The organism is Flexithrix dorotheae DSM 6795 (genome assembly GCF_000379765.1).
In the GTDB taxonomy this organism is placed as follows: Bacteria; Bacteroidota; Bacteroidia; order Cytophagales; family Flammeovirgaceae; genus Flexithrix; species Flexithrix dorotheae.
This window is the reverse complement of the sequence record NZ_KB903464.1, coordinates 1-41,934: the sequence shown is the minus strand read 5'-3', so window position 1 is coordinate 41,934 and position 41,934 is coordinate 1. Positions and strand designations below refer to the sequence as shown.

Here is a 41,934-nt window from a genome sequence, read left to right as displayed (position 1 = left end):
TCTTATTTCTTTTAAGGATATTGCCATTGTTTATTTTTTATCCCAAAGATAACAACTATTGAGTATCAAGCAATTACACCAGAACATCTCTAATGTTATGGCACTTAAAAATAAGACGACAATAACCATGGTAGTTTTTGAATGGTAAACCTCAAAAGGATTATATTTAATCTAACTAAAAAAAAACTGAAAATCCTTCGACATGGAAAATTGGAGTAAACAAATAGATAGGATTACGCAAAAATTTTCTGAAACTTTTGGAAAGCTAAGTATAGAAGAACTGAATTGGAAACCAGGCCCCGAAAAATGGAGTATTGCGCAAAATATTGATCACTTAATCCTCATTAATCAGACTTACTTTCCCATAATTGATTCAATCGGGAAAGGAACTTATAAAACTCCATTTTTGGCCAAATTTGGATTTATAATTTCATTTTTTGGCCAAACAGTATTAAAGGCTGTTCAGCCTGATAGAAGAAAGAAGATGAAAACCTTTCCCATATGGGAACCCTCTAAAAGCGAAATACCAAGTGGAATCCTTGATAGGTTCAAAACACATCAATCGGAACTGAAAAAAATAATGGAAAATTCTAAGGATTTGGTGGAAAAAGGAGTGGTAATTTCATCCCCTGCCAATAAAAACATTGTTTACAAATTAGGAAAAGCCTTTGAAATAATTGTGACACATGAACAAAGACACTTTGAACAGTCAAGGGAAATTTATAAGGTGATGAAAAAAGAAAACCAGAGAGAGTATTAAGTCTTTTTCAAAGCCTTCTACTCACCTATTGACTGAAATAATTATTTTATGGAAAGTGCTTACATATTATTCAAGAAATTTACTTTTCACATATTCATGAAACTTTTCCTTATACTTTTCAGCCACAGGAATATGGGTATCTCCAAAAATAATTACATTCCGCTGAATGGATTCAATTTTATTGAGGTTCACAATAAAAGATCGGTGTACCCTCATAAACTGATCTTCGGGTAATTTTTCTTCCAGTGTTTTCAGGCTCATCAGTGATAATATGGGTTTATCATTATTTACCTGATAAAATTTCACATAATCTTTTAGGCCCTGCACATAAAGGAGGTGATCGAATTCAATTTTTAAAAGTTTATATTCTGATTTCACAAAAAGGCTTCTTTCCGTGTGCGGAGCCACTACCGAAGGCTGGCTGGCTTTTTCATTTAAATCGAACCAGTCTTTTGCCCTATTGGCCGCTATCAGAAACTCCTGATAACTTATAGGCTTTAACAAGTAATCCAGTGCTTTTACCTTAAACCCTTCCAAAGCGTATTGTTCGAAAGCTGTGGTAAAAATAACTTTAATATTTTCCGGAAGGGTTTGGGAAAATTTAATACCTGAAATTTCCGGCATTTGAATATCAAGAAACAATAAATCAACCTTTTCCTTTTCCAATGCCTGCATAGCTTCAATTACGCCAAGGCATTTTCCTTTTAAATTTAGAAAAGGGGTTTTTCGGACATAATTCTCAAGAATATCCAGGGCTAAGGGTTCATCATCTACTATCAGGCAATTGATCATAATTGTAGTGTTAGGGTACATTCAAAATATTTATCTTCCTGATGAATGGTAAAAGTATGGTTTTCCGGATAAAGAAGTTTTAGCCTTTTCCTTAAATTGACCAGGCCTATACCAGATCCACTTCTGTCTTCATCGCTTTTGGGGAAGGCGGTATTTTTAACATAAAATTCCAATTTTTTTTCTCTGCTAAGATTCATCTCCATTTCAATTTCCGAAGGTGCATTCAGGTTTACTCCATGTTTGAATGCATTTTCTATTAGAGAAATAAAAAGCAAAGGGGCTATTTCACAATCAACATTATTTTTTGGAAATGCATAATGCACGGAAACATTTGTCATTAGCCGCAAACGCATCAGGTCGATATAGTGATGCATAAATTCAATTTCTTTGCTTAATGGAACCAGTTTTTCATTACTATCATAAAGCAGATACCGCATTAATTTACTGAGTTGATGAACAGCATCCTGTGCCTTTTCCTGATTCTGTATGATTAATCCGTAAATATTATTTAGGGTATTGAAAAGAAAATGTGGATTAAGTTGATTTTTTAGGTGAAGTAATTCTGATTTTAAGTGTTCCTTTTCCAATTCTTTCCGTAAATGTTCCGAATGAAACCATTTGGAGGTAATTTTAATCGCCACGGTCACACCAGTAGTCATCATAAATGCTAAAAATAGCCTCAAAAACACCTCAATAAAACTTGGTCCCGGCCTTCTGTCCATTTCCTGGAGACTTTCGGTGGCCTGATCAATTTTCTGAAAATTAAAATCTCTGAAATATTCTAAAATAAAAATACAGCAAATGTACAGACCTATATTTACCAGCAAAAAAGCCCATATTTTTTTGGTAAATACAAATTTTCTAATTAGAAAAAAGTAATTGATGTAAAAAATTAAAGCAAAAAATATAGGAGGTCTGAATTCTCTAAAGAGGTCACTAAGTGTTTTTGGAGATCGAAAATTGGATAGAAAAGGCATATAAAATATAATACCCCAAACCAGAATATGCATCAGAATCAGTAGGTATCTCTGCTTTTTTTTATCCTTATCTCCATTTGCGAAACTACTTGGTTTTATTCTGGCATTCATGGTGTTGAAGCTTTTTATTTTATTTAATCAGTTGTGACCTCCTACTGAGATAACAGCCTTAGACTGGTGTTTCTCTTTGAAAATTCTTTCCTGTAAACTACTACCCTTTCAGGAAATTTCCCCCTCCATTTTACCCAATTGGGAAGAGGATTATTTGCCCTTTCCAGTTACAACTAAAGACCTGCAAAATTGATGAAAGTCTGCCAGAAATGCTTCTCGTAACAGAAAATTATATCTTTTTTCTGGCAATAGTTTTTGAAAAGCGTTTTAGCTTAAATAATCATCCTTTCTTTATAAGCGTCATAATATACTTAAAAACATCATTTCATTCATATCGAAGTGCTACAATTGGATCAAGACCGGCAGCTTTTCGTGCTGGGTACCATCCAAAAAAGATTCCGGTAATCGCACAAACCAGGAAAGATATAATAATAGATTCTGAAGTTACGGATGTCGGCCACCTCAGATAGGTGGAAACACCTAATGTACTGCCAATTCCCAATAATACCCCAATTAAACCACCGGTAACACTTATCAAAATGGCTTCCACCAAAAACTGCATCAAAATGTCAACCCCTCTTCCTCCAATGGCCATTCTTAGCCCGATCTCCCGGGTCCGTTCAGTTACGGAAACATACATGATATTCATGATTCCAATCCCACCTACCACAAGGGAAATACTGGCAATAGCCACCAATAAGACAGTGAGAATTGCCGTAGTTGAACTAAATGTGGAAATCAATTCCTGCTGTGACCGTACATGAAAATCGTCCTCATCATCCGCTTTGAGATTGTGTGATACCCTTAAAATATCTGACAATTCTTCCACTGCCTCATCAGCTATTTCCTCACTTTTTGCAGAGGCAACTATTGACCGAAGGTGTTCTGAAGCCAGTATCCTTTTCTGAACAGTAGTATAAGGAGCCAGTATAATATCATCCTGGTCCTGCCCAAAGGTATTGGTACCTTTTTCCTTTAACACTCCTATTATTTTAAATGGAATACGATCGAACCGAATGGTTTGCCCCACCGGATCTGTGCCATCTCCAAAGAGGTTTTCTACAATAGTTTGCCCAATAACTGCAACTTTTGCTGCCATCTTAATATCATTTTCGGTAAACATCACACCACTGGCTATTTCCAGCTTACGGATAGCTGTATAATTTTCGCCTACTCCATAAATAGAAGTAGGCCAGTTGTTTGAACCAAAAATAGCCTGCCCTCCCCCATTCACCTGTGGGGAAATATAGGAGATGGTAGTACTTTTAGTTTGTAAAGCTTTTAAATCGGTTAGAGTAAGAGATTGTGATTCACTGTTGTCCCGCCTTACCCCACCGCGGAAATCGCTTCCAGGCATGATTGATAGCATGTTAGATCCCATGCTTGAGATCTGATTTCGGATACTTTGTTTGGATCCTTCCCCTATAGCCATCATGGCTATTACTGAGGCTACTCCAATTATAATTCCAAGCATAGTAAGAAATGCCCTTGTTTTATTTCGCTGAAGTGCCTTCCAGGCAATTTTAATCAGGTTTATAGTTTTCATAACTCTTCTTCTAAAGGTAATTTTTGTAAAGCTTCAGCAGCAATATTAATATTGTCTACCGGGTTGTCTTTGATTATATGGCCATCCCTCAGTACTATCGTTCGGTTACTAAATAAGGCTATATCAGGTTCGTGAGTTACAAAAGCAATGGTTTTACCTCTGTTGTTTAAATCCTGGAAAAGTGCCATGATCTCATAAGAAGTCCGGGTATCCAGGTTTCCGGTTGCTTCATCCGCCAGGATTACAACCGGGTCATTTACAATTGCCCTGGCAATGGCAACCCTTTGTTGCTGCCCACCGGAAAGCTGACTTGGTGTATGATCCATTCTATCTGCCAAACCAACTAAGTTTAATGCATTTTCTGCACGTTCTTTTCTTTCTTTTGATGAAACTGTTTTGTTATAATACAAGGGAAGTTCCACATTTTCTATGGCAGTCGTTCTGGGCAGGAGGTTATAGGATTGAAAAATAAATCCAATTTTTTCATTCCGCAATTTAGCTAATGCATTTTTACTTAAATTCTTCACTGCTACCTGATCCAATTCATAAATCCCGGATGTAGGTTGGTCCAGGCAACCCAAAATATTCAGAAGGGTCGATTTTCCAGAACCACTTGTACCCATAATGGTTACAAATTCTCCCTGAGTAACGGAAAAGGAAATCCCCTTAAGCGCTCTTACCGTTTCATTTCCTATAAGAAATTCTCTTTTGATTTCTTCTATTTTAATGATGGTTTTATCCATGATTTTGAGAAATTATTAGATTCTTCATATTTCCTATTTCTTCCTGTTACTCCCTGGTCTTTGGGGCATAAATGGGCTGGAGGGTTCCCCCATTTCTCCTTCTCCTCTCTCTCTTGGAGGATCGGATATTTCCATTGCATATACTACCTCATCTCCCTCTGCCAAACCTTCAATAATCTGTACCTGAACTCCATCACTTTCCCCAATTACAATTTTTTGCGGCCGAATATCATCATCATTTTTTATCCAAACTATTTTTTCATTCTCCGATAGTTCACCCCGAGGATGGTTTTCCTTAAATTTTGGAGGCATACCCACTGGCACCATATTGTTGTTTTCAGGATTTTGAGCTTCAGCCAGGTTGGTTTTACCATCTTCCTGAAAGTTGGACATATAAGCCCTCAAAATTTGCCGGTCGGGTTCAAATCTTAAAGCCTTGGCTTGCAAAGTAAGTACATCAGATAATTCCAAAGTATAGGCAGAAATACTGGCCGTTAAACCCGGCATCAGTTTTAAATCAGGATTTTCGGCTTTTATAATTACCGTATATGTAATGACATTGGATTCTTCTATAGGTTCCAGTCTTACTTGAGTAATAGTACCGGAGAATTCATCATCTGGATAGGCATCTACCGAAAAGATCACCCTTTGACCTACTTTCACCTGACCGATATCGGCTTCGTCCACTGCAGCTTCTACCTGCATTTGTTTCAAGTCCTGAGCAATGGTAAATAGCGTTGGGGTACTGTAGCTTGCCGCTACAGTTTGCCCCTCGTCTACTGAACGAGACAAAACTACTCCATCAATTGGTGAATAAATGTTGGCATATCCCAAATTGGTTTTTGCCCGGCTGACATCGGATTTCCGTTGGGCTACAACCCCCTTGGAATTATTTAATTTGTATTCAGCCTCTTCATAATCCACCTGACTCACCTTCTTACTTTGATAGAGTTTTGCTATTCTGTCAAAGTTTTTCTGGAGGTAATTCTGCTCATTCAAAGCGGTGTTTAATGAAGCATTCGCTTCTTCAAGTGTTGCGCTTAAATTGGTCTTATCCAATTCAGCGAGTAGTTGTCCGGACTTCACTTTAGAATTATAATCCACATAAATTTTCTGGATTACCCCGGACACCTGTGTACCCACCTCTACCTGTGTTAGGGGTTCGATGGTTCCTGTTGCCGTAATGATATGATTAATCGTACCTTTCACAGCTTTTACCGTTTCCACTTTCACCTGTTGGTCTTCCTCCTTTAGAATAAAGAAGTAGGTGGCTAATCCTGCTGCCAGAAATAGGCAGGCATAAAGGGTGATTTTTTTCATCTCAATAAATTATAATTTAATAGGTTCTCCCTGATAAAATTGAAGCAATTCGAAATATAACAGGGTGGTATATTTCGTTTGCAGGTATTTTTGTTGGGCTGTCAAATAGTTATTTTGGTCAATCAGTAATTCAGTTGTATTGATTAATCCAAGCTCATATTGTTCCTGGGAAAGATCATATGAAACCTTTGCAGCTTCCACTTGAATTTTTGCAGCGTCCATCTCTCCTTGTGCTCCTGTTGCGCTTTGATGAGCACTTTCCACTTTTCTGTATACTTCCTTTTTGGTAGCAATCCTGTCTAAGTTGGCAGATTCCATCGCAATTTTTGCCAATTGCACATTGGATTTGTTTTTAAGATTTGAAAAGATGGGAATGCTAAGTGAAAGCCCGATTCCCTGATTAAAATTATTATCCAGTTGTTCGGAAAAAGTATACGGTTGTGTGCTGGTAAAACCCGAGGAGAGTCTGCCAACTAATGCCAAAGTAGGTTGATATCCCGCCTTGGCAATTTTAAGGTCAATTGAAGAAATATCCATTTGCATCTGGCTTGCTTTTATCTCTGGAAGAAATTCTAATGATCGCTGATAAACCTCCATTTTATCAGGAATTAGCACCTTTACTTCAAGGTCTGATGCAGGAAATGAGGGTTCAAACTCTTGTCCAGGCTCGAGTTCCAATAATTGCTTTAAAGTTAAAACTTGCTGGTCGTAGGCATTTTGTGCAGAGACCATGGCATATTGATCTGAAGCATATTGAGATTGAATATCTGCAAGATCTTTGGCTGCTACAGAACCGGCATCGTATAGCGCCTGAGTTTGTTCCAATTGTCTGGCCGAGGCATTAAGATTATGATCGGCAATTTCAATACCTTCCCGGTAATAAAGTGTAAGCAAAAATGCTTTAGTAACCTCCAAGGTGATATTGTTTTTGGACTCCTCTACAAACAGAGAATTTTGTTCCACCAGCATTTTATTTTGTTTTATCTGATTATTGATTTTATTTCCACCGTAGAGTGTCATTTGGGCATTTATACCCAAACTGGTGGAATGAATTTTTTGGGAAAGAAAATCACTGGTGATAGGATCTATACTTGTTCCTCGTGTAAGGTTCTGACTAGCTGTAGCACTCAGGCTAGGTAACCAGGCTGCCTTGGATTGCTCCAGATTTACATCACTACTTTGCTGAGCCATTTCCACCTGCTTCACGGTGATATTATTGGCAATGGCGTAGGATATACAATTGCTTAAATCCCATTTTAAGGGAACGGTCGGCTCCTGATTTACCTGTCCAAAACTTTGGAAACAGCTTGTAATCATCAAGAAAGAAATAATCAGATGATTATATGATAAATTTTTCATAGTCATTTGCTTTTATGAAAGCTAAATAAATGACTGTAACTCAATTTATATTATGCACATAGACGTTCAGAGGAATTGTATAGAAGAACCCGGCAATTTTTCAGATTTTTTCAAATTTGGGTAGGGTAATTAAATCATTGATGGTAATTGAATTGATTGGAAACGAATTACCGAACAGGGAATAAATCCATAAAAAACAATTACCCTGGCTGATTATTCAGGAAATAATATATTTATCAACTGTAAATCGAAAGGTTAAGCTTCTAAAAAAACAGTTTTAAGGGCTAACCTTACTTTTTTAAACCATTTCCTGAAACAGAAAAATCACCCGTTTGTATAGAATTTTACCCTGATTGTAGATTTAATTCGCTTCCTCAAAAATCAAATTATAACTATGCAAAGCTTTTCACTCCAATATCCAATTGAGCATAGATTTCTATCCATGTAAAGGAGGGAAATCCTAAACATAACTGGAATAGAAAAGTTTCCTGTTTTTTTAACCAGAAAAATTTACTTATGAAAACCAGCCAGATTAACCAACTTTGCGTATTATTTTTAACTTTTTCAGTTTTAATATTATCCTGTTCAGATATAGAAGAGGAGGAAGTTTCTCCGGATAATGATGAAGCTACACCCAGCTCATCATATGCTGAAACTAATGATTGGATTCTGAGGAATATGGAGTACTACTACTTCTGGAACGATGAAATACCGTTAAGTCCTGATTTAACCCTGCAACCCATCTCCTTTTTCGAATCCTTACTTTACACTTTTAATGAAACAAGTAATCCGGAAGGAGATCGCTTTTCATTTATTAGTGAAGATGCAGACGAATTATTAGCATCGTTTAATGGAGAAGAAACAACTACCGGAATGGAATTTAACCTGTATTATAAGAATGAAACCGGGAGTGAAATAATTGGACAGGTGATCTATACCATCCCCGAATCTCCTGCAGCTCTTATGGGAATCACCAGGGGGGATATTTTCACCAAAGTGGATGGCCAAACCTTAACAGATCAAAATTATATTGATTTGCTCTACAACAATAACGATCTAACTCTCACCATGGCCGTATTTAAGGAAAACGAATATGTAGCATTGGATGAAACCATAAATATTTATAAGACATTAGTTCAGGAAAATCCAATTTTTATGGATAGCATTTATGTGCAAAATGGGGTTAAAATCGGATACATTGTCTATAACCAGTTTATCCCTGGACCAAATGGCAGTGAAAGTGAACAATATGATGAAGAACTGAATGAGATTTTCAGTAGATTCAAATCATCAGGAGTAACGGAACTCATTGTAGATTTGCGGTATAACCCAGGAGGATATGTGACTTCAGCCATAAATTTAGCAAGTTTAATCGGAATAGGTGTAAGTTCAAATGACCTGTTTATCAGAGAAGAATATAACAGTACCCTTCAAAATCAGCTTGAAAGAGCTTATGGGGAAGATTACTTTAATGAAAACTTTTATAGCCGAACAGGAAATATTGGTAACCAACTCAGCAGGGTATATTTTCTAGTGACAAATGCCTCTGCCTCATCAAGTGAATTGGTTATTAATGGTTTGAAACCATATATGGATGTCTACCTGATTGGGGAAACAACTTATGGTAAAAATGTGGGATCAATTACCATTACGGATGAAACAGGAGATATTGATTATGCCCTACAACCAATTATCATGAAGGCTTATAACAGTTTGGGAAATTCTGATTATTCGGCAGGGTTTATTCCCGATGTTGAAATTTCAGAATCCAGGGAATTTGTTCCTTTTGGAAATATTTATGATCCATTATTGGGAACTGCCTTAGCTGTAATTAGTGGTTCTTCAGCAAGAATTGCTGCAATAAGCGATTTTGAGGCACCAAAACTTCTAAATTCTACCATATCAAGAAAAAAAGTCACCTTAAAACTTCAACCTGGCATTGGATTGAATCAACAATAGCCACAGGGTGAAGCTCAGTAGGTAAAACTGATAATTTAGAAAACAAGTATCTTTTGGGATTATGTGGAAAACGGAATTAAGGTAAAACTTAAATTCCACTTTAATCCCAAAGATTCTTTTCAAAATTTATCATAGGGCTTAGGTCTGTTAAGTTGAAAAAACACATTGAAGAAAAGCCGACTATTCTACCTGAAAAGTTATTTTCATATGATTCCACAAATAATGTGTAGTCCAACTATCTTTGGCATCAGACCATATTAAATACATGGTTTTTCCATCATCTTCAATCCATTTTGGACTAAGTTTTAATTGATAAGCTCTATCCTTATTACTAATGGGGTAAAAGAAAGGTTCATAGAAAATTTGATTCCAGGGCCCCCAGGGGTGCTCTGCATACCAAAAACCTATACTACAGGTTTCATCATGCATATAATCGTTCCAGTAGTTCCCTGGAAGACTTCCCCTTGTCCGACCAAATCTGGAGCCATAATTTACCATAATATAATAGCCAAGATTTTCATTCCACACCACACTAGGTTGCCATGAATACCAGCCCCAATCATTATCATTTGGAAATTCGTAAATAACACCCCTGTTTTTTATTTGGGAAGTCCATGCTGGATGATGATCCTCATCAAATCCCGCAAAATACTCATAGGATTTTTTAAATCTTATGCTATCCTTTTTAACTCTTGCCAAGTTTAGTTTCCAAGATTCAGCGGGTTCCGGGCTGTAGAGATAAATATAAGGGTCACCAATTTTATCGGCATGAGCATTATCCTGGCCATTTTGGCAAAATGAAATCCAGGAAAATGCATATCCTTCTACACTATCTCTTATTACTGGATCTTCATGCCAAAAGAAAACCTTTTCCTCCTGGATATCCCATTGTTCCTTTTTGGCCGGATTTCCATTATGGTTAAACCATGATTTACCAAAATCTTCCGAATAGAATAATTTATTTCCGCGGAAATAATTGAATCCACCAGTTTGTGTAATTGATACGGAGGTATAAAGGATACTATCCACCGAAATAATCCCATAAGCATACCAGCCTCCTTTATATTCATATTTGGGATAACCTTCTGTTAATTCCGTTGCCAGGAAAGAATTAGGATTACCTGCAATCCTTACCGGAACATTATTATATTTTGTACTTCCATTATTAAAACCAAACCCATCATCAAGCATAGTATATACATTATCATCAGCCGCCCATGTTTGGCACCAATTATCACCAGCTTTAAAATCTCCTACGCTTCTAATGGTATTTTTCAATAACCTGACTGAAACAATCTTTTTTTGAGGAGGTTCTGTGAGAGATTGTGAGAATATCTCTTTGAATGGGAACAAACTAACTATTAAACAAACTAATTGAAACAGTAATCTTTTATTTTTCATTCCTTTAATTTTAAATTCAATTAGCACATAAAAATCCCCCAATAAACTTAGCAGTTTATTGTCGTTTTTCCTCTTAATCAATAAAGGGAAATAATTCTCTCTTGGAAATTTAGTGATAATTACCGTTGAATTTTTATGATTTTAAATCAAAATAAATACGCATAATACTTAAATTTAAGTATATTGAAAATTAAAGGTTTTTCAAAACATTATTGGGGAATAATTACATCAATTGAGTGTTTAATAAAATCCATACACAGGCTTTACAGATTTTTTATACCACAAAATTTATTTTAGAATGAAAAAATTAAGCCCAAAGGGATTCTAATTTGATTTCTACTTAATCCTAGCAGGTTATCCAATATTATTAATATTTATTTTTTCAATATCAGTTGTCCCTAAATAGCAAATACGAGTCATCTTCATAGCTTAAACTGACCTGATTAAATTCGCAAAATTGCCTTCAAAAAGTCCATATTTTCACCTTGGTTTTTCACAATAAGGACTGGAATATCAGAATCATGGAAAACTAGTTTTTCAGCACAGGAACCTATTAAAATGGAAGAGGCACGGGTACGTCCTCTGGAACCAATCACAATAAGATCGGTATTGGCGTCAACAGCATGATTGTGTAGTAATACTCCCTTATTGCTATGGGCTTCCAAAATGTAATTACATTTTATATCTGAGGGAAATCCATTCTCACGAAGGAAATTAGCACATTTATTCATGGCATGTCCTTTAATAATTTTTGCAAATTCCTGATAGGATTTCCCAACCTTAGAATAGCCTGTAGGTACGGCATAAATATGCACCAGCTCAATATCATTGAAGGCGTTTTTTACAAATCTTACCCCCTGTTTTATGGACAGAGCTGCATGTCTGGAAAAATCTACCGGTATAAGTACCTTTTTTATAGGCTGGCTGGAGTTTTCAGGTACCAACAAAAGTGAACTTGGACATTTGCGGGCAATTCTACTGGAAACTATCCCTGATCCCTTCAGACTTTTTTTGCGTCCCATCACAATTAAATCTACATGCTTAACTTTAGCCAATTTTAGGATTTTATCAATGGGTTCGCCATCCTTTACCAAACATTCGGTTTCCACTTTAGAATCCTTGAAATATTTATCTACTTTTTGTTTTAAATCCATTTGAATACTCTCATCAAGTGGTGCTAAAAGCGCAGGATATTTTTCCAATACCTCTTTTGGGAGCTCTAATTCTTTGGCCACATACATAAAGAAAACTCGTTCAAGAGGTAAAATTTCACTAATCATAGCTACAAAGCTGATCACATGGTCATCCATTTCGGTTAAATCGAGACCAACAAGTGCTATTTGAAAAGGCCGATATTTAAACGCTTCCATAATATATTGAGTTAGACTTTCCTTAAATTATAAAATTCCTCGGATAAGGAAAAGTGATGCGAATGCAATTATGGCATAAAGCTCTGGAAAAACTGCAAGGATTAAAGCCCTTCCGAAAACATCATTTCCCGATCCAATGCTATCGATACTACTTGCGCATACTTTTCCCTGATACATACCGGAAAAAAGCCCTGCAAGACCAAGTGCCAATCCTCCCCCTAAAATGCCTGCCCCCTGAAGCAAGCTCATTTCCATACTGATAAGATCCTGGAGGATAAAAAAGCCTGCAAATCCATAAAGCCCCTGAGTACCTGGAAGTGCACTAAGTACAATGAATGACCCAAATGATTCGGGTCTTTTTTTAAGTGCACCTAAGGTAGCCTGGGCCCCAACAGCTGTACCCATTGCGCTTCCACAGCCAGCTAAACCTACCAAAAGTCCTATTCCGATAAATGCGAGTGTTAAAGGTAATGCTTCCATGATTTTTTATTCAAAATTTATGTTTTCTTTTCTAAATGGTTGATATGCTTTTCCTCCCCCTTTGAACTGAGCATTGTTGTAAAATTCCACAAATGATAACCTTAGCGGATGAACAAAGGCACCCATCACGGCTATGAAAAAATTAAGGGTATGTCCGAAGATCAAAAACACTATACCCAAAATAATCCCCCACCATCCGCTGTTAAAAATTTCAATACCTATCTGGTTCACCACCAAGCCTAACACTGAAGAGGCTACACCTAAGGCAAATAAGCGAACATAGGACAATACATCACCCAGAATACCAGTGAAAATAAAAAACAAGGGTAAAAAACCATTAGCAGCCCTGATGAGTACTTTCTGATTCAAATCGTGAAAAAACAATACCATCAATATACCGATTAGGAGGAGTGATTTTCTCAAAACCGAGTAGGATTGAATGGATTCAACCCCTTGCATGTCTGCCAGAAATATCCAAATCACACTGGTGACAATCAACAACTTACCCATCTGTGAAATGGCATAAAACCACCCTTCAAATTTAATTTTATTGATAATTGAAATGATTATACCCACCAAAATCTGAACTACCCCAAACATTAGTGCCACATTAAAAGCATTAAACAGGAAAGTTCGATCATCGGGAATGATCACGTATTGCCGCAGAAACTGAAACAATAACCAGGAGTCATGTGCAGTAGTGGGAATACCAAATATGCTTCCTGACTTAATAATTCCCATTACGGTGGTAAACAATCCAAGAATAATTCCCAGTGTAGCCAGGGGTTTCTCATGTTTAAAAAATGTAAACAAGCCCACTACTGAGGCGATTAAAAAAACCAGCCCATACCCGGCATCTCCCAGACAGTAGGCAAACATAATTGGGTAAAAAACCGCAATCAGTGGAGTGAGGTCAAGTTCGTAGTAATTGGGTAATTCGAAGATTTTAGTCAGGGGTTCAAAAAGTTTAGAATAACTCTTGTTGAGCAGCAAAATCGGCACATCACTTTCTGGTCCGGGATCTTCAATAAAATAAGTAAGTTTTCTTTTCTTCAGGAATTTGACCAGTTTGTCTTCCATTCCCTTGGGAAACCAGCCCATCAGGGATAGAATGGAGCCTTCTCCATATGTTTTGTAACTTCCATAAGTAATAGCAAAAGCCAATTTGTTGTCCACATTTATCAATTCCCTCTTTAAATGTGGAATGAATGGGACGTAGGTAGCGATTTCCTGTTCAATCTTTTCATTTTCAGTTTCAATTTTTTCTTCACTGGAGGATATTTCAGAAAGGGATTGATCAGGAACCTTTACCGACTCAAACGGAAGGGAGGCTTTTTCTTTTGTAATCACTACGAAATATACCCTGTTCGCACTTTGGTAAACTTCCTGAACAATATCGGAGCCAAAATTATATTTCTTAAATTCTTTCAGGGTTGCGATGCAAAACTGAACTTCAAGACCATGTGATTTAAGCCGATTAAGTTTTTCAAGGTCTAAATTTCCCCAGGGCAACCGGTGCAACTTTTCTTTTCTCAGGGCTTCTCTTTTTTGCACATTTTCTTCACTCTGGTACTTTAATTCCATTATTTTTTCTACCACATGAGTATTGAAATCAGGAACTATTTCCTGGGCACGGAGCTTTTTTTCAGCATGATCTTCAATAACCTCAATCGCTTTAGTGAGATTATTTTTTCCCCTTTCCAGCTCCTGTACATTTTCATTTCTTAAATTGGAGCTAACTTCTACATCTACGACTCCTATTTTTTGAAGCATATCAGTGACCAATTCTCTTTCACTGTGATGGATTAAAAGGGTAAGTTTTTTGAATGAAGCTATCATGTTGCCCTCCTTTCTTTTCGTTTTTTCACAATCTTCTGAGCGGCTTTGGATATATTTTCCTTATCTTCCAGGAACCGCTTTATTTTTAGTATGGCATCTTCAAAACCGGGAATTTGCACTTTTTCATACAAGTTTACTTTCTGGGTGGTTTTTTTTCTGGCCAGGTCCAATAGTTCAATTTGCTTCTGGAAAATTTCCTGCTTCAGATCAAGTTGGATAAACTCTTTCATCAGCCCAAGTCCGGAAGGAATCCAGGCAGGAAGATTCCACCAGCTTACATCAGCCACTCTAAATTCAACAGGTTTAAACTTAGGAATTTTTACACCAATAAGCCTTTCCTGGGATATTTCATGAGCATTCATAAAAAGGATCTCAGGGAATTCATTCCAAAAGGGAGCAAAATTTTCCATTTTTTGACTGAGCTCCTTCTTTTGGGCTTGAAGTTCCTCCAGATCTCGGGTCAGTTTTTCTACATGAAGCCGCAGTGCAGTTTCCTTATTTTTAAGGATAGGCAATGCTTTTTCTCTTATAGCAAGCTGCCGTTTAAATTGCTGAATAGTGGTCTTATTATAATGAAACTTCAGTGCCATGGCTTGGGGAGTTAACAGGTTCTTTTATTTTCCGCTCATCCCAATATTGATTCAAAAGTTCCTCTTTAATGCCTACCTCAAATTTTTCGAAGTATTTTTTTAAAAGAAACCAACCCGTATCAAGCATTTGCTCTATGGAGAGGTTCACATCCACAGCCAGGAGATCCATTGCATATTCCTTGGCAAATGCCAGGCACCGTTTATCATATTCATTTAAATCAAAACCATTTTCTTTTTTGGTTTTGGCATCCATTGCATCCGCATATAAACGGACAAGAGCATTCATCATCTGTGGGTGATCTTCTCTTGTTTTTTTTCCAATCACATTTTGTTTCAGCCTGGAGAGACTGCGAAACGGGTCAACGATTACTTTGCCGATATCCGTGTCCTTTTTCAGAAATATCTGTCCTTCCGTAATGTACCCGGTGTTGTCGGGAATGGCGTGAGTGATGTCACTTTCATTGAGAGTGGTGACAGCAATGATAGTTATGGAACCTCCATGGGCAAACTGCACAGCTTTTTCGTATATCCCCGCCAGGTCACTGTATAATGAGCCCGGCATGGAATCTTTAGAAGGAATCTGATCCATTTTATTCGCCACAATAGCAAGCGCATCCGCATAAAGGGTCATATCTGTTAGTAGGACAAGTACCTTTTGATTTCTGTCATTGGCGAAATATTCAGCAGCGGTACAAACCATATCCGGAATTAATAACCGCTCCAGAGGTGGGTTTTCTGAGGTATTTATAAAAGATACCACCTTATCCAATACGCCAGCTTCGGTAAAGGTATTTTTAAAGAAAAGGTAATCATCATTGGATAACCCCATTCCACCTAAAATAATTTTATCTGCTTCTGCCCGCATGGCTACCTCAGCCAGTACCTGATTATAAGGCTGGTCCGGATCTGCAAAGAAGGGAATTTTCTGTCCGGTAACCAGGGTATTGTTCAAATCAATTCCTGCAATACCAGTAGCAAGCAAAGTGGAAGGTTTGGAGCGTTTTACTGGATTTACTGCATTGCCCTTTATAATTCGGGCCTCCCCTCGAAGTGCGGGTCCGCCATCAATCGGTTCCCCATAACCATTGAGAATACGACTTGCCAATAAATCACTTACTTTCAGTGTAGGGGGTGCTCCTGCAAATGTCACCTCTGAATGAGAAGAAATCCCTTCGGTACCTGCAAAAACCTGAACAGTGACCATATCATCTACTACACTAATCACCTGAGCTGGCATACCATTCACCCAGGCTAATTCTCCATAGCGTACCCCACTGGCTTTTAATGAACAAGTAGCTTTTGTAATACCTGAAATTCTGGTGTAGATCCGTTTGAAAGCCTTGGTTTTCATGGTTAATTTATTATTTCTTCTTTTATTCCCAATAATTCTTTATCAAGTGATGCTTCGTAATTCCTAAATTGTTTAGTCTCAAAGGCAGTATAATTCATTTGCTTCAGCAAATTGATGAGCTTCTTAAAATAAGTTCCCACCTCTTCAAATTCTGTGAATGGAAAATCCAACTCACAAATGGCCATTACCTTGTTGAGCATGTATTGTTGTCTCTCAATAGGAGAATTCATATCAACATTGTCAAATGAATCTTGCTGAATTAAGGTAAAGTCAATCAGTTCACTTTTCCAAAAAGCAGTATGATATTCTATCGGTACCGCATCATCACCCAGAATGCTGATTTGGTCCCTGGCTTCCAAACCATTTTGAATTAAATTCTTACAACGCTTTACTTTTTCTACCCATCCTTTCTGAATAAGTTCATCTGCATTTCGGACAAATTCAGGGTATTCCAAATACTTTGAGTAAGAGGCCAGAGGATCAATTGCGGGATATCTTTTGGCATCTGCACGTTTTTGGGAAAGCGCGAAAAAACATCTGGCAACTTTACTGGTAGATTCTGTTACGGGCTCTTTAAAATTACCTCCTGCCGGGGAAACCGTTCCAATAAAAGTAACTGAGCCCCATTTGCCATTTTTGAGTTCGGTAAGCCCTGCCCTGCTGTAAAAATTGGCAATAGTGGCGGGAAGTTCAACCGGAAAGGCATCCGGTCCTGGTAATTCTTCCATCCGGTTGGACATTTCACGAAGAGCCTGAGCCCATCGAGAAGTACTGTCGGCCAGCACGAGAACTTTCAGCCCCATACAACGGTAATATTCTGCCAGGGTCATTCCCACATACACCGAAGATTCCCGTGCTGCAACTGGCATATTAGAAGTATTACAAATGATGGTAGTTTTCTCATCCAGTTTCCTGCCTGTCACTTGGTCGGTAAGTTGAGGAAACTCTGTGAAAATTTCAACAACTTCATTGGCGCGTTCCCCACAGGCCACTACAATAAGCACATCCGCCTTGCTATTTTTGGCTATTGATTGCTGAAGTACTGTTTTACCGGTTCCGAAAGGTCCGGGAATATAGCCGGTTCCTCCTTCAGCAATGGGATTGAGTGTATCAATCACCCGTAAGCCGGTTTGCAGGAGTTGGTTAGGTCTAATCTTTTGACGGTAAACATTGATTGCCCGCTTTACCGGCCATTTTTGAACCATGGTAACTATCACCTTTTCTCCTTTTTCCGATGAAAGAACGGCAATCGTATCCTGTATCCTGTAGTCTCCACTATTGACTATCGTTACCACTTTATAGCCCCCTTTCAGAGTAAAAGGGACCATTATCTTATGATCAATCCAGTTTTCTAATACACTTCCCAGCCAGTCACCTGCATAAACCTTATCTCCTACTTTCACCAGAGGATTGAATTTGTAAAAAATATCCTCATCCAAAGGAGCGGTGGACTGCCCAATTTCGATAAAAAGATCACTCATTTTGGTCAGGTCGTTTTGCAGGCCATCGTACTTCTTGGACAGGATGCCTGGCCCTAATTCCACCTCCAGCATTTTACCAGTAAAGTCTACCTGACTGCCAATTTTGATGGTCATGCTTGTTTCAAAAAGCTGGGCCGATACTTGAGCATCTTTCACCCTGATTACTTCAGCAAGTAGGCGTTTGTTTTCAGAATGGATCAGACAAATCTCGTTTTGGGTGACAGCCCCTTCAACCTCAATAAATATAAGGTTGGAAATTACACCAGTTACTTTTCCTGTATTCATATTATAGATGCTTTAGGAGACCTGACATTGTTTCTAATTTTTTGATGTATCTTTAAAAAGCGCTTAGAGCCCTCTTCCCGGTCAAGCAGCGCCCACCGCTCCTTCATAAGTAGTTGAATAGTGTAGGTAAAAACCTCCTCATTGCTAAAAAAGCCTTGTTTTTTTTCTTCTAAAAAGTCCCAAAGAATGCGATCAATGAATAGTGCAATTTTTTGGGGATCATTGTCGGACAATACTGCCATTAGCTTTTCCAGATAGGGATAATCTTTAATCAAGGTAGTGGTTGGTGAACGTGCTGGCCCTATCTGGCCGATTAGTCGCTCCGGATCTTTGATATTTGGACTTGACAAGAATTTAAAAGACTCAAAATTAAAGGCAGCAATAAGGTCTTTCAGTTCTTTATAGAAACTGAAGTACTTTCTAATAAATAAGTTGTTTAGGGCCACCACCTCTTCATAAAACTTAGCCATCAGTGCATCCTCCATTTCCCTCATGGTCATGCTAGGAAACCGGGCTTCATTTTCAGCCAAAAAATCATTTAAAAAATTCGGGAAATTGCTCCTGAAAAACCTGTAATCCTTCATCTCTTCTTCACTAAAAACCGAAGTCCTTTTGGCAGATAGTAAAGGCAGATGATGATATTCATAAAATAAAATTGATAACAGGTTTCGTATATCATTTGGATAAAGCAGGTACCTGAACAACCGGTTATCCTCCAGGGTAAGATTTCGCTGTATCAACTCGAAAGTTTTTTCGAAATCAATGCCCTGTGAATCCATATCATTGGAAAGGTTGGGAAGACCGGCTATCAAATAATAGTAATTCATATGCTTTCCTTAAATAAAAGTTTGTTAGCCTGCTCGGAAAGATATGAACTAAAAATCTCAACGAAATCTTCATCACTGAATGACACTTGAAAATTGTCGGATTTTCTACCAATGCGAAACCCTCTGTTTATGCCATTTTCAAAGGCAATAAAAACATTAGGCATGATTTCCTGAATACTGCGTGCAAAGGAGCCCTTGAGTTTATCTTCCAGTTCAGCGGGAAGGATGAGCACAAAATCTTCCTCAATATTCCATATTTTTACCACCTCTGATATTACAGATTGCAAAAATGCTACATCAGCAAAGGCTTCCTGGGTATTGATTTTAATAATTCTGTCCGAAAGCAGGTTTGCAATTTTTTCCTTCAGGTCACTTAAAAATTGATGGCCTTTAAGTTCCAGTTCATTTTCTACACTTCTTTTAAGCTGAATAGCTTCTAATCTGGCTTGCTCTACAATTGTTTTGGCTTCATTTTGTGCCTGGTTTAAAATTTCCTGTGCTTCAGCTGCTGCCTCCTGAAGTATTTCTTCTGATCTTTTTTCAGCCTTTTCTATACCCTCCTGGTAGATTTGATCAGCCAGTTTATTCAAATTATTAATATTACTTGCCATCGCATGATTATTTAAGGACTACTAAAGGAATGGGACTACGGAAAGTCATTTTTTCAGTTAAGCTTTCATGAAACAGCCGTTCAATAAAAAAGTAACTTTTAGGCAAAATGGCAATCAAATTAATGCCATTATGGAGACAGTAATTCACTAATCCATCTTCTAAATTGTGGTGATAGGTAAAATGGAAGTTAGTTTTTACACTTTCCAGTTTTCTAATTACTTTTTCCCGATGTTCCAGCTCCCGAATGGTCATCACTCTCTCATTGCGATTGAGCGTGACGACATTAATGGTTAATTCTAACTTTTTTGCCAGGTCAATTAATAATTCCAATTGATGGTAATCTGTAGAAGTGCTAAAATCACATGCAAGGCACACATTTTTCAAATTGATAAGTGATGTATTATCGGGGATAACAAAAACCGGCATAGTTGCTTGTTTAATAACTTTGGCAGTTTTAGTGCCCCACAATACATCGAAACTTTTTGCCCCTTTTGTAGCCATTACAATCAGATCAATAGCTTCTCTTTTAATCACTTCAACAAATTTATTTAGGGAAATTCCCAGTTCTTTTTTGAACTCATATGGAATACCGGATAATCCGGGATGGATTTTTTTCAATTCTTCAAACTGCTTATCAATGCGTTTTTCTTTTTCAGAGAGTTTTAATCCTCCATCTTCAACAGGACGATGATAAACGTGATAAATAATCAGTTTTCCTTTGATCTTTTTTCCCAGGTAGATTGCCTGATCTAGTGCATTATGAGCCCTTTCCGAGAAATCAGTGGGAACTAATATGTTTTTATGTTTTTCCACGGTTTTAAGGATTTGAGTAAAAGGGGTTTTTCCAAATATATTCCCGGAATTTTACCCTACATATGACTTCCATCCATACAAAGTATGACATTTAACCTTGGTTTTCTGATTTTTATTTAATACGTTTTAAATTGGCTTTGAGAGTAATTTTTAAACTTTGGAAGGTAAACAAAGAGTCGAACTCTTTGCCAGTTAAAAGGCAAATAGTAGCCGCGTTTTTACCTCACCTATATTTCATGAAATAGCCGTCCAGAAATAATTTTGATGACCGGTTTTCTTAAGCAGGTATTTTGTTATTGATAATAAAATAACAAAATACCCTTGTTTAAATATTAAGGTTGTTAGCAAAGGTCTTCACAACGCACCTACCACTTATAACCCGATAGGATACCTGATTTTCATAGGATACAAAATTCAGGATAAACCATAAAGTAGCCAGATGATATAAAAATGAAGGGAAATTTTGCAAAGGCCTTCAAACCTGAAAAGTTCTAAATCAAGGGAAAATTTTCTACTCTTAAACCCTCAATCTTACAACTATTTACTGATTATTACATACCAGTTCACAATCAGGGAATCCAGATATTACTAGATAAAGTATAATTTAATCTTTAAAATATCATAAAAACTTCAAATTATTTTCTCGTATTCAGGTCTAAAGGGGATATTTTGTAAAATGTTTACATTGTTAACAAAATTAAGGTACATGATCCTCTACATGGGTATTTGGATTAGAATTTACATGCAAATACTTTTACTGCTAGCATTACTTTATAAAGCTGGAAATTCACCTTATTTAGACTATATCACATATTTTTTTACTAAGGTGATTAACAGACGAAACTAATTTTTGTTTCCGTTTATATTTTTTTAAGGTACTACATACTAACCATTCTATCGCTGTTTTAATTATCAGGTTAATACAACCAAAAGTCTTTTACATATCAACAGTACAGACTATTTAACCTTCAAACTAACTACTTTATAATCGAAGCAAAATTACATTCAATTAGAAGGATTAATTTAGTGATTTTCCGTGATTAAGCTCCTTCCAAAATAATGTATGCATGCTTTTCCAATAGTACATTTAGATAAAGTAAATGTATTTTTTGACCAGAAAAACTTGATCCAAAAAAAGCCCTATGCAAGCGTTAAATTCTTTTACCAATGTTTTTAATAAAAGTACCATCATTGCCGAATTGGATTTAAAAGGCAAAATAGTAGATGCCAATAGACTTTATTGCGAAGTTTCTGGCTATAAAGAAGCCGAACTGAAAAAAAGATCAATGGAAGATTTGGCATCCGATGATCATACAAATGAATTTTGGAATGAGGTATTTGAAACGCTTTCACAAGGGAAAATGTGGCGTGGAGAAGTAAAGGAAGTTAGCAAAAAAGGAAGTACTTATTGGCTGGATAAAATTATTCAACCCCTGCAAAACGAGACTGGTAAAATAGAGAAGTTTCTTTCTATCAATTTTTTAATAACCGAAAAGAAAACTATTGAATTGAGTCTGAAGGAAAGTGAGGAGCGATTTCTTCAGGTATTTGAGAAAGCCCCTATCGGTATGGCATTAGTCGGTCCGGATGGTACCTGGCTTAAGGTGAACAAGGCCATCTGTGAAATTGTGGGTTATTCTGAAGAAGAACTGTTAAATATTGATTTTCAGCAAATTACCCACCCGGATGATTTAACCCTGGATCTGGAAAATGTACAAAAAGTTTTAAAGGGGGAAATTGAAAGTTACCAAATGGAAAAGCGCTATTTCCATAAAAATGGCAATACTGTTTGGGTTTTGTTGACAGTTTCTTTAGTAAGAGACGGACAGGGAGATCCCCTTTATTTTATATCTCAAATTCAGGATATTAATCAGCGAAAACTCAAAGATTTTAAACTCAAAGAATATAAAAACCTGTTTAACTTATCCCTCAACCCAGTCTGTGTAGGGGATTTTGAAGGAAATTTTTTAGAAATAAACCCTGCTTTTTCTGAAAACTTAGGCTATTCAGAAGAGGAAATTTTAAACGCCTCCTACGCTGATTTTGTGCATCCTGATGATATGCAAAGGACAAAGGCTGAAATTATGAAATTAGCCAATGAAGGTTTGGCTACTATAGATTTCGAGAACAGGTACAGGAAAAAAGACGGAGATTATATTATTTTTTCATGGAATGTAGTACCTGATCAGAAAAACCAGCGACTGTATTGTTCTGCGATTAATATTACCCAGGAAAAATCAAATACTATTGCTCTTAAAAAATCCGAGCATCTGCTAAAAGAAGCCCAAAAGATTTCTCACATTGGAAATTGGATTATTGACCTGGAAGCAAAAAAAGTTTATTGGTCCCAGGAGACTTATCGTATCCATGAGGCACCTGCTGATTTTGTCCCAACAGTGGAAAAGGGAATAGATTTCTATGATGACCAGTCCAAACCAATTATTACCAAGGCGGTAGAAAAATGTATCTCTTCTGGCGAGCCATTTGATTTAAAGTTGGGAATTTTGACTGCCAAAGGCGGGCATAAATGGGTAAGGGTAATGGGAAGGGCTGAAATGAAAAATGGAAAACGTACTAAAATATCTGGTATATTTCAGGACATTACCAAAGACATTCAGTCGGAATTAAAATTAAAGTATTTTCAGCGTGGGTTAAAAGCCCTTAATGCTACTGCTTCTAAGGGATATTTGGAGTTTGATCAGCAGTTGGAGGAAGCTTTGCAGCTTGTTTGTGAGCATTTTGAATTGCCTTTAGGGATTATCAGCAAGATTGAAGAAGAGGATTATATTGTGAATCATTTCGTTTCTAACGACAGTAGGTTTGCACTAGAAAAAGCACAAAATTTTCCGCTTCAGGATACCTATTGTAGCATTACCTATGCTGCCAATGATGCCATAGCCATTCCTTATATGCAAAAATCCAGATATGCTCAACATCCCTGTTATGAAAGTTTTAAGTTAGAGACTTATATTGGTATGCCTATTTTTGTGAAAGGCAAAAGGTATGGGACGGTCAATTTTTCAGGTCCTGATCCTAGAAAAAATGGGTTTATCGAGGAAGACCTGGAATTTATCCGGCTTTTGGCCAGATGGGTGGGTTCTACCCTGGAAAGGAAAGCACAGGAATTGCAAATCATCAAGTCAAAGGAAATAGCAGAAAAAGCTTCCTTAGCCAAAACCGAATTCCTTTCTACGATGTCCCATGAAATCAGGACTCCACTTAACTCGGTAATTGGAATGTCTCATTTATTAATTGAGGATGAACCCAAACCCAGCCAACTGGAACGGCTTAAGATTCTAAGATTTTCTGCAGAAAATTTATTATCCCTAATCAATGATATTCTTGATTTCAGTAAAATTGAATCCGGGGAATTGAAACTGGAAGAAGTCGATTTTAACCTTATTGATTTAATCGAGATGATTAAAAGCGGCCTTTCTTTTAAAGCTGAAGAAAAAGGCTTAAAGCTGAAAGTCATGTTGGATTCCTCTGTCCCAAACATCTTAAAAGGAGACCAGACCAGACTGACTCAGATACTGACAAATCTGGTAAATAATGCCATAAAATTTACCGAAAAAGGTGTAGTGAAAATTAATGTGGAATTGGAAGATGAAGATGATGATTATGCCATGGTTGATTTCGCTATTATTGATACGGGAATTGGAATAGAACCGGAAAAAATAGATTTAATTTTTCAAAAATTCACTCAGGCAGAATCCGATACTACAAGAAGATTTGGAGGTACAGGGTTAGGCTTATCCATTACAAAGAATCTCCTCAAATTGTTTAAAAGTGAAATTAAAGTGGAAAGCCAATACGGTAAAGGTTCTACATTTTATTTTAGATTAAAAATCAAAAAAGGAGACCATCAGCAGGTAAAATCTCTAACCAATATTTATCAGGCAAATCGGTTTGAAAATAAAGCTAAAGACCTGAATGGAGCGAATATATTGGTGGTGGAAGATAATCCTACCAATCAATTGGTTGCCCAGCAATTTCTGACAAAATGGAATACTAATTTGTCTTTTGCCCTGAATGGAAAAATTGCCTTGGAAATGGTGGAAGAAAATGATTATGATATCATTTTAATGGATTTGCAAATGCCTTTAATGGATGGTTTTGAAACTACAGAAAAAATTAAAAAACTGTATCCGGAGAAATTTGACAAAACAAAAATCATCGCACTTTCTGCTGCTGCACTTTCCGATGTGTATGATAAGGTATTTTTGAAAGGTATGGTTGATTTTATCACCAAACCTTTCAACCCGACAGAATTGTACGAAAAAATAGCCAAGTACTTGCAGCATAAACCCGTTGAAAAAGCCACAAAGGATTCAGAATCCCTTCACAATGTACCTAATAATATCATTAAAAAGGAAAAACTTGAAGAGCTATTTGGATATGGCGAGAGTTTTTATTTTCAATATTTACGGGCAAGCAAAAGGGTATTTGAAGAATTCCTGACGGATTATTTAACCGCAATTTCTTCTAAAAATAAAGCACTGTTTGATGGCATTGTTCATAAAGTAAGAAGCACTACCTTACATCTTGATCTTGCTCATTTTCAGAAGGTTATTGAATCGGGTGAGCAGATCTGCTTTCATGAAAAAGATGCTTATGCTATCGAAAAACATATAAACCAAATTTCTGTTACCATCAATGCCCTTGTGAAAGAAATTGATCAATTAATTAAACCATCTGAAAAAGCTGAGTCAGGTGTGAAATGATCTTGGTATGATGGAAATAATGAAAAATGGATCATCATGAAAAAGAGCCAAAACCTAAGGATAATGTCAGCAGATGACAACAGAAAAAAATGCTAAATTATTAAGTCATTTTTTGATGACACATTTTCCTTCGGTATAATCCACCACAAACCCATGTTTTTGCATCACATCTGAGCCTATTATTCCGGAAATATGATATCTAGTCTTTTTCCTGAGAAACTGTTCTATACCGCTAATATTCAGCGCATTAGACATACCCTTGATATTTTTGTCTCCTATTTTAATTTCGGCTTTTATAACTGCCCAAATCGAAGCACCTCTTCCACCTATACCCGAAATTGAAATATTGTTTTTACTCCAGAGTTTAAACCCATAATTTTTAGCATCCTGAGAGTTGAGCAGGCTCATACTTGACCCAGTGTCTAATAAAAAATAAGCTTTTTTTCCATTCAATGTTCCTTCTATTATAGGCAACCCCGTTTTGTTTAGAATTTTGGTTTCCTTTACGGTATTATAACTGGTAGTATCACTGATTAAAAAATGACTGTTTTTTTTCTCAGGTTTATCAATAAGTAAAGTACTGATGAAGCAAACAGCAAGTAGAAATAATTTCATAGCATAATATTTAAGGTTGGTAGATACTACAAATGTATTTGCATATGCGGTTTTATGTGTTAATTTAATGTTAAATAAATGTTTAATTAATGTTAACTATATCAGTTAAAAAATCGATAAAAATATAGTTCTGAATTTTAATATTATACTTACTTAAAATTTTGTTTTAACAATGTGTAATATCGCCATAAAATGGCAGTTGTCACTTTTATAAATATTTGGATTGACAATTATAAAAAAATATAAACCTCCGGGAGAAAGGAAATTAGACAAAGATTTAATATCTGGAAATTTGGATGATCTTACAATGGTTGGCCATTAAATACAAACTCAAGTTTACATCATTCTTCCAAAAATCATATTTTTAAAGATTTGAGTGCGATTCGTACCTAAGAAGAACTGCTGTCGATTGATTTTGATTAAAACCCTCTCTAAGGAATACGGTAATGGGATACTGTTCATAAAAAGTGAGACTAATTAATATAATAATCAATTATGAACAGAAAGGTCCTTTCAATGCTACCTGATCTACTTTAAGTTCAACTAGATGGCACTGCTGAAAATATGGGGAGGAAAAAGTCTATTTAAAATATATTTGCGTAGACGAATATATTTTAAACGTTTTATTATGTCAATATAAACTATTTTATCGGTTTGGTTATTTCACTAAAAAAGCTGTTTAATAGCTTGATGTTTTCAGATCTTTCATCCTTCCATAAAAAATGTTTTGATGGGTAAAAATGATTGGTATTTGTAATCAGGCCGTTTTTACTTTTCTCCACATAAATTGCAGCATTGCTTTCTGGTGCAGTCTGAATATCAAGGTCTGAAAAATTAAACTTTGCTGTATTTGACAAAATTATACCTGGTCTTTTTTCATGTTCCTTGTACTTTAAAGTTACATTATTAAGTTTGATACCCCTGGCATGTCTGATATAAAAACCGTAAGCAGGAAGTTGACCAAACATAGTAGCTTCAGGATATTTGGATTCTGCTTCTTCTACGGGTTTCATCATGTCACCTGCATTTCCTCCACCCTTTGCTTCAATTAAAATATTGCTGAGTGAAACATTTTCAATTTGTGATTTTGGAATACCGGTAATCGCACAACCCGTTATACCTGCATTTGTAGCAATGATGTTTGCGATGTTAATATTATTCATACGTCCTAAAGGAGGTTCGGGGGCATCTTCCTGATGTTTCCGTGCCCGATTGCCCAGGCGCAAAAAAACTGGTACTTCCGGCCCTTCCATAGTAATGTTATTTATGGAAATATTTTCCATAATTCCTCCATCTACAAGTTCCAGAGAAATACCACTGATTCCGGCTGGTTTCCCATAAATTACATCCTTTTTTAGGGAAGGCCTCACTACACAATTAGAAATAACTATATTTTTGAATCCTCCCGTTGATTCCGTCCCACACTTAATGGCATTGCAATGACTACTAATGATACAATTGGTAATGGTGATATATTCAGAACTAAGCGGAGAGGTACTTTTAATGGTAATGCCATCATCATCAGCATCCCCGACAACATTGGAGATCGTAACGTATTTGCACCCATCAATGTCAATCATATCATTATTTTTATTGGAATGATTCCACACATTAATATGATCTATCAGCACATATTCACAACCGAGGTAATGCTGCATCCAATACCCAGAATTTCTTAAGCTCACATTCTTTACACTAATTTGTTTGCAATTGGCAAACCACAGTAAATATGGTCGAATTTTATTGTTTTCAGGCTTTGTAAAGGTGGCTCCCTGCCCGTCAATTGTACCTTCACCTTCAATTGAAATATTTTCCGAATTTTTGGCAAAAAACAGGCTGCGTTTCGCTTTTTTTTCACCGTAAAATCGAATTCCAGGATCAAGTAAAGGATACTTTTCGATATCGGTATGCCCCAAAATTTTAGTATTCCTGGAAAGGAAAATTGTTACATTACTTTTCAAAATGATTGTGCCGGTAAGGAATTCACCCGCTGGGAAATAGACCTTTTCCCCAGTTTTGGAACATTCATCAATTGCTTTTTGAATATTTTTGGTGTTATCAGTTACCCCGTCCCCTATCGCTCCAAAATCAAGAACATTTAGAAATTGGCCATATACTGAGCTTCCCGAAACAAAAATGAGCAGTATTGTACATATTTTTAAGCGGAAAGATAATTTAAAAAACGAATCCTTTATGGAATTTTCACAATGCTGAAAATTCTGTTTGTCATAAAAATATGCCTCCCCTAATTTAGATATTCTCCGACCCATTGTAATTCATTCAGTGGTTAAAATTCTACTTTGTCTTTTTTAAATGTTTGTTTTTAGTACTATGCATATCACCCAAATGGACTATCCGTAAAAAATTTTAGTTGGCATGTACCCAAATCAATCACTGGCTTTTGCTGATAAACCAGGGTTTTGAAATAACAGAAAAGAAAACAGCAAAGCCAAAACCAAATAGCCCATTTAACAAAAATGGAAAAATATAGTAAAGAGAAATGAAGATTATTTTTAGAATAAAAAATAGAAACAGGAGGTTTCCTTAGAGCATGATTCAATAAAAAATAACTATTTAATTAATGAATTCCTGATTACACTATTCAGGATAATTTTCAGGTAAATAATCCCCGACCAAATTCCAATCCATAGTGTTTCCCCAACCATGTCCGTGATCGCTTACATTGATTGTTTTATGTTTCTCAGATACCCTGAATTGATCATAAGTTAGCAAAGCCAAAATTCGGCCTGGTCTGAGATGTTGGCTGGCCCAACTTAAAGGGGAATCCCCATGATCATCCTTTGCCTGTTTATCGGCCCCATTTGCAATCAGGAAAGCAATCGTATGTTCATCAGCATAGGCTGCGGCTCTGTGAAGCGGAGTTTCTCCCTTTGTCCGTGCATCACGCATAAATGCTCCCGTTTCTATACCTGGATTTGTCCTGGCATTAATATTTGCTCCTTTTTCCACTAATAGCTTCACCACATAAAAATAATATGGTCTGCCTGCTTTAGCCAGCGCATTATGAAGGGGTGTTTCTTTTGTTCCTTCTACCTGATAATTTACATCAGCCCCATGATTAATTAAAAAATCACACACTTTCCAATGGCCAAAAAAAGCTGCATTTCCCAATTCCTCATTGATATTTAAATTTTCAAGCGTACCCTCATGCGCTAAAACACTTCGCAATCCTGTAACATCATTATAATAAACCAACCATTGCAGAGGATTTACCTCGCCTTGCTTGAGCAGTTCGGTCCAGTTCGGTAGTTTCATTAACTCTACAATATAATCCGTTCTTCCACGACTAATTAATTCAAGGATTTTTGATGGGTTCATTTTCTTTGGGATTTAAATAAAGTATTCGGTTGCTTACCTTTTTAAGCAATTCCAGGTGGCTTACAGGTAGATGTCCTTTATTTAAAGTTAAAAAATATATACCAATTTTGTCTGAAATGAGCAGTGGATTAAAACAAAGTCCAGGAGCTGGTTAAACCCACACTAAAATTTCGGGGTAAATTTTCAACACCGAAAATAGCCCTTGAATGAGTCCCTTTTTCCTCCAGTACATTCACAAAAAGATCAGAGGCTCCATTCGCCACTTTAGGGCTTTCATCCCACTGTGAAACCGCTCTGTAATAGATATCAATATGGTTTAAGCCGAGTACCTGATCAAATCCTATTTTATTGGCTATTTGTGCCAGTACATTCAATCCACAAAGTTGCATGGCTTTATAGCCATTCTCTGTAGAAACCTGATCGCCCAATCGACCCTGGTATTGAAATTCTCCATTGTGAATGGGGAATTGAATGGCTACATAGGCCACATTTCCTCTAATATTGACTGAGGTATAGTTTCCTCCTGGTATGGAAACTTCGGGAAGATCCAGATCCAATTTATTTAATTTCGTTTTTAGGTCCATGCTTTTGAGTAAGTTTTAATAATCCAGGTACAAATCCTGAAATAATAATGATCAAGGCAATAATAAGCTTTATGGATAAATTTTCCATAACAAACCTCCCTGGTCTCAATGGATAAATGACCTCCAAAATAAGTTGGAAAATCCAGGGTAATGTAGAAAAAATGCAGTAATCCTTTACAACTTTTTTTGTTCCGTGAGCACCCAAAACCGAAGGTTTTTGCCTGAAAACTAAAATTATACAAGCTCCTACCTTTTTTTAACTTCCAACATCTCAATTAAATTCCTTTCTCCATTGGTGAGATAGTAGGCTACAAATTTTAATGGCTCCTCTTCTGAAAGGTTATCAAAATGAATAATAGGCCTTCCCGCTGGTTCATAAAAAGCCTCACCTGCCTGCAAAACCCTTGATTCCTCTCCTTCAACTTCCATCAGACAGGTTCCTGAAATTATTTGCCCCAATACCGGGCAGGGATGTTGATGAATGGGTGCTTTTTGCCCTACAGGAAGTTCTACCTCAACAATTTTAATAAGAGATACATTTCTTTGAGGAAAACTCACATCCAATAATGTTTTTCTGGTAATTTTTCCCTGTTTTGGTGGGGTACACATGGATGTGGTCAGAAAAAGAAAGATAAGAATAGAAAATAGTTTCATTGTTTTATGATTTTGAAATTCATCACAAAACTATTTTTACGACCCATCTTTTTCATTGATGTAGGTTAAGGATTTAATTCTGCTAAGTGATTCTGGCTTAATGCCAAGATAGGATGCTATATGATATTGGGGTACATCCTGCTCTATAGTTGGATAAAGCCCGAGAAGATATTTATACCTTTCATTTGCGGAGTCCATCAATAAAGATTTTTCCCTTTTGCACTTTTTTATGAATAGCGTTTCGGCAATATACCTGGCAATTTTGTAATATCTGGTATCCTGCTTAAGAAGGATTTGAAAATCCGAATAAGGCAAAGTGTATAACACTGATTCGGAAATAGTCTGAATAAAACCGTCAGTTGGTTTTTGCTCAAGAAAACTGGTGTAGGCACTTACGATCGAACCTGGAAAATAAAAATCTACATTGAATTCCGCACCATTTTTAAGCACATAAGATCGAAGTGTTCCCGATTCTAAAAAACCTATGAAAGAACAAGTGTCCCCCGCTTTTATGATTAGCTCTTTTTTCTTGAGTAGTCTTTTTTGGACGAAAGGATTTACAACTGAAAACTCCTCAAAAGTAAGCCCTATTTTATCTATTAATATGCTTTCTAAAATGGTCAATTGATGTTCGAATTTAATTGTAATTAAGTGACGCTGTGTGGTTAATTTCAAGGTAAATAGTCCGCTTAAAATTACAAAAAAATGGGTGGTTTTTTTAATAACTTCAGATAAGTCCGAGAACCTTTTAAACAGATATTGTTCAACCAAACTTCATTGGATATTTATTTATGCCTTTTTTCGATAATGTCCCTGAGCACGAGTAGAGCTGTTAAAAAAAGTTATTTTTTTGTAAGATTTTTTTGGCATATATAAAATTGTAATTCCAAATTTGGCGAAAAGTTATCAATTGATAAAAGGCAAACTTAAATTTTATTATAAATAATTTTTACTTATTGTACTATGTTAGTAGATAATTTTAAAACAACAAACTTTAGGATAACCAACATTTTTTTATTTCTATTTGGTTTATTTTTTCTTACTTATTTATTGAATTCACAGGTCCTTGCACAAGACCAAAATAACGCTTCTTCATTTACCTCACGGCTTATTAATATTGAAGCACCTGTGAACGAAACCTTTCGTTTCCAGTCTACACTTCAAAATGGCTCAGATAAGGCTCAGGTGTATGAGTTGAAAGCAAATGCTCCCCAGGGATGGAGAGTCGCCTTTAAGGTTCAGGGCAGCCGGGTAACTTCCATTAAAATAGACCCCGATAAAAAGGAAAGTATTAACATTGAAATAAATGCTGCCTACGGGGCACAGCCTTCAAAGTATAAAATTCCGGTATATGCTACCTCAGAAAATGAGAACTTACAGCTCGATCTGGAGGCTGTGGTGAAAGGCTCTTATGAAATCGAACTTACCACCCCAACAGGGCTATTGAGTGGCAAAATTACTGAAGGTGAACAAAAAAAAATACGCCTGGAAGTAAAAAATAAGGGAACTTTAGCCCTGGAGGATATTACCCTGTCTTCACAAACTCCTTCAAAGTGGGAGGCAACTTTTTCTCCTGCAGAAATTCAACAACTTGAACCGGGCAAAACTACCGAGATAATCGCCACTATGAAAGTGCCAGACAAAACCTTAGCTGGAGATTATATTAGCAAATTTACCGCAAAAAACACAGCATCAACCAGCACTGCTACTTACCGAATGACAGTAAAAACATCTGTGTTAGCAGGGTGGGTTGGCATGGCAGTAATTCTGCTTGCTATCGGTACTGTTGTGTTCCTGATTCGTAAGTTTGGCAGAAGATAATCGGAGCTATGGAAAATCCAATAATAGAATTGAAGAACCTTACTAAATCCTATGGTTCCTTCAAGGCCGTTGACCAGTTGAATCTCAGCATTAAGAAAGGAGAAATATTTGGGTTACTCGGGCCCAACGGAGCAGGTAAAACTACCACCATTCTTATGGCTTTAGGACTAACAGAGCCTACCGGTGGAACTGTAAATGTGTGTGGTTATAATGCCACAAAAGCACCTATTGCTGTAAAAAGGAGGGTGGGTTATTTACCGGATAGCGTCAATTTTTATGATAACATGACTGCTCTGGAAAATCTCGTATATATTGGTTCATTGAATGACATCCCTCGGGAATCAATAAAGGCGCGTGCAGAAGAAACTCTGCAAATGGTAGGGCTGGAAAAGGAGGCCTTTCATAAAAAAACAGCTACCTTTTCAAGAGGCATGAAACAGCGACTAGGACTTGCTGAGGTACTTATTAAGCAGCCGGAGGTGATCATATTAGATGAACCAACTCTTGGTATTGACCCTAGCGGAGTCAAAGATTTCCTTAGACTCATTTTACGCCTAAGTCGTGAACAGGAATTGACCGTATTACTTTCTTCCCATCACCTACATCAGGTTCAACAGGTGTGCGATAGGGTGGGAATTTTTGTAAAAGGAAAACTCCTGACAGAGGGTAATATTAATTCACTTTCCAATAACCTTTTTACCAATGAATCTTATGAAGTACGTATTACTTTACAAAATACCATAACCACTCCCTGGCCATATGAAAAAGAGCTGCTGATGTTGGAGGCTGTTCAAAAAATATCTGTAGAGGGAAATAGTATTGATATTGTTTGCAATACCGATATAACCCCCGATATTGTTCGTTTTTTTGTGGATAAAAGGTATGATGTAATGGGTGTACAGAGGAAGGAATATGGTCTGGAGGAAATTTATCAAAAGTATTTTGAGAATCATTTAACTGAGCATATAAGTAGATGAAAAACATTGTAAACACTTTCACGGAAAAACCCTCAGGACCCTTGCAATCTTATCGCTCTCCTTTTTGGATTATGGTCGGTAAAGAAATTGCGGATCATATCCGTAGCTGGCGGTTTATAGTTTTGCTTGGTCTTGTTGTTCTTACATTTTGGGGAGCCACTGCAGTTGCCATGAACAATATTCGGGAGGCAGTAGCCAAGGTAAAAGATACTGACCACTTGTTTTTGTATCTGAAGTTACTTACTACCACGGAAGGTAATCTGCCGCCTTTTCATGTATTTCTAAATTTTTTAGGCCCATTACTGGGGATAAGCCTTGGATTTGATGCCATAAACGCTGAACAACAAAGAGGCACACTCATCCGAATAATGGCTCAGCCGGTATACAGGGATAATTTATTGTTATCAAAATTTGTGAGCGCCTTAATATTAGTAGGGACCTTGTTTTTTACACTTACTTTATTGATGGTAGGTTGCGGCATAATCCTCACAGGAGTGCTTATTGAAACTGAGGAAATCTTGAGAATTTTAAGTTTCACTTTTGTCTGTGTGGTCTATATAGGCTTTTGGTTAGGGTTGTCTATTTTACTTTCTATTCGCTTTAAACAGGCGGCCACTTCAGCACTTACTGCCATTGGGATTTGGCTGTTTTTTACAGTTTTTTATCAAATTATTATCAATCTGGTGGTGAAGTCATTTATACCAGATGGAAATCAGTTAACAGAAGTGGACATTTATCGTTACAATGAGATCATCAGGAGTTTAATGCGCCTCGCACCCAGCCAACTTTATACAGATGCTACCACCACCTTGTTGATGCCTGCGATCCGTAGTTTAGGCCCCTTAACAATGGAGCAAATGGTGGGTGCCTTACCCTCTCCATTGCCATTTAAGGAAAGTTTGATGATTGTATGGCCTCAGGTTAGTGGTTTAATAGCGATTACCATAGCGCTTTTTGCTTTGTCTTATTACATATTTATGCGAAGGGAAATAAGAAGCTAATGGAACTAAATGGATTTAACGGAGTTAATGTACTCCGTTAAATCCAATTGACAATTTTGGATTAAAACTTATTGGTGAATGCTATGAAATTGGAATTTTCAATTCCACTGTGGTTCCTTTTCCTTCTTCCGAGGAGAAAGTAATATCTCCATTATGTCTTTTTAGGATGCCATATACCATAGACAGCCCCAACCCTTTCCCCATTCCAATTTCTTTTGTGGTAAAAAATGGATCTAAAATTTTATCTAATTTTTTCTTGGATATCCCCACTCCGGTATCCCTTATTTCAACCTTAACATATTCAGGATTTGAATAAAATGTAGAAAGGAAAATATTTCCCTTTTCCTTAATTGATTGCACCGCATTAGTAATTAGGTTCGTGAAAATCATTCCTAATGCATTCCCATTGGCATGAATTGGGGGTAATTCGGGGGAATAGTTCTTTTTAATTTCAATACTTTTATTTGGGTCTATAATTATTAAAGAAAGGCACTTATCTATAATCTCATGAACATCACAAACATCAGTTTTTTCAGAATAAGAATCACTAAAGGTATTTAAACTTTTCACAATTTTAGTAGTTCTGTTCACCCCGTTATCAATATTTTTCATCACTTTATTGAGCACCTGAACTTTTTCATCCAAATACAATTTATCATGCTCATTCAGCAATTCACTTTTTTGAAATTTTGATATGATTTCCCTGAACACCCGCTTGAATCCATATAATCCGGATTTTACAAAGTTCATGGGGTTATTTATTTCATGTGCCACTCCGCCAGCCAATACGCCTATGGAAGCCATTTTTTCAGCCAGAACAAGTTGCTCCTGGGAGGAATGAAGTTTTTCAAGTGTCAATTGTAATTCTTCATTGGAAGAAGTCAATTCTTCATTTGCCGCTTCAAGCTCCTCCGTTCTATTTTTAACAATTACCTCTAAATCATTTTTTAAATGGATGAGTTCTAATTCAAACTTCTTAGATGCAGTAATGTCCCTTCCCTCTACAATAAGGTAGGTTAAAATCCCCTTATTGCTATAGGCTGGCTTAATACTAAAATCTACATAAATTAATTTATTCTCGCTATCTAAATGAGTCGTTACAAAACGGGTGGTCTTTCCTTTTTTGGCATCTTCTATTGCCACATTCAATTTTTCTTGTTCTTCTGAAGAATGACTCCACCATGGAGTTTTTGAAAAATGAAGGCCTTTTAACGCTAATAACTCCGTTTTTGCAAAATTAAGTGCCGTATCATTTGCTTCAACCAGAGCACCATTTAAATCTAATAATCCTATAAAGGAGAACGCTCCATTAAATATTCCCTTAAATTTAATTTCATTCTCAGCTTTTATTTGTAATTCCTTGTAAATCAATTGATTTAAAACAGAAAATATTAAAAATGGAAGATAAAGCATCCTTAAAAAATCTTCATATTTATCAAAAGCAGAACTGATTCCGGAATGCTCTAAAAAATTGGTAAGGGAGGCAGTCAACAGAAATAATACAGCGAAAACCAACAAGATGTAATAAGATCCTAAAAATTTATTTTTAAACCACCTAAAAATGAACACCACAATAGTGGCAGTCAAAAAAAAGATGGATAATAAATTCAATATGGAAATTTCATTCATCATTTAGACGGATCTTTTTCCCTTAGACTTGATAAAAATAAAAATATACAACTACCCAAAAAAGACAGGTGTTCCATAAAATTGAGAAAATTATAATTACCGAAACTTTCTAAAATTGTTAATACATTACTAATTAATAATAATAAGAGTGATATTTTTAAAAAGAGATGGATTTTAAAGTTATTCCTGGAAATTATTACCGCTAAATAAAGGAATAAAAATAAATTTACGATGAATCCTATTACCTCAAATATTTCCATTCTCATAAACAAACAAAAAATGTATCAAAGGTGAATAATGAAATTATTAGGAAATAAAACAAATTTTTGCGGTAATGTTTTTACATATTAGTGGATATAAAAATAAGTAATCGTCTATTTATTTTAATTGAGAATGGTAGAAGATATATTTTCTAAAGGCAGTATTTTTCTAGCGGCCTTTAATCTAATGGCCTCTTTAGGCATGCCAAAAACCACTGAGGAGTTTTCATCCTGAGCTATAGTATCCGCTCCGGAATTTCTTAATTCTAATAAACCGTTTGCCCCGTCCTTTCCCATTCCTGTTAAAATAATCCCTATACAATTACTTCCAACATATCTGGCTGCAGAATAAAATAAAACATCCACACTTGGACGATGTCTGTTTACCGGTTCCCTATCCGATAATTGGACAAAATATTTCGCTCCACTTCTTTTTATAAGCATATGTTTATTTCCAGGAGCGATTAAAGCCTGGCCTCTTAGAAGAGTATCTCCATTTTCAGCCTCTTTTACCTTAATCTGGCAAATTTCATTTAGTCTGTCCGCAAAGGATTTGGTAAATACCTCTGGCATGTGTTGCACAATGGCGATAGCCGGAGAATCATATGGAAGACTACAAAGAATTTCTTTCAAAGCTTCAGTTCCACCTGTGGAAGCACCCATCACCACTACTTTTTGAGTGGTTTTGATCATACTGGTTTGATTCACCGCTGATGAGCCAAAGGCTGAAGTTGAATGGGTAACCAGTCTTGCAGGAACGTTTTTTTTTGCTTTTCGGATTTTAGCTTTTGAGGCGGCTTTAACTAAATCAATCAGGTGTAAACGGCTCTCATTTTTGGTATCTGTTATTGCTTTTATGGTTGGTTTTTGAATGACCTCCACCGCTCCCAATTCCAGTGCTTTTAAAGCTGTCAGGCTGTTCTTTTCCGTAAGACTGGATATAATTACCACTGGAATAGGCTTTTGACTCATCAGGATTTTTAAAAAAGTAAGGCCATCCATTTTAGGCATTTCAACATCCAGGGTTATTACATCCGGAATTTGCGCTTTAATGATCCTGGATGCAAAGTAAGGGTTTCCCGCAGCACCTATAACTTCTATTTCATTATCTGAACCCAATAACTCAGATAGAACTTTACGAACTAATGCCGAGTCGTCAACTACCAATACTTTAATTTTCTTTTTATCCGACATCTATTAGTCCTTTATCTTAATCAATATATTTCATATAAACATCTCCGGAATGGGTATCAAATACAATTTTCCTACTTTGTTTTCCAGCTACTTGACTGGTAATTATTTTTATTTGGAGCCGTTTTAGTAAAGTATCTGCTGCTTCTATATTCCTTTTCCCCACATCATAAACCGAATCTGGATTTTCCAAACCTCCAAAAATTTTAGCGGTCATCTTGTTGCGTTTTGCCCCCAACTTTTCCATTTCCCCAATTAACTTTAAAATAGCAATATTACCATATTTAGGACTTGCCAATCCATCTCCATTCCATAGAGGTAACATAAAATGATTTATCCCTGAAATTTTGGCAATTGGATCAAATAAACAGATGGAAACACAGGAACCTAATATGGTTGCTATTTTATAATTTTCTTTGGTGACAAAAATTTCAGATGGCATCAAAAAAAGCTTTTTTGATAGCTGCTTCCTTTTTGCGGATACATCTAAAAAGGTATTTAAACTTTCATTGTTATCCTTCCAAAAGTTCATATTATCCAGGTTTAGGTGATTAAAGTAGTGTCTTGCGAAACTCCCTGCTTTAACATTTAAGCTTTACTTTTCTATTGAAAATAACGCAAGACTATTATTACGAATTACTCCTGATAATTGATGGAAAAACAGTTACTGGACAAGTTTCTGTTTGTGTAACGTTTCCCGGAAAAGTTATATTTTTTGATAAGTAGTATGAGCCAATTGCCTTAAAGGTGCATTAATTCCAATAATCGATTCTGAGTGGCCCAAGAAAAAGTAGCCCCCCTTTTTTAATCTCTTACATAATTTCATTATAATTTTTTCCTGCGTAGGTTTGTCAAAATAAATCAGTACATTTCTACAAAAAATTATATCGAAATCGGTTGTAGTTGGATAATTATTTTCAATTAGATTATGCCTTTTAAAAGTGGCTTTATCCCGTAATTCTTTAGTAACCCGCACCACCGGTTTAGCCTTGTCCTTGCTTTTAAGGAAATATTTCCTTTTTAGACTTAAAGGTATGTTTTGTATTCTTTCCTCATCATAAATTCCCAGGATTCCTTTGTTCAGCATCTCGGTTGAGATATCAGTTCCTAAAATGGAGTAATTAAAATTAGCCTTGTTATTTTTAATAAATTCTTCAACGGTAATGCCCAAAGTATAGACTTCTTCTCCACTTGAGGATGCTGCACACCAGATTTTTAAATCATCCTTAAGAAGGAAATTGACAAGGGCTTTTTCTGAAAGGAAATCAAAATGGGCTTTTTCCCGAAAGAAATCAGTTTTATTGGTAGATACCCGATCTATCATCTTTACGATTTCTTTATTTTCTTCCTCATTAATAACAATCTTCAAATAATCTTTAAAAGACCTTAACTGCAATTCTTTTAACCTTTTTTGCAGCCTGCTTTCCAATAAAGTCTTTTTGGTTATAGGAATATTAATGCCATAATTTTTATAAATAAACAAACTCAGTTTTCGAAACTCAGAATCTTTAAGTTTTATAAAGGTATGGAGGTTAGCATAATTATTAGCCTGTTTTATCATTGCTTGTATTCCGTTTAAAGTACAACACTACATTTTTGAACCACCTTTTAAGATCATCCAGGTATCTGTGACAAAAAAACACAAGGTTTATTGCTATGAGCTAATGAAGGTTAAGAGTATGTTTAAATTTTGTTTTTTGAAGCGAAAATGTCAGTTTGGGGTTTTCGGGATGCTAGAAAATTTTTGTATACCAGCGCTATTTGGAAATTTTATAGTGAACTGATGTTCCCTAAATGCCATTTTGCAGCCAAAAGGATAAATTTTAATCATGCTCTAAATGAGCATCCGATGAAATTTAATGCTTGAAAAAAGAACTAAATATTCCTTTTTTCAAGCATTTCTTTTGAAAGTTTCAGCCTAAAACTTTTCAAATTCCCCATCCAGATTATCCTTGTTCTGATCGAGAATTAAATCAAATCCATTTGATTTAGACTCAATACCCGAATTTTGTTGTGGGGGCTGAGTATTAAAATTTTGTCGGGATGTAAAACTATTCATTGATTGGAATGCATTGAGATTAGATTCATTATTATATTCATCTTCATTCAACTTGAAGAAGGAAATGGCTTTTCTCAATATTTCAGCCTGACTATTTAATTCCTCTGAATTGGAGGCCAGCTCCTCAGCGCTTGCTGCATTCTGTTGTACTACGGTATTCAGTTGTTGAATGGCTATGTTAATTTGATTGGCACCGTCATTTTGCTCAATACTTGCAGCACTGATTTCCGCTACAAGGTTACTGGTTTTTTCAATTTCAGGTACTAATTTATTGAGCATTTCGCCCGCAGTTCTGGCTACCTTTTCACTGGAATTTGATATTTCGTCAATTTCTTTTGCAGCTGTCTGACTACGCTCAGCTAATTTTCGAATCTCAGAAGCAACCACAGCAAAACCTTTCCCATGTTCACCGGCTCTCGCAGCTTCAACAGCCGCATTCAAAGCCAAAAGATTAGTTTGTCGGGCAATTTCTCCAATAATTGAGTTTTTTCGCACTATTGTACTCATGGAATCCACCGTTTCCTCTACTGATTTATTGGAGGTTTCCACTTGCTTGTTGGAGTTTAATGCTATCCTTTCCGTTTCTTTTGCATTATCGGTATTTTGTTGGATATTGGCGGCCATCTCTTCCATTGATGAGGATACTTCCTCCACAGAACTAGCCTGAAGAGAGGCTCCCTGAGACAATTGTCCTGCTGAAGAACTTAATTCCACACTGGCTTTATTGATATAATCCGCTCCACTTTTAACCGTCCAAATGATTTTCCGCTGGTTCTTAGCCATATCATCTATTTTCAATAAAAGAAAACCTATTTGATCTTTTCTATTATATTTCTCTCTTTGAATTTTCACCCTTAAATCTCCCGCAGATATTTTATCCACAATAGCCATTGCTTCCTTAAGTGGGATTGAAATACTTCTTTTAAGATATAATCCACCTGCTACAATGCTTATAAAAACCAGCAGGACGATAACCATAGAATTTCTAAAGATACCCTCACTTAATTCCATACTGGAATGATAGGCCTCATCAGCTGACCCCAGACTTAAATCAGTATACTTATCCATCGCATCTCTCATTGGCTCAAATGCAGATGCATATGAGGTATAATAAAGGGCTTCCGCTTTATCGAAATTACCAGCAGAAAGCAAAGAAACAATTTCGTTGGTAACTACTGTTAATTCACCATGTTTCTCCCGGAAGGTTTTGTCGTAAGTATCGTATTTATCAAATTCTTTTAATTTAGTAAATGCTGAGATATTAAAAAACTTATTGTACCGCTCAGAGACCTGAGCAAGATTATCCTTGATATCTATAAACATGCTGCTCAGTTTGGCAGAATCCTCCTTTACGATATCAGATAATGCCTGGGAAATTAAGATACTTGACTGGTAAGCATCTCTGTCCGCTTCTATCAAATAATCTATACTTAAAAGGTTGTCATTATAAATCTTTTCAATTTCCCCCTTTAATTCCTGGGTTTGGAGTGAATTATAAATTGCTCCTGAAATAGAAATAAAAATCACAAATAAGAATATTATAACTATTCTCTGGTTTGTAGTTAATTCGAATAATTTCATGTCAATTAAGAATTGCGTGTTTATTTACTGGAAAAAAGACTTGGTTTGGCCATTAGCATAATGGCTACCCATTGTTGATACCTTTCATGGTCACCACCTTTTAATATTTCCATAGAGGAAGTGGCAAACATGGTAGAATATGAGGCTCTAAAGCTCAGATCCTTATTAATTTTTAAAGTGTATTGTAGATCTATTTCATTACCTAAATTTTTGTCAACAGCCACCATTTGTGAAGGAATTTCGGGATCTAATAAGGTGCCTGCCAGGGCAAAATTGTGGAAGGATACTTCCATTATTCCTTTTTTGCCTGTTTTGAAAAACAAACTGGCAAAAAACTCTCTCATTCCCCCTCCTTTCGTATTGCTTTCTATATTCAGGAAATAATCCATATACCCATAATACCGGTGCCCATCACCAAATAGTTTATTAAAAGCTTTGCTTTCATCACCGTCTAATTCCATTTCATTATTTCCACTGAAATAATTTGTCCCCACTGCTCCTGTCAGCCAGGAATTAAATTTATATTTGGGAATTATGGAGAACATGTATGCATTCAACTTTTTCCCAAGGGGATTCTTCCCGTATTGGTAAAATGCTGAAGCCTGAAGGTCTAATTTTGATTCATCGTCTCCTGTCTTGAAATACACACCTGAAGTATATCTGGGATACACTTTTTTAAAATCATCCTTATCTTCATTGGCATCTACTGAATTCAGTATGGAAAACTGAATTTTATCTGTAACCTTCTTATTCACCCAAAGAAAAGCCAGGTATTTATAATAATTGACCAGATAAGGACTTTCCTGATATTTGTTTCCATCGTTATTATAAGCTGCCCCAAATTTTACCAACCAATTATTATGATTGAAATCTAAAACAGCAA

34 protein-coding genes are annotated in these 41,934 nt (G+C 36.3%); 6 read left to right on the top strand and 28 right to left on the bottom strand.

Annotated elements, in window-relative coordinates:
* Positions 1 to 202 precede the first annotated feature (202 nt).
* Positions 203 to 760 (top strand): DinB family protein, encoded by a 558-nt coding sequence (locus tag A3EM_RS0126755; RefSeq protein WP_020531320.1) that lies wholly within the window; start codon positions 203 to 205, stop codon positions 758 to 760.
* A 66-nt stretch (positions 761 to 826) separates the two neighbouring features.
* On the opposite strand, the gene A3EM_RS0126750 is transcribed toward A3EM_RS0126755, so the two are convergent.
* From A3EM_RS0126750 to A3EM_RS0126725, 6 genes are all read right to left on the bottom strand, one after another.
* Entirely contained in the window at positions 827 to 1,552 is a 726-nt protein-coding gene (locus A3EM_RS0126750; RefSeq protein WP_020531319.1) for a LytR/AlgR family response regulator transcription factor, read from the bottom strand.
* Entirely contained in the window at positions 1,549 to 2,640 is a 1,092-nt protein-coding gene (locus tag A3EM_RS0126745) for a sensor histidine kinase (RefSeq protein WP_020531318.1), read from the bottom strand. Before A3EM_RS0126745 ends, A3EM_RS0126750 begins: the two co-directional genes overlap by 4 nt.
* A 325-nt stretch (positions 2,641 to 2,965) precedes the next feature.
* Positions 2,966 to 4,186, bottom strand: a complete 1,221-nt coding sequence (locus A3EM_RS0126740; RefSeq protein WP_020531317.1) for an ABC transporter permease — start codon at positions 4,184 to 4,186, stop codon at positions 2,966 to 2,968.
* Positions 4,183 to 4,929: an ABC transporter ATP-binding protein gene (locus A3EM_RS0126735; protein WP_020531316.1), complete on the bottom strand. Its 747-nt coding sequence runs from the start codon at positions 4,927 to 4,929 to the stop codon at positions 4,183 to 4,185. The genes A3EM_RS0126740 and A3EM_RS0126735 overlap by 4 nt, the downstream gene beginning before the upstream one ends.
* Positions 4,930 to 4,962: 33 nt before the next feature.
* Entirely contained in the window at positions 4,963 to 6,249 is a 1,287-nt protein-coding gene (locus A3EM_RS0126730) for an efflux RND transporter periplasmic adaptor subunit (RefSeq protein ID WP_020531315.1), read from the bottom strand.
* 9 nt (positions 6,250 to 6,258) lie between these two features.
* The gene (locus tag A3EM_RS0126725; RefSeq protein WP_020531314.1) at positions 6,259 to 7,608 is read right to left on the bottom strand and encodes a TolC family protein; all 1,350 of its coding nucleotides are present in this window, start codon (positions 7,606 to 7,608) and stop codon (positions 6,259 to 6,261) included.
* 516 nt (positions 7,609 to 8,124) lie between these two features.
* Between A3EM_RS0126725 and A3EM_RS0126720 the strand changes: the two genes are divergently transcribed.
* Entirely contained in the window at positions 8,125 to 9,567 is a 1,443-nt protein-coding gene (locus A3EM_RS0126720) for a S41 family peptidase (protein WP_020531313.1), read from the top strand.
* Between the two features lie 180 nt (positions 9,568 to 9,747).
* Here A3EM_RS0126720 and A3EM_RS0126715 read toward each other — a convergent pair whose 3' ends face one another.
* From A3EM_RS0126715 to A3EM_RS0126670, 10 genes are all read right to left on the bottom strand, one after another.
* Positions 9,748 to 10,968, bottom strand: coding sequence for a hypothetical protein (locus tag A3EM_RS0126715; protein WP_157638107.1), 1,221 nt, complete (start codon positions 10,966 to 10,968; stop codon positions 9,748 to 9,750).
* 443 nt (positions 10,969 to 11,411) lie between these two features.
* Positions 11,412 to 12,338 carry a universal stress protein gene (locus A3EM_RS0126710; RefSeq protein ID WP_020531311.1) on the bottom strand — a complete coding sequence of 309 codons (927 nt, stop codon included), beginning with the start codon at positions 12,336 to 12,338 and terminating at the stop codon, positions 11,412 to 11,414.
* Positions 12,339 to 12,365: 27 nt separating this feature from the next.
* Positions 12,366 to 12,818, bottom strand: a complete 453-nt coding sequence (locus A3EM_RS0126705) for a V-type sodium ATP synthase subunit K (protein ID WP_020531310.1) — start codon at positions 12,816 to 12,818, stop codon at positions 12,366 to 12,368.
* 6 nt (positions 12,819 to 12,824) lie between these two features.
* Entirely contained in the window at positions 12,825 to 14,657 is a 1,833-nt protein-coding gene (locus A3EM_RS0126700; protein ID WP_020531309.1) for a V-type ATP synthase subunit I, read from the bottom strand.
* Positions 14,654 to 15,247, bottom strand: coding sequence for a V-type ATP synthase subunit D (locus A3EM_RS0126695; protein WP_020531308.1), 594 nt, complete (start codon positions 15,245 to 15,247; stop codon positions 14,654 to 14,656). Before A3EM_RS0126695 ends, A3EM_RS0126700 begins: the two co-directional genes overlap by 4 nt.
* Positions 15,225 to 16,598: a V-type ATP synthase subunit B gene (locus A3EM_RS0126690; protein ID WP_020531307.1), complete on the bottom strand. Its 1,374-nt coding sequence runs from the start codon at positions 16,596 to 16,598 to the stop codon at positions 15,225 to 15,227. Before A3EM_RS0126690 ends, A3EM_RS0126695 begins: the two co-directional genes overlap by 23 nt.
* Before the next feature lie 2 nt (positions 16,599 to 16,600).
* A complete protein-coding gene (locus A3EM_RS0126685) occupies positions 16,601 to 18,364 on the bottom strand; it encodes a V-type ATP synthase subunit A (RefSeq protein ID WP_020531306.1) in 1,764 nt (587 codons plus the stop codon).
* Positions 18,361 to 19,191: a DUF2764 family protein gene (locus tag A3EM_RS0126680; RefSeq protein WP_020531305.1), complete on the bottom strand. Its 831-nt coding sequence runs from the start codon at positions 19,189 to 19,191 to the stop codon at positions 18,361 to 18,363. Before A3EM_RS0126680 ends, A3EM_RS0126685 begins: the two co-directional genes overlap by 4 nt.
* Positions 19,188 to 19,802 carry a V-type ATP synthase subunit E gene (locus A3EM_RS0126675; protein ID WP_020531304.1) on the bottom strand — a complete coding sequence of 205 codons (615 nt, stop codon included), beginning with the start codon at positions 19,800 to 19,802 and terminating at the stop codon, positions 19,188 to 19,190. Before A3EM_RS0126675 ends, A3EM_RS0126680 begins: the two co-directional genes overlap by 4 nt.
* Positions 19,803 to 19,809: 7 nt before the next feature.
* Positions 19,810 to 20,616, bottom strand: a complete 807-nt coding sequence (locus A3EM_RS0126670; RefSeq protein ID WP_020531303.1) for a universal stress protein — start codon at positions 20,614 to 20,616, stop codon at positions 19,810 to 19,812.
* Between the two features lie 1,142 nt (positions 20,617 to 21,758).
* Between A3EM_RS0126670 and A3EM_RS46320 the strand changes: the two genes are divergently transcribed.
* A complete protein-coding gene (locus tag A3EM_RS46320; RefSeq protein ID WP_020531302.1) occupies positions 21,759 to 25,340 on the top strand; it encodes a PAS domain S-box protein in 3,582 nt (1,193 codons plus the stop codon).
* Between the two features lie 105 nt (positions 25,341 to 25,445).
* On the opposite strand, the gene A3EM_RS0126660 is transcribed toward A3EM_RS46320, so the two are convergent.
* The 6 genes from A3EM_RS0126660 to A3EM_RS0126620 all read right to left on the bottom strand — a co-directional run bounded on the left by A3EM_RS0126660 (position 25,446) and on the right by A3EM_RS0126620 (position 31,207).
* Positions 25,446 to 25,955, bottom strand: coding sequence for a retropepsin-like aspartic protease (locus A3EM_RS0126660; RefSeq protein ID WP_020531301.1), 510 nt, complete (start codon positions 25,953 to 25,955; stop codon positions 25,446 to 25,448).
* 641 nt (positions 25,956 to 26,596) lie between these two features.
* On the bottom strand, positions 26,597 to 28,225 hold the full coding sequence (locus A3EM_RS0126650; RefSeq protein ID WP_020531299.1) for a glycoside hydrolase family 28 protein: 1,629 nt from the start codon (positions 28,223 to 28,225) through the stop codon (positions 26,597 to 26,599).
* Between the two features lie 328 nt (positions 28,226 to 28,553).
* Positions 28,554 to 29,294 (bottom strand): ankyrin repeat domain-containing protein, encoded by a 741-nt coding sequence (locus A3EM_RS0126640; RefSeq protein WP_020531298.1) that lies wholly within the window; start codon positions 29,292 to 29,294, stop codon positions 28,554 to 28,556.
* Between the two features lie 128 nt (positions 29,295 to 29,422).
* Complete coding sequence (locus tag A3EM_RS0126635) at positions 29,423 to 29,878, bottom strand: RidA family protein (protein ID WP_020531297.1); 456 nt, start codon at positions 29,876 to 29,878, stop codon at positions 29,423 to 29,425.
* 246 nt (positions 29,879 to 30,124) lie between these two features.
* Complete coding sequence (locus A3EM_RS0126625; RefSeq protein ID WP_211212018.1) at positions 30,125 to 30,532, bottom strand: cupin domain-containing protein; 408 nt, start codon at positions 30,530 to 30,532, stop codon at positions 30,125 to 30,127.
* 36 nt (positions 30,533 to 30,568) lie between these two features.
* Positions 30,569 to 31,207 (bottom strand): Crp/Fnr family transcriptional regulator, encoded by a 639-nt coding sequence (locus tag A3EM_RS0126620; RefSeq protein ID WP_211212017.1) that lies wholly within the window; start codon positions 31,205 to 31,207, stop codon positions 30,569 to 30,571.
* Between the two features lie 375 nt (positions 31,208 to 31,582).
* Between A3EM_RS0126620 and A3EM_RS0126615 the strand changes: the two genes are divergently transcribed.
* Genes A3EM_RS0126615 through A3EM_RS0126605 form a run of 3 tightly spaced genes read left to right on the top strand, consistent with a single transcriptional unit; the run spans position 31,583 to position 34,331 of the window.
* The gene (locus tag A3EM_RS0126615; protein ID WP_245576561.1) at positions 31,583 to 32,353 is read left to right on the top strand and encodes a COG1470 family protein; all 771 of its coding nucleotides are present in this window, start codon (positions 31,583 to 31,585) and stop codon (positions 32,351 to 32,353) included.
* An 8-nt stretch (positions 32,354 to 32,361) separates the two neighbouring features.
* Positions 32,362 to 33,330, top strand: a complete 969-nt coding sequence (locus A3EM_RS0126610; protein ID WP_020531292.1) for an ABC transporter ATP-binding protein — start codon at positions 32,362 to 32,364, stop codon at positions 33,328 to 33,330.
* Positions 33,327 to 34,331 (top strand): ABC transporter permease, encoded by a 1,005-nt coding sequence (locus A3EM_RS0126605; protein WP_020531291.1) that lies wholly within the window; start codon positions 33,327 to 33,329, stop codon positions 34,329 to 34,331. Before A3EM_RS0126610 ends, A3EM_RS0126605 begins: the two co-directional genes overlap by 4 nt.
* An 81-nt stretch (positions 34,332 to 34,412) precedes the next feature.
* Here the strand turns inward: A3EM_RS0126605 and A3EM_RS0126600 are convergent, their stop codons facing one another.
* The 6 genes from A3EM_RS0126600 to A3EM_RS0126565 all read right to left on the bottom strand — a co-directional run.
* A complete protein-coding gene (locus tag A3EM_RS0126600; protein WP_026210617.1) occupies positions 34,413 to 35,963 on the bottom strand; it encodes a PAS domain-containing sensor histidine kinase in 1,551 nt (516 codons plus the stop codon).
* 380 nt (positions 35,964 to 36,343) lie between these two features.
* Positions 36,344 to 37,414 carry a protein-glutamate methylesterase/protein-glutamine glutaminase gene (locus A3EM_RS0126590; RefSeq protein WP_020531288.1) on the bottom strand — a complete coding sequence of 357 codons (1,071 nt, stop codon included), beginning with the start codon at positions 37,412 to 37,414 and terminating at the stop codon, positions 36,344 to 36,346.
* Between the two features lie 16 nt (positions 37,415 to 37,430).
* Positions 37,431 to 37,943, bottom strand: coding sequence for a chemotaxis protein CheD (locus A3EM_RS0126585; protein WP_020531287.1), 513 nt, complete (start codon positions 37,941 to 37,943; stop codon positions 37,431 to 37,433).
* Between the two features lie 174 nt (positions 37,944 to 38,117).
* Complete coding sequence (locus tag A3EM_RS0126580) at positions 38,118 to 38,972, bottom strand: CheR family methyltransferase (protein WP_020531286.1); 855 nt, start codon at positions 38,970 to 38,972, stop codon at positions 38,118 to 38,120.
* Positions 38,973 to 39,329: 357 nt separating this feature from the next.
* Positions 39,330 to 41,051, bottom strand: a complete 1,722-nt coding sequence (locus A3EM_RS43775; RefSeq protein ID WP_020531284.1) for a methyl-accepting chemotaxis protein — start codon at positions 41,049 to 41,051, stop codon at positions 39,330 to 39,332.
* 20 nt (positions 41,052 to 41,071) lie between these two features.
* The coding region (locus tag A3EM_RS0126565) for a hypothetical protein (RefSeq protein ID WP_020531283.1) at positions 41,072 to 41,934 on the bottom strand (863 nt) is incomplete at its 5' end.

What these genes read in the sequence shown, in the direction of transcription:
- A3EM_RS0126755 (WP_020531320.1), top strand. Translation starts at nt 203, where the DNA reads ATGGAAAATTGGAGTAAACAAATAGATAGGATTACGCAAAAATTTTCT.
- A3EM_RS0126750 (WP_020531319.1), bottom strand. Translation starts at nt 1,552, where the DNA reads ATGATCAATTGCCTGATAGTAGATGATGAACCCTTAGCCCTGGATATT.
- A3EM_RS0126745 (WP_020531318.1), bottom strand. Translation starts at nt 2,640, where the DNA reads ATGAATGCCAGAATAAAACCAAGTAGTTTCGCAAATGGAGATAAGGAT.
- A3EM_RS0126740 (WP_020531317.1), bottom strand. Translation starts at nt 4,186, where the DNA reads ATGAAAACTATAAACCTGATTAAAATTGCCTGGAAGGCACTTCAGCGA.
- A3EM_RS0126735 (WP_020531316.1), bottom strand. Translation starts at nt 4,929, where the DNA reads ATGGATAAAACCATCATTAAAATAGAAGAAATCAAAAGAGAATTTCTT.
- A3EM_RS0126730 (WP_020531315.1), bottom strand. Translation starts at nt 6,249, where the DNA reads ATGAAAAAAATCACCCTTTATGCCTGCCTATTTCTGGCAGCAGGATTA.
- A3EM_RS0126725 (WP_020531314.1), bottom strand. Translation starts at nt 7,608, where the DNA reads ATGAAAAATTTATCATATAATCATCTGATTATTTCTTTCTTGATGATT.
- A3EM_RS0126720 (WP_020531313.1), top strand. Translation starts at nt 8,125, where the DNA reads ATGAAAACCAGCCAGATTAACCAACTTTGCGTATTATTTTTAACTTTT.
- A3EM_RS0126715 (WP_157638107.1), bottom strand. Translation starts at nt 10,968, where the DNA reads ATGAAAAATAAAAGATTACTGTTTCAATTAGTTTGTTTAATAGTTAGT.
- A3EM_RS0126710 (WP_020531311.1), bottom strand. Translation starts at nt 12,338, where the DNA reads ATGGAAGCGTTTAAATATCGGCCTTTTCAAATAGCACTTGTTGGTCTC.
- A3EM_RS0126705 (WP_020531310.1), bottom strand. Translation starts at nt 12,818, where the DNA reads ATGGAAGCATTACCTTTAACACTCGCATTTATCGGAATAGGACTTTTG.
- A3EM_RS0126700 (WP_020531309.1), bottom strand. Translation starts at nt 14,657, where the DNA reads ATGATAGCTTCATTCAAAAAACTTACCCTTTTAATCCATCACAGTGAA.
- A3EM_RS0126695 (WP_020531308.1), bottom strand. Translation starts at nt 15,247, where the DNA reads ATGGCACTGAAGTTTCATTATAATAAGACCACTATTCAGCAATTTAAA.
- A3EM_RS0126690 (WP_020531307.1), bottom strand. Translation starts at nt 16,598, where the DNA reads ATGAAAACCAAGGCTTTCAAACGGATCTACACCAGAATTTCAGGTATT.
- A3EM_RS0126685 (WP_020531306.1), bottom strand. Translation starts at nt 18,364, where the DNA reads ATGAATACAGGAAAAGTAACTGGTGTAATTTCCAACCTTATATTTATT.
- A3EM_RS0126680 (WP_020531305.1), bottom strand. Translation starts at nt 19,191, where the DNA reads ATGAATTACTATTATTTGATAGCCGGTCTTCCCAACCTTTCCAATGAT.
- A3EM_RS0126675 (WP_020531304.1), bottom strand. Translation starts at nt 19,802, where the DNA reads ATGGCAAGTAATATTAATAATTTGAATAAACTGGCTGATCAAATCTAC.
- A3EM_RS46320 (WP_020531302.1), top strand. Translation starts at nt 21,759, where the DNA reads ATGCAAGCGTTAAATTCTTTTACCAATGTTTTTAATAAAAGTACCATC.
- A3EM_RS0126660 (WP_020531301.1), bottom strand. Translation starts at nt 25,955, where the DNA reads ATGAAATTATTTCTACTTGCTGTTTGCTTCATCAGTACTTTACTTATT.
- A3EM_RS0126650 (WP_020531299.1), bottom strand. Translation starts at nt 28,225, where the DNA reads ATGGGTCGGAGAATATCTAAATTAGGGGAGGCATATTTTTATGACAAA.
- A3EM_RS0126640 (WP_020531298.1), bottom strand. Translation starts at nt 29,294, where the DNA reads ATGAACCCATCAAAAATCCTTGAATTAATTAGTCGTGGAAGAACGGAT.
- A3EM_RS0126635 (WP_020531297.1), bottom strand. Translation starts at nt 29,878, where the DNA reads ATGGACCTAAAAACGAAATTAAATAAATTGGATCTGGATCTTCCCGAA.
- A3EM_RS0126625 (WP_211212018.1), bottom strand. Translation starts at nt 30,532, where the DNA reads ATGAAACTATTTTCTATTCTTATCTTTCTTTTTCTGACCACATCCATG.
- A3EM_RS0126610 (WP_020531292.1), top strand. Translation starts at nt 32,362, where the DNA reads ATGGAAAATCCAATAATAGAATTGAAGAACCTTACTAAATCCTATGGT.
- A3EM_RS0126605 (WP_020531291.1), top strand. Translation starts at nt 33,327, where the DNA reads ATGAAAAACATTGTAAACACTTTCACGGAAAAACCCTCAGGACCCTTG.
- A3EM_RS0126600 (WP_026210617.1), bottom strand. Translation starts at nt 35,963, where the DNA reads ATGATGAATGAAATTTCCATATTGAATTTATTATCCATCTTTTTTTTG.
- A3EM_RS0126590 (WP_020531288.1), bottom strand. Translation starts at nt 37,414, where the DNA reads ATGTCGGATAAAAAGAAAATTAAAGTATTGGTAGTTGACGACTCGGCA.
- A3EM_RS0126585 (WP_020531287.1), bottom strand. Translation starts at nt 37,943, where the DNA reads ATGAACTTTTGGAAGGATAACAATGAAAGTTTAAATACCTTTTTAGAT.
- A3EM_RS0126580 (WP_020531286.1), bottom strand. Translation starts at nt 38,972, where the DNA reads ATGATAAAACAGGCTAATAATTATGCTAACCTCCATACCTTTATAAAA.
- A3EM_RS43775 (WP_020531284.1), bottom strand. Translation starts at nt 41,051, where the DNA reads ATGAAATTATTCGAATTAACTACAAACCAGAGAATAGTTATAATATTC.